Source organism: Rhodococcus sp. p52 (assembly GCF_000763325.2).
GTDB classification, from domain to species: domain Bacteria; phylum Actinomycetota; class Actinomycetes; order Mycobacteriales; family Mycobacteriaceae; genus Rhodococcus; species Rhodococcus pyridinivorans.
This window is the reverse complement of sequence record NZ_CP016819.1, coordinates 4,813,918-4,870,353: the sequence shown is the minus strand read 5'-3', so window position 1 is coordinate 4,870,353 and position 56,436 is coordinate 4,813,918. Positions and strand designations below refer to the sequence as shown.

Here is a 56,436-nt window from a genome sequence, read left to right as displayed (position 1 = left end):
CGGACGATTCCGGCGGCATCGGAAATCTCGACCAGCCCGGCACCGGCGGCGTCCCGTACCTCGAGGCACAGAACCCTCGGGGCCGTGTCTATTCCGAACCGAACGTGCTCACCGGCGCGTTCTCCTACGTAGTCGCCTGATGGAAGACACTCTCATGACGATCACAGACCCGCACAACGCGAACCCGATCTGGTCCCCGAACCGATACCCCGGCGCAGCAACGGACTGCCGTTACCTCGTCATCCACACCCAGCAGGGCAACGGCACCGCCCGCTCCCTCGCCGGATACTGCGCACAAGCATCCGCGCAGGTGTCCTACCACGACACTGCCGACGAGCGGGAACTGATTCAGATGGTGCCGTATATCGACGCCCCGTGGGCAGCGGCGAACGCCAACACCGTCGCCGAACATCTGTGCTTCGGCGGATCTTTCGCCGAGTGGACCCGCGCCCAGTGGCTCGATCCGGACAAGGACGCCGACGGCCGCAACCAGGACCTGATGCTCTGGCGGGGCGCCCTGTGGGTGGCATGGCGAGCCGAGATCAACGAGATGCCGATCCGTCACGTCACCGACGGAGTGCCACCGCGGTCGCGGGGCGTGTGCGGTCACGGCGACCTCGGGGCGTGGGGAGGGGGGCACACCGATCCGGGCCCGGAGTTTCCGTGGCCGATCTTCATCGATCGTGCGGTGCACCTGTCGAAGGGTGGCGCGGTCGATGCGGCGGCCACCGGCGAGGACTGGGACACCGTCCTTACCGAGTTCGTCGGAAGGGGACAGTGATGCCGGCCCGAGTGGTACATCCGATTCGGTCCGTGCGAGGAACAGGCTACGGGCAACGCACCAATCCGGTCACCGGACAACCGGAGTTCCACCGCGGCAACGACTACAGCGTGCCGCGCAAGACCCCGATCTACGCACCCACCGACGGCACCGTCGTCGAGGGCAAGGACCGGCGCCCCGACACCGTCGACGGATTCGGCAATTGGATCTGGATCGATGCCCAGCGCACCGTCGGTAAGGACTTCATCTTCGGGCACCTCGAGCACAGTGACATCCTCGTGCGGCGCGGTGACCAGGTGCGCGCCGGCGACCTGATCGGTTACGTGGGTTCCGCGGGACAGTCGACCGGACCTCACCTGCATTTCGAGGTGTGGGGCGCACCCGGCCGTGTCGGTGGCGACCACATCGACCCTGCGGCCTGGCTGAAACGAGCCGGCGCCGTCGACCCCGGGGCCATCTCGTCGCCGGACTCCGTCAAGACCACGACGGCAACCGTGCCGTCGTCAACGAAAGGAAAGACCGTGGCCACAGCAGCAGACGTGAAGAATCAGCTCACCGCAGACGGACAGGAGACACAACCGTTCTGGGAATCGGTGCGGTTGTTCGAAAATCGCAAGGACGCATCCGGGAACGACACCTCGTACTGGACCAAGTCCATGCGCCGCGCACTGTTTGCGGTGGCATTCGAAATGACCCTGCACCTGCGGAACCGGGGCCTGACAGCGTTGAAGGCGTCGTGGGGCAAGACCGACACCATGCTCGGACACGCGGTGAACGCGGCATCGTGGGGGCGGGTCAACTTCGAACTGCTGAAGTTGATCGCGACCAAGGTCGGAGCGACCGAGGCGGAAATCGACGCTGCGGTCGCAGCCTTCACCGTTGATCCGGCCTGAGCGGGGCCACGATGGCGAAAATCCGCGACCTGAACCCTCATCCGGATCTGCCGCGGCCGATCGGTGGCACCGACCTGGGCATCCCGTTCGTGATGCCCAACGGTCGGGTCGGCTACGTCTACGGCGACACCTTCGGCGGCACCACGCAGATCGCCGGCGGACCCGACTGGCGCTCACCGGTGATTGTCACCTCGCCGACGCGGGACATGACTCAGCCGATCGTGATCGACGGGGCGTGCCGCGGCGGGGACCAGTTGTGGCCCTACGTCCACAACAATCCCGAGTTCTCCACGGTGCTGCCGTGCGACGCGCTCGTCATCGGCGGCCGCATCTACCTGTGGGTGATGGTCACTCAGGGTCTCGGCAGCGAACGTTGGTGTGAGATCTGGTATTCGGACGACAACGGCGAGACCTGGCACAACGGCACCAGCTACGCCACCCCCGGGGTCGGGGCGTCCTCGCGCTGGTCGACCGCGGCGTTCCGCGGCCAGCGCGTGATGATGACCTGGGACCGCGGCCGCGACGGCTGGGTCTACGCGATCAGCACCGGTGGGCTCGCCCGCAACAAGAACGCGCTGCTGTGGCGGGTGCGCGAGGCCGACATCCTCGACCCCGCCAAGTGGGAGGGCTGGTGCTGGCTGAACAACCAGTGGCAGTGGAAGGCCAACCCGGCCGATCACGAACCCGGCGACATCCTGCCTGCCGGCACCCGGCTCGGGGAGATCGGACTGCGCTGGATCCAGGGCCACTGGGTGTTCTCCGGCTTCGACGCCGGCGCCTACGAGGCGTTCGTCCGCACCGGCTACGGACCCATCTCGGGCGTGAACTGGGGCACCGCCCCGAAGCTGCGGCCCGTCCGCGGCGGTGGTCTGTTCCCGGTCGGCTACGACGTGCAGGCGAACCTCTACGGCTGCTACGTCCACCCGGACAGCAAGTTCGAGAAGCCCGACGGCACCAAGGGCCAGTTCGTGATGATCGTGTCCCAGTGGAACGGGCAGAACGGCCAAGGTCCGTATCGGGCGATGCAATACCGGTTCACTGCCCCGAACAAGCTCGGAACCCTGCTCGCCGACCCAGCGCCCAACGATGCGGGCGGACAGCCGGTGTCCGAATGGGATCCCATCCTCGCCGAGATCCTCGGCACCAGCTGAGAGGGAAACGACCATGCCCGCAGACCATGCCAGCGACACCCCGGACACCGGCAGCCAGCCGCTGCCGTTCTGGGAGATCGTGCGCCGCGAAGCCGCCGACGCAGCCCGCGAAGAGTGGGACCGCAATCAGGAGGCATTCCGCCGCCAGCTCTCCGGATACGCACGCGAGGCCGGCACCGGGGCGCTGCTCGGACGCGGCGCCCCCGAGCTGCTGCCGAACCTGACCGCGGTCACCAGCCGGGGCGAGGAGTTGACCGTCGTCGACGCCCGCAACCGCTCGTGGCGCACCTTCGTCCAGGGCCTCGCGATCGACCTCGGGTTCGCGCTGCTGTCGGTGCTCGCGCTGACGATCAGCGATTTCGATTTCCTGTCCGGTGCCGCCTGGGCGACCCTCGGGGTGCTCGTGCTCAAGACGATCATCCAGACCGCGATCTCGTACATCGCGCGGCTCAAGATCACCCCGCGCTACGACGACCCAGGTTCCCGCGCGCTGGCGGATGACCGGTGGGGACAGCTGCCGACACCGCCGCCACCATCCCGTGGCGGCAGCGGCCAAGCCACCGCGCAGTCATGACCACACGGGCCTGCGGGCCGGGAGCGAAAGAAGGTGCCCCACGTGACACAGCCGAACGGACCGTCGCCGCGCACACGCACGCTCGTCGTCGGCATCGTAGTGGCCCTGTGGGGCACCTCCGTCGGAATCCAAATCGCATCGCAACTGCCGTTCATGCGCTTCGACTGGTCACCGCCGATCGGTCTCAACGAGATCATGACGGCCGTCGTGATGTGGATGCTCGCCCGCAATCACCAGGCCACCAAGGCCGAATCCGACAACCCGCCACCGTCGACAGATCCGCCGGCACCGCAGCCGCGAACCGACGAGGCGGGACAGGGAGGTAACTCGTGACCGAACTGTGGGAGACCCTCATCCGCTACGTGCTGGTCGGTGCAGCCGCATACGCCGCCGGCACGATCGTCCAGTACCGGCAGTTCCGGCTCCGGGGCGTGTCGTTACTGGTGCCGTTCGTCCCGAAGTCCTCACGCAACTTCACGATCGTCGTGCTCACCCTGTCGCTGCTGACCGCCTTCTCGGTCATCACCTCGCAGGTACAGCAACAGCACCAGTCGCAGTGCAACGCCGACTTCCAACAGGTCATCCGCGACAACGCCCGCATCAACGACGAGGACCGCGAACTCGAACGCGCCGACGACGATCTGCGCGGCCGCCGCGACGACGCGCTCGACTCGCTGGTCCTCGGGTTGATGAGTGCACCGGGAAACGGATCGGCGATACGGCTGCTCACCGAGTACGACAACAAGGTTCAGCAGCTCGAGACCGAACGCCGCGACCTCGACATCCGACGCGACGAACTGCGGCAGAAACGCCGCGACAACCCGTATCCCACCCCACGGTGCGACTGAGAACAGGAGAGCGCTCATGCCCTCGAAGGTCGCTGAACTCGAGATCGCGCGGCACCAGCGCGAACTGATCCTCAAACCGCAGGCCGCGCACATCTTCGGTGCCCCGGACACCACGCCGGTGATCCTCAACATCACCGAAGGCCCGGACGGGGAGCTCGCCGAACTGCCCGACGGCTACTTCGATTTCGGTCTGCTCGACAAAGAGGACGCCATCACGCTCTCGCGCGAAATGGAGAAGTCCGACATCAACGCGATCGGCTACTCGAACCCGGTCCGCTCCGACGTCACCAGCGACGTCTTCGGCATGGCGTTCAAGGGCCTCGAAACCAACCGGCACACCATCGAATCGAATCTCGGTGTCGACCTGTCCGTCGTCACCCCGGATCCGTACACCGGTGAGATCTCGTTCGATCAGCCGGCCGTTTCCGAGATCCGCCGGATGCGATATCTGCTGCTCTCGCAGGTCGGTTCCGGGGTCGACACGATCTACTTCGGCCGGCAGTTCCTCGCCGGGGAAGTAGTCGACGTCGGCGAGCAGACCGTCACCGACGGCGAGGGATATCTCGGGTGGCCGTTCACCGTCAACGCGATGGTCGACACCACCTACGGCGTGTCGGTCCGGCATCACTTCGGCGGCCCGGGGTGGATGCGGCTGCTCGAGGAAGCCGGATTCCCGCCCATCGACCCGGGCGGCCCCGGCTTCGAGCTGACCGAGTCTCCGCCGGGATCGGGCCTGTACACCTTCACCGGGCTGACCGAGGATCCGCCCGGATCCGGCCTGTATGCGATCCCGCCCGGCATGACCGAAAACCCGGCCGGTTCCGGCCTGTACACGATGGGAGCCTGACCGATGGTCAAGAAGCTTGTTTCCTACGACACCGACACCGGGAAGCTGTCCACCGACGTCGAGGCCGACCTCGCGCAGCGGTTCGGTGAGAAGCTCACCAAAGCGGACGCAGATGCCACTTATGCCCCGGTCTCCGTCGCCGACGACGTCGAGGCTCTGGGCGGCGAGATGGCAGGAAAGCTCGACCAGGCCGAGGCTGATGCGCGGTATGCGCCCACGGTTGATACTCGCGTCCCCGCGGAGAACCTGCCCGCACTCTTTCGCACAACCGACTCGCAGCCGTTCCGTGCCGATTCGATCTGGAACACCCCCATCGGCAACGACGCCGCGTTCGAGGCGAACACCGCACCCGCCACCGCAAGCTTCCTTGCCGCATCGCCAGCGATCAACGACACCACCAACACCTACGGCTTCTACACGAACATCGCCCGGCCGACCGATCCGCTATGCACCGGCACCTACATCGGCACCGACGGCAACCCAGTCACCTTCACTCACCGCATTCCGCATGACCCCGTGATCTCGGCGGGTTCGGATGGATCGATGGTCGTGGTGGATGGGCGGTTCGTCTACGACTATTGGAAAACGACCAAGGTGGACGATGTCACGTTCACCGCGCAGTTCATCACACGCACGGACTTGCTCGGCACCGGGCGCAACGCGGGCACTCGAGCGGCACGATTCCCCACGATGGGCGGATTGATCCGCTCGCACGAGCTGTCGAAGTGCTATATCCCGCACGCTCTCTGCATCTCGATTCCGCCGACGTCACTCAAGCGTGGGTTCGTGTGGCCTGCCGCCGCCGAGGACGCCCAGACGGTGACCTACTCGGGTGAGGTGCCGATGGGGTCGTTCTTCGCGATCCCGCCGAGTGTCGACATCAACACGCTCGGGCTCAGTCAGGAAGGCTATGCGCTTGCCGAGTGCCTGCAGAACTACGGGATGTATGTCGGCGATGCGTCCGGATCTGCCGCGATCTCAGTGGATGGTGAGGCGGCGGTCGTAATGCGTTCCGCACTGGAACGGATGCGCACTGACTGGTTGACCAAGATCTTCCCACAATTGCGGCGTGTCACGAACGTCGGCACCACCGCGGGCGGGCCCGGCGCTCGGAGAGTGCCGGCGTCAGGTCCGGTGGCTGTCCGGGCCGACTACCAGGAAACCGTGATCGACGTCCTGACTTCGCGGCTACGGGCGACGTCCGGTTCAGTCATTACCTCGGAGAACGGCGCCACGGACGCAGACCCGCTCGTCTCCACCAACGCGGGCAGCGGTGGACGCAGCTTGAATTGGACTGGCTGGGCACAGCAATACCGAGTCCACAACAAAGCGATCAAACGTATCGCGACACCGGACGGTCAGACCCGACTCCTGCTCATGGACCCAGGCGTCCGAAACGTGCGGATCGAGGTCACGATCGAGGCGCTTCACGCCTCCGGATGGGCGTATCTCGTGGCAGCTGCTGAGGGGTCGGCCAATCACTTCCGGCACGCCTTCGCCTCACAGGGAGCGTCCCAGCTCCAGAAGGTCGTCAGCGGCGGAGGCGGGATCATCCTTCCAGGCACGTCCCGCCCGAACGGCACTGTCGGTGCGTTCAAGCGGATCGGACTGATGATCTACGGAGCGAGCATCTACGGCCTCATCGACGGCGAGATCATCTCCGAAGCTGTCGATTCGTCGAATCAGGGGTTCCGGCAAGTCGGACTGTACTTCCCGTCGGACACCAATATCGCGGTGAGGGACCTCACCGTGCGGTCGGTTCCTCGTCTGTTCCGGAAGCCGCTTCCCGACGCGTAGTCCGAGGGATCGGCTTCTCGCCGAGAACAAAGGTGCGCACGATATTCCACCTGCCGAACAGCAGTTGGAAGACGATCGGCGCCCCCACTCCGACGGCGAGGCCCACTGCGAACACGGCCGGCAGCCATCCGATTCCCGCTTTCTCAAGCGCGATTCGGGTGGCTGCCGAGCCGAACACGTGCAGCAGGTAGATGCCGAATGCGAACGGACCGATCGCAGCAAGCCACTTCCAGGTGAATGCCCTTCGAGCGGCGAAGATCAGCACGATTCCGGACACGCCGACGGCGACGCTGACGATCCGACGAACCACCTCGTTCGGCTCCCAGTCGCCGATCAGGGAAGCGAGCTTGAGGGTATAGATACTCAAGAACAGCGCGGCGGCACCTATGAGGCCCCACCGGTTCAGCTGGAACAGCTCGAATCGGTACATCCCGTAGCCGAGCAGGAAGAACGGAAGTAGCCGAATCGCCCCGTTGATGCTGAACACGTTGGCAGCCTCGGGGACGCTGACGAGCGCGTACAGAACGAACGCGGCCCCCGTGGTCGCGCACCACTTCGACAATGTGCTCAGCGCGCCAGCGATTCCGAGCAGTGCCACGGCGAGGAACACGAGGAAGATCGCCTCGAGGAACCACAGATGTTCGTAGCCGTAGGCGTAGGTCTTCCAGAAGTCGCCCAGCTCAGGTCGGGTGTTCGCCGCGGGGATCAGCAGTTTCATCGCGAACAGCAACGCCCCGACAGTCAGCAGGGGAAGCAGGAGGCGTCGCGCCTTGCCTCGGACGAGCTGCGGGAAGTCGTCGCGTCGTTCTACGGGCCGCATGGCGTAGACGTAGCCGGAAATGACCGTGAAGAGTGGCATCCGGATGTCCTCGAGCCCGAGGTAGAACAGGCGCCAGACGGAGTCGTCGGCGACGCCCATGCCTCGGTCTGAGGTGTTGCCAATGACATGGCCGGCGACCATGAGGAGGGCAGCCAGGCCACGGACGGCTTCTACCGATAGATCCTTGGGGCGCTTTCGCTGCCGCGGAACGTAGGGGGTCCGGCTGCTAGTTGTGTCCACCCTTACAACATCGCAGAAACCGACCACTTGTTACGGGACTTTGGTCCGCATCCGCCAGCCGCCCGTAACGCATCCTTTCGGGCGGCCCGGATCGTCGTACTCGCTGAGTAGAAAGGCAGACATGGGTTACGCCTACTACGTCCTTCCCGACGGCCGTGAAGCCGGTTACGGCGTCGAAGCGGACTGCGATCATCCCGGCTGCACCGAGCGCATCGATCGTGGTCTCGGGTACCTGTGCGGGGAGGACCCGGACGGCCACCGCGATCCCGAGGAACCGGGCTGCGGGAAGTACTTCTGCGGTCAGCACCTGGCAGCTCACGAGTGCACGAACCCGGCGTGCGGGGTCTACTCCGACGACGAGCGACTGTGCTGCGGCCTCGCGAAGGGGCACGAGCTCCCGCACCGCGACCCGACCGAAGAGCAGGACTTCGGTCCCGACGCATAGCGCAACGAAAAGTCCCCCGCCTCGAAACCGAGGCGGGGGACTTTCGTCGCATCTTGGGGAAGGTGCGGAGTGCGGGGGGTGCTTCCCGGGGCCGTAGCCCCCACCGCCCGCATCTCGAACTGTAACTCGAGTCGAACGCATGTGCGAAACAGCCGGGGATCGTCACCCTGAGTCGCTAAGTTCTCGGTTATGGATGAGTCTGTAGTGCAGGCATTCTGGGAGCGCGTCGCACGTGGGGACGCCGACGAGTGCTGGATCTGGCGGGGTGGTACCAATGCGGGCTTCGGGCAGTTCACTGTGGCGACCCAGCCGAAGCGAGTGCGCCGGCCGGCCACGGCAGTCTCGTGGGAGCTTGCCGGCCGGACGATTCCTGCCGGGCACCGGATCGGCTCGAACTGTGGGGGAAAGCTCTGTGTGAACCCGGCGCATCTGGAAGCGCAGACGCAATCGGACTACGCGCGGTGGTCCGCTGATGCGCTGAAACAACGGTTCTGGCGTCGCGTGTCGAAGAACCCGGACGGATGCTGGGAATGGGATGGGCATCGATCTGCGCTGGGATACGGGATGACCACGTACAAGTCGCGAAGCATCGGTGCGCACCGACTGGCCTGGATCCTCACTCACGGCTCGATCCCCGAGGGGATGTTCATCTGCCACCATTGCGACAACCCGCCCTGCTGCAACCCGGCTCACCTGTTCATGGGCTCCCCGGCAGCGAATAGCTTCGATATGAAGAACAAGGGGAGGACGCGGGGGCGACGCGGCCCCGGAAGTGCCGGGGCACGGTTCACAGAGGACGAGGTGCGCAGCTTCCGCGCGAGGTACGCAGCCGGCGGGGTGTCCACCCACCAGCTCGCACGTGAAGCTGGGGTCGCGTCGATGACAATGTGGCGGATGCTGGTCGGGCGTTCGTACGCGGATGTGGCGTGAAATCCCGGCGGGTGGGCGCGGCAGATTCGTAACGGTTGGTTCGTGATGGTCGATCGCTGGGTAGGCACGGAGTTCACCTCAGCGATTGGAGACCGCTTCATGATCAAACGTGTGTTCGCAACTGCCGCGCTCGCCCTCGGCGCCGCGGTGGCGCTGGCGCCGGCCGCCTCGGCGCAGGAGGACTACATCGATCCGACCGGGCCGTACGACGCGACCGGCTACTTCGTGACCCCGTTCGACCCGGACGCCTTCGGAGCCAAGAGCGACAAGGGCCTGATTCTGAGTCCGTACGGCACGCAGGGCCTGCAGTGCCGCGGCTTCCACGGCAGGATCTGGGACTGCACCCAGACGCTCGACGACGGGTCGGTGAATCGGCTGATCCGGTTGTCGCCGGATGCGTACCCGTCGCGGATCATGCGGGAGGTGTGGGCGTACGACCCGTTCAACACCGGTAGCGCCGGATAGGGATAGACGAGAAGTGGCCCCGACCATCGCGGTCGGGGCCACTTTCTGCTGCGCGGGGTTACTTCGAGGCGAGTTCGGGGCAGCGGTATTCGACGGCGAGGTCGACGAGTTCGGACGCCTGGTCTTCGTCGAGCGCGAAGTCGCTCGCTGTGGTGCTCTTCACCGAGTCGACGGCGCCGGGTCCGGGCTCCACGTCGATGCTCAGGCAGGTCACGTTGGCGAACTGCTGGGCGAGCTCGGGCGTGAACTCGCTGCCGGCGAGGCTTCCGCCCACGACATCTTCCATGTTGCTGGCGAGCTGCGCGGCGTCGTCGGGTCGCTGCTGGACTTGGCTGCGGGCGCCTTCCTCCATCATCTCGCCGAAGTCGTCCTGAGCTTCCCCGGTGTCGGCCTCGGTCGTTGCTGCCGAGTCGGCCGGCGCGGCGGTCGTGGGTGTGGTGTCCTCGCTGCTGTCGGTGCCACAGGCGGCGAGCACCAGTAGGGCGGGGACGACGAGCAGGGTGCTGCGCATTCTCATGGGTGTCCTCTCGGTCATCGGGACTGCTGGGATCATCTACCCGGTTCGGGCCTGGGTAATCGTCCGAAGTGGCGGCTTCCCCTCCGCACTCGGACGAAGCGGAGTTGTTACCGGCTGGAGGGGATGACGTCGAGTTCCGCGGCGATGCGTGGCAGCTCCGTGTCGTCGATCAGCGGGATCAGGCGATATCGGTCCGCAGTCGTGCCGGCATCGATTGCCGCCTGCTCGAACTCCGTGATGTGTCGCCCGGATGCTTCGAGGACGTCGTTCGGGCGGGCGTCGAACATGACGGCGATCTGAATCAGTGTGTACATGCTGAGTCTCCAGTTCGTTGTACGAGATAGCGCCAGGGTCAGGACTCGGTCGGCGCGTGGGAGTGCTGCCGGCGGGTCATCATCTTCACGCCTTCGCCGAGGCGGTCGACGGATGCGGCGGCGTGCCGGGTGGCCTGGGAGAGGTAGATCGTGGTCGTCGCGAGGGAGGCGTGACCGAGTAGTGCCTGCACGTCTCGGACGTCCGCGCCGAGGTCGACGAGTCGCGCGGCGTAGCGATGCCGCAGGCAATGGAGCGTCCAGTCCATGCCGAGGGATGCGAAGTAGAGCGAGACGTGGCGGGAGAGCTGATCGGCTGGCCACGGCGTGCCGGACGGGCGCCGGAACAGCGGGCCGTTCGCGCGCATCAGCGGTCGCATTTCCTCGAGGACCATCGGTGGCACGCGCACGATGCGCTCGAATCCGCCCTTGCCGTGGACGAGTAGGAACGCCCCGCCGTCGTCGGCGAGCCGTACGTCGGCGCGGTTGACGGCGGCGACTTCGCCGGCGCGGAGTCCGCAGAACGCGGCGAGCAGTAGCCAGACGTAGAGCTGCCGGTCGTGCTGGGCGCAGAGCAGGGCGGTCTTGAGGTCGGCCTCGGTGATGGGCCGCGGCTGCCGGGTGCGGATGCGAGGATTGACCAATCCGCGTGATGGGTTGCTGTCGATCAGTTCGTGCTCGTAGGCCCAGTTGTAGAACGCCCGCGCGTGGTTGACGTAGGTGCTGATCGACGAGGGGGTCACGCGGAGGCTGGTTTGCCAGCGTTCGAGGTCTCGGTCGGTGGCCTCGAGGAGAGGCTTGCCGAGGTGCTCGTGGAGTCGCAACAGCAATCGCTCCCGGCTGCGGAGGGTGACCGGCCGCAGGTTACGGAGACGAAGGTGGGCGAGGTGCTGGCGAATGATCGGATCGGCTGTCATGGAGTGATCTTGACCAGAGCGTGACGGGGACACTAGAGGTCTCAATCGAGCGTTCCCGCAACGTTGCGACACCGTGGTGAAAACTTGACCGAAACAGGGTTTGACCTGCTCTTTCCCTGTCCAAGGCCGGTGTATTTCGGGCGAGAATTTTCAACCGTAACATGACGTCGGGTTCCACGCAGGTCGGCGTGTTTGCACCCGTTGCCCTTGAGCGCTGGCACTCTCGTGTATAGAGTGCTAGTGACACCGAGCGCCGGCCCGGCACCCGCGACGACGGGACGCGTGCGGAGTCACCGTGATGACTGAACACACCCGTGTCCGAGAACACCGGTTCTCGGACCCCATTACCCCTGAAAGTGGAGGGCTCATCGTGGCGAGCGTGAACATCAAGCCGCTCGAGGACAAGATCCTCGTCCAGGCCAACGAGGCCGAGACGACGACTGCCTCCGGCCTGGTCATCCCGGACACGGCGAAGGAGAAGCCCCAGGAGGGCACCGTCGTCGCCGTCGGACCCGGCCGCTGGGACGAAGATGGCGACAAGCGCATCCCGCTGGACGTCAAGGAAGGCGACGTCGTCATCTACAGCAAGTACGGCGGAACCGAGATCAAGTACGCCGGCGAGGAGTACCTGATCCTGTCTGCGCGCGACGTCCTGGCTGTCGTCGCCAAGTAGGCCGCTTGCATTCCGCCCCGGTGTCCCGTTTCGGACCCGGGGCGGAATACGTTGGGGAACATCCGAGTCCAGGAGTAGTCGCAGAACATGTCCAAGCAAATCGAGTTCAACGAGACCGCGCGGCGGGCTCTCGAGCGCGGTGTCGACCAGCTGGCCGACGCCGTCAAGGTGACGCTCGGCCCGCGTGGCCGGCACGTCGTGCTCGCCAAGGCCTTCGGTGGTCCCACCGTCACGAACGACGGTGTGAGCATCGCCCGTGAGATCGAGCTGGAGGATCCGTTCGAGAACCTCGGCGCCCAGCTCGTCAAGAGTGTCGCGACCAAGACCAACGATGTCGCGGGTGACGGCACCACCACCGCGACCGTTCTCGCCCAGGCGCTCGTCAAGGCCGGCCTGAAGAACGTTGCCGCAGGCGCCAATCCGATCGCGCTCGGTGCCGGTATCGCCCAGGGTGCGGACAAGGTGAGCGAGGCTCTGCTCGCTGCCGCCACTCCCGTCGAGGGCAAGACCGCCATCGCGCAGGTCGCCACCGTGTCCTCGCGCGACGAGGAGATCGGTGAGATGGTCGGCGAGGCGCTGACCCGCGTCGGGAAGAACGGTGTCGTCACCGTCGAGGAATCCTCCACCCTGAGCACCGAACTGGTCGTCACCGAGGGCGTGCAGTTCGACAAGGGCTTCCTGTCGCCCTACTTCATCACGGACATCGACGCGCAGGAAGCCGTCCTCGAGGACGCGCTCGTCCTGCTGTACCGCGAGAAGATCAGCTCGCTTCCCGACTTCCTCCCGCTCCTCGAGAAGATCGCAGAGTCCGGCAAGCCGGTCCTGATCATCGCCGAGGACATCGAGGGCGAGCCGCTGTCGACCCTGGTGGTCAACGCGATCCGCAAGACCCTCAAGGCCGTTGCCGTCAAGGCTCCGTACTTCGGTGATCGCCGGAAGGCCTTCCTCGAAGACCTCGCCGTTGTCACCGCGGGTACGGTCATCAACTCCGATCTGGGTCTGTCCCTCAAGGAGGCCGGACTCGACCTGCTCGGCTCGGCCCGCCGCGTCGTCGTCACGAAGGACAGCACCACGATCGTCGACGGTGCCGGTACCGCCGAGGACATCGAGGCGCGCGCCGCTCAGCTGCGTCGTGAGATCGAGGCCACCGAGTCCGACTGGGACCGCGAAAAGCTCGAAGAGCGCCTCGCGAAGCTCGCCGGTGGCGTCGCCGTCATCCGTGTGGGTGCGGCGACCGAAACGGACCTCAAGGAGCGCAAGTTCCGCGTCGAGGACGCAGTCAACGCCGCGAAGGCGGCCATCGAGGAGGGCATCGTCCCCGGTGGCGGGTCGGCTCTCGTACAGGCCGCACGCTCGCTCGAAGAGCTCCAGGCGTCCCTCTCCGGCGACGCCGCCACGGGCGTCGCCGCGCTGCGCACCGCGCTCACCGCGCCGCTGTACTGGATCGCCACGAACGCCGGCATCGACGGTGCGGTGGTCGTGAGCAAGGTCGAGGAGACGGGTAAGGGCTTCAACGCCGCGACCCTCTCCTACGGCGACCTCGTCGCCGAGGGCGTCGTCGACCCGGTGAAGGTGACGCGTTCCGCCGTCGTCAACGCCGCCTCGGTCGCACGCATGGTGCTCACCACCGAGAGCGCCGTCGTCGACAAGCCGGAGGAAGAGGCCGAGGCCGGGCACGGCCACGGTCACGCGCACTGAGCGACCGGTCAGGGCCGCGGACCCGCCGCCCGGCGGGTCCGTAGGTCGAGCCGGACGTGAAAGTCGTTCCGGACGGCACGAATACAGCGAGGCCCCGCAAGGAATGTTCGCATTCCCTGCGGGGCCTTCGTCGTATCGACGCAACTCCTCCAACCGGCCTCCCGGTCGTACCGTCACGGTCGTGTTGACATGATCACGACCGTGACGGTGTTGACATGGTCACGACCGTGACGGTGTCGTCACGGGGCGGGTGACCGCCTCACACAGCGACCTTCCGCCGTCGTTGCCTCGTGTACATCTCCCGCTCGGTCTCCGACATGCCGCCCCAGATGCCGTACGGCTCGGCGACGGCGAGGGCGTGGTCGCGGCAACGGGCCAGCACGGGGCAGGTGCGGCACAACTCCTTCGCGCGGTTCTCCCGCTGGGCGCGGGCACGACCGCGCTCTCCGTCGGGGTGGAAGAACACCGAGGAGTCCACACCACGACACTTACCGTGCATCTGCCAATCCCAGAGGTCCGCGTTGGGGCCGGGCAGTGTGTGTGGTGCGGGCATGTGGCACTCCTTTGCAGCAAGCTCGCGTGAATGGTGCGAGCGGACCGTGGACACATCGGGATTCCCGCTGTGATCCGAATCAAACAAACTCACCGTAGGATCTGTATCGATTCGTCGTCAATGTTTTCGATGAGTGGGATAGTCCATAACCGAACAGCCAAGATTTAACCGCGGAAATATTTACTTTCGTGAGGAGTCGTGCCTGTGCGCTGCGGGCGGGGGTGATCCGGGGTATCTTATGCTCCCGACGTGGGCAAAAGGTCCCTTACTCGCTGGTAACCCGGCCTTTCGGCGGCCGGATGCGGGCTCCGACGCGGCCTCGGAGGTCCGGGGCGGCACCATACATGCACCACGCATGTTTTAACTCGATGTTTAACAAAATGTTCGGAAATGTCTTCTGTGCGTCCCTGCGTTCCAATCATCGAGACTATTTGCGCTCACGGTGATAATTTCTCTCCGACAAATGCCCGGCGTCGGCCCGGAGCCCCGCGTATCGTCGGTATCCGCTGGTGCGATGATTCCGCGATGGCACATTCCGCCGCCCGCCGGCACACGGCACCGACACCGTCCGACCGCCACGCGATCCTGGTCGCCGCGGCCTTCGGCTCGTCCCGGGGGGCACATCCGCTCCCTGCCGCGCACGGACCCGAACAGAACTGGTTGCGGGCCGTCGCGCTCGGTGGGCAGGGACGTTACGCCGCCGCGCGGGCCGAGCTGGCCCGAGTGCGTGGAACCGGAGGAGTGTGGTCGTCGTTCGGAGCGAGCACCGAGGCCTCCCTTCTCCGTCAGTTGGGCGGACATCGCGCGGCCGCCGTCCTGGACGGACGTGCTCTCGCGGAGGCGGGGGCGCTGCGAACCAGCTCCGGGAACACTGTCGCTGCATGGCGCGACGTCGGCACTGTCGCCGCACGGCGCGACGTCGATGTTGTCGCTGCATGGTGTGACGCCGCCACGGGGTTGGCGGCCGATGCGCTCGGGCGGGGCCGTCTCGCGGTGTGCGGGTCGCTGCTCGACCGATGCGCAGCCGCTCTCGACGCTGCCGAATCGGAAGCGGGGGAGAAGGCCTTCGTGCGACAGCGGATCCGTCTCGCATGGGTCGGGGCCGAATCCGCTCTCGCGGCAGGCGACTTCACCCGTGCGCGCAGCCGGGCGGACCGCGCGGTGGAACTTGCGGACGGATTCGGATCGATCCGGCACTCCGTGAAGTCGGACCTCGTTCGGTCGGCCTCTTTGACCGGACTGCCCGACCATGGTCCGGCTATGGATCTGGCCGCCGACGTCCTCGCGCGCGCGGAGGAACACGAACTCATTCCGTTGCAATGGGCCGCGGCGATGCTCCTCGACGGGCTGGAGGCAGGGAGAGACGCGGGTCGCGTCCGTGATCTCGATGCGGGTCGCGTCCGTGATCTCGATGCGGGTCGCGTCCGTGACTTCTGCGCGACCGTGATCAGGGGGCGTGGGGGTCGCTTCGTGACCTTGTCTGCCTGCTGAGTTCCAGTCGCGCGCGGGGGGTGACCGGACCGGTCGGTCGTTGTAGTTACTCTGGGGGTGTTCCACGGTCAGGTGGAAGCCCGCCCGGGGGGTGGTGCCGTCTGTAACGCCAGGACTTGCGCAATCGATGACTGTTATGGGTGAGGAGTTGGACTCCGCGGTTGCTGCGGCTGCGCAAGGCGACCGGGCGGCTCTCGCTCAGGTTCTTGCAAGTGTCCGGCCCCTCGTCGTGCGGTACTGCCGCGCACGGGTCGGATCTGCAGAGCGCGGCCAGCTCTCTGCAGACGACGTTGCACAGGAGGTGTGCCTGGCCGTGATGACCGCTTTGCCGAGATATCAGGACCAAGGCCGCCCCTTCATGGCGTTCGTGTACGGGATCGCTGCTCACAAGGTCGCCGACGCGCACCGCAGTGCGGCGCGCAACCGCGCGGAACCCGTGGCGGATGTGCCGGAGGTGATGTCGCTCGACGACAGCCCCGAGGAATACGCGATCAACTCCGAGGCGGGCCGGCAGATGAAGCAGCTGCTGGGCATCCTCCCGGAGAAGCAGCGCGAGATCCTCATCCTCCGTCTCGTCATGGGATTGTCGGCCGAGGAGACGGCCGCAGCAGTGGGTAGTACTGCAGGAGCGATCAGGGTGGCCCAGCACCGGGCCATCGCGAGACTCAAGAAGGAAGTCACGAGAGCAGGTGAGCGGAATGGGTAGGGGGCGTTTCTCGGGCGACGGCTTCGACGACGAGTTTCCCGACGACGAAACCTCCGTGGACCTCGCCGCCGTGCGTCGTGACGACGCGCTGATCGATGCGATCTCCGGTAACGGGCTCGTCGAGACGAAGGACAACGAGGAGTACGAACTCGCCACTCTGCTCGCCGACTGGCGTGCAGAGATCCTCGCCGAACCGATGCCCGCCGGCCCCGACCTCGACGAAGTGGTCGCCGCCGTCCACCGGGAACTGGGAACACGGGAAACGCTCGCTCGGGCCCCGGAGGTCACCCCTCTGCGCCCGCGATCGAAGGGGCAACTCCGGTTGCTCCGTCCGCTCGCAGGTGCAGCAGCGCTCGTCGCTATCGCCGTCGGCAGCGCGACCGCCGTGTCCTACGGCGCCGAGCCCGGCGACCCGTTGTGGGGCGTCAAGCAGGTCGTGTTCAGTGAGCAGGCGCAATCCACCGAGGCCCGGATCGACACCACATCGACCCTGGAGCGTGCCGAACAACTCATCGCCGAGGGCAACACGGAGGAAGCACGCGAGTTGCTGACGTCCGCGGAGTCCCGTTCGGGCGACGTCCGGGACGCGGAGGAGCGCGATGCGCTCGGCGACTGGGTGCAACGCCTCGCCGAGGAACTCGGCCGGTTGGTGCCGCAGGTGCCTCCGCCGCCGGCAGCGCCGGTGGCACCCGAGGTGCCGGTGGTTCCCGGTGCCGTCGTGCCCCCGCCGGTCACGACGCCCGGCACGGATGGGCAGCAGCCTGCCCCGACGACCGGTGCGGAAACCGGCACGACCGTGCCGCCCACTTCCACGACGGTGGATCCGACCATCCTGCAAGCGCCGCCTCCGGTTTCGAACACCACGACGCCGTCGCAGACCGCGCCACCGCCCCCGTCGAGCACGCCGGGTCCGTCGGTGCCCAGCGAGGCTCCTCCGTCGACCTCGGCTTCTTCCCCGACTCCCGCTCCGACGACGACGGCATCGTCGCCGCGGTCGACGCAGGACGGACCGGGAGCAGATTTCGCTCCGGGGTCCGTGACCACTTCGGAAGGCGGCTAGAAGTACAGAACGACCCGGGCCCGGCAGCATGTGCTGCCGGGCCCGGGTCGTTCGTGGAAGTGACGTGATGCGTGGTCCGCGTGGGGAACAGTCGGTCAGGAATCCAGACCGTAGGGGTCGACGGGAAGAGCCTCGTTCATGGACGCGTCCGCGTAGCCGCGGCAGTAGTCCCAGGTGACGTAGGCGTCGGGGGACGGATCGAAGGCCGGCTCGTGCGGTCTGACGGTGCCGTCGACGAGCAGCTGCAGCAGGTTCGCCCGCAGCATGTCCCAGTCGTGGTAGTGGTCCTGGTGGCAATCCTCGCAGCACACCACGAGTCCGCGGACGCCGCGGGGAGCCAACAGCGCCTCGTAGACGGCCAGGTCTGCGAGGTCCTCTTCCACCGCGAGCCGCTCCGCAGGATCCAGGGGCTGGCCCGGCTCGATCGCGTCCAGTGCTGCGGACGGATCGTCGGGGTCTCCTGCGAACGGGTCCGGTGGGAGTCCGGGAGGCAACTGATCACGCACGACTCCACGGTACGCAGACCGAGGGGGTCTGCGCCAGCGGTCGCCAGGGGACACGCCGTGAAATCACACGGGGTGATGTGACGAACATCGGGGAACAGGGTGGGAGCCGAGCTTGTTCCCCGAACAGATAACATGAAGGGGTGCGTGCCGCTCTCCAACCGCCCGTCGGTGCGACGAGCGCGCACAGCCTTCATTCATTCCTGCTGTCGGACGGTTCTGCCGTCCGCTCCCATCGACTGTCACGGAGGGTCCGAACCGCATGAGTAGTACCGGAGGGCGCGTGCACACCGGCGGTGACGACCCGAACAAGGTCGCAATGCTGGGTCTGACCTTCGACGACGTGCTGCTGCTTCCCGCGGCTTCCGACGTCGTCCCGAGTCAGGTCGACACGTCGAGTCAGCTCACCCGCGAGATCCGCCTGCGGATCCCGCTGGTCAGCTCCGCGATGGACACCGTCACCGAGTCCCGCATGGCCATCGCGATGGCCCGGGCCGGTGGTATGGGCGTGCTGCACCGCAACATGCCCACCGAGGTGCAGGCCGCGCAGGTCGAGACCGTCAAGCGGTCGGAGGCCGGCATGGTCACCGATCCCGTCACCTGCAAGCCGACCGACACGCTGGCCGAGGTCGACGCGAAGTGCGCGCGATTCCGCATCTCGGGTCTGCCGGTCACCGACGACGAGGGTCAGCTCGTCGGCATCATCACCAACCGCGACATGCGCTTCGAGGTCGACCAGAACCGCCCGGTCGCCGAGGTCATGACAAAGGCTCCGCTGGTCACGGCCCGCGAAGGCGTCACCGCTGAGGCCGCGCTCGGTCTCCTGCGTCGCCACAAGATCGAGAAGCTGCCGATCGTCGACGGTCAGGGCAAGCTCACCGGCCTGATCACCGTCAAGGACTTCGTCAAGACCGAGCAGCACCCCAACGCCACGAAGGACCGCGACGGCCGTCTGCTCGTCGGTGCCGCCGTGGGCGTCGGCGACGACTCCTGGACCCGCGCCATGACGCTGGTCGATGCCGGAGCCGACGTTCTCGTCGTCGACAGCGCCCACGGCCACTCGGCCAACGTGCTGTCGATGATCTCGAAGCTCAAGAGCGAGGTCGGCGACCGCGTGCAGATCATCGGCGGCAACGTCGCGACCCGCGAGGGCACCGAGGCGCTCATCAACGCCGGCGTCGACGCGGTCAAGGTCGGTATCGGCCCCGGCTCGATCTGCACCACGCGTGTCGTCGCGGGTGTCGGCGCGCCGCAGATCACGGCGATCCTCGAGGCGTCCACGGTGGCGCGCGCCCACGGCGTGCCGGTCATCGCCGACGGCGGTATGCAGTTCTCCGGCGACGTCGCCAAGGCTCTGGCAGCCGGTGCGTCCACCGCGATGCTCGGTTCGCTGCTCGCCGGCACCACGGAGTCCCCGGGTGAGCTGATCCTGGTGAACGGCAAGCAGTTCAAGAGCTACCGCGGCATGGGCTCGCTGGGCGCGATGCAGAGCCGCGGCGAGGCCAAGTCGTACTCGAAGGACCGCTACTTCCAGGACGACGTGCTCTCCGAGGACAAGCTCGTGCCCGAGGGCATCGAGGGACGCGTGCCGTTCCGCGGCCCGCTGCAGCAGGTCACGCACCAGCTCATCGGTGGCCTGCGCGCAGCGATGGGTTACGCCGGCGCGACGACGATCGAGCAACTGCAGGAGGCGCAGTTCGTGCAGATCACCGCCGCCGGCCTCAAGGAGAGCCACCCGCACGACATCACGATCACTGCCGAGGCGCCGAACTACGTGGTCCGGTAGTTTTCGCGTTCGCAGCAGGGTCCCGTTCCGATTAGGACGGGAGCATCGTCCAAGAGGAGAAAGGGGCGCGCGTGCGCGACCTCGTTGAAATCGGCATGGGTCGCACGGCCCGACGTACGTACGAGCTGGGCGACGTCGACATCGTCCCGTCGCGCCGGACGCGGTCGTCGAAGGAGGTGTCGACGGCCTGGCAGATCGACGCCTACCGTTTCGACATCCCGGTGCTGGCGCACCCCACCGACGCGCTGGTGTCGCCCGCCTTCGCGATCGAGCTGGGCAAGGCCGGCGGTCTCGGTGTCATCAACGGCGAGGGCCTGTGGGGTCGTCATGCCGATGTCGACGCCGTCGTCACCCGTCTCGCGGAGATCGCGAGCACGGATCCGCGCGCAGCCGTCCGTTACCTGCAGGAACTGCACACGGCTCCGCTGCAGGGCGATCTGCTGGCCGCGGCCGTCGCACAGGTGCGGGATGCCGGGGTGACCACCGCGGTCCGCGTCAGCCCGCAGAATGCGCGCGCTCTCACGCCCGAGCTCGTGAAGGCGGGCATCGATCTCCTCGTCGTCCAGGGCACCATCATCTCGGCCGAGCATGTGGCCCACGGTGAGGACGAGCCGCTGAACCTCAAGACGTTCATCTCGGAGCTCGACGTGCCGGTCATCGCCGGCGGTGTCAGCGACCACCGCACCGCGCTGCATCTGATGCGCACGGGTGCGGCCGGTGTCATCGTCGGCTTCGGCTCCACGAAGCAGGCGACCACCACGTCCTCCTCGCTCGGTATCGGCATCCCGATGGCCACGGCCATCGCCGACGCCGCTGCGGCCCGGCGCGACTACCTCGACGAGACCGGGGGCCGTTATGTCCACGTGCTCGCCGACGGCGACATCGAGAACGCCGGCGACCTCGCGAAGGCGATCGCGTGCGGCGCCGACGCGGTGGTGCTCGGCGCGCCCCTGGCTCTCGCCGAGGAGGCCGCGGGTAAGGGCTGGTACTGGCCGTCCGTGGCCGGGCATCCGTCGATGCCGCGCGGCGCTGCGGTCCGGGTCGCCGAGGACGGGCGACCGGGCCTCGGTCGGGTGCTGTTCGGCCCGTCCGATGACCCCTCCGGTTCGCTCAATCTTGTGGGCGGCCTGCGTCGATCGATGGCGAAGGCCGGATACTCCGATCTGAAGGAATTCCAGAAGGTCGGTCTGTCGGTCCGCGGATAAGGATCTTCCCGGTACATCCCGATGGCCGGTCACAGCGTCGCAGGACGCGGTGACCGGCCATCGATTTTTCTCGCACTTCGTTTTCGTGCAACTTCACGTAACGGGTAGAGTCGGGGCTGTGCCTGTAGTCACACCGCCGAAGTGCATACTTGCCGGTAACAACTCTCGCCGCTGGAGGTTCCATGGGTAAGCAACGGGTCACGGACTACGACGTCCTGATCGTCGGATCGGGTTTCGGTGGGAGCGTCACGGCGTTGCGCCTCGTGGAGAAGGGCTACAAGGTCGGCGTTCTCGAGGCCGGTCGCCGCTACGCCGACGCCGACTTCGCGAAGACCAGCTGGGACCTGCGCCGCTTCCTCTGGGCGCCCAAGCTCGGCTGCTTCGGCATTCAGCGCGTGCACCTGCTGCGCGACTGCCTGATCCTCGCCGGTGCCGGCGTGGGCGGCGGGTCGCTGAACTACGCGAACACCCTGTACAAGCCTCCGGCGCCGTTCTTCGAGGACCGCCAGTGGGCGCACATCACCGACTGGCAGGACGAACTGAGCCCGTACTACGACCAGGCGAAGCGGATGCTCGGCGTGGTGCAGTACGGCCGGATGACCGACGCCGACAAGGTGATCAAGTCGGTGGCCGACGACATGGGCGTCGGCGAGACCTTCATCCAGACGCCCGTGGGCGTGTTCTTCGGCGAACCCGGCCGCACGGTCGCCGATCCCTACTTCGGTGGCGTGGGTCCCGACCGCACCGGCTGCATCGAGTGCGGTGAGTGCATGACGGGATGCCGCCACGGTGCCAAGAACACCCTCGTGAAGAACTATCTGGGTCTCGCCGAGCGGGCGGGAGCCGAGATCGTCCCGCTGACCACCGTCACCGATCTCCGTCAGGCCGCCGACGGCACCTGGGACGTGATCACCGAACGCACCGGCGCGTGGGTCCGCAAGCGGCGGCGCACCTACTCGGCCGCGCACGTCGTCCTTGCCGCCGGAACGTGGGGCACGCAGCACCTGCTGCACCACCTCAAGGACACCGGTGCGCTGCCCGAACTGTCCGACAAGGTCGGCGAACTGACCCGCACCAACTCCGAATCGATCGTCGGCGCCGGGAAGATGCGGATCGATCCCGGTCTGAAGCTCACCGAGGGCGTCGCGATCACGTCGTCGTTCCACCCCACCCCCGACACGCACATCGAACCCGTGCGGTACGGCAAGGGATCGAACGCGATGGGCTTGCTGCAGACCCTCATGACCGACGGCGACGGACGCACCCCGCGCTGGGTGAAGTTCCTCGGGCAGGTCGTGCGGAACCCCGTGAAGATGCTGCGGATGCTCTCGGTGCACCGGTGGAGCGAGCGCACCATCATCGCGCTGGTGATGCAGAACCTCGACAACTCCATCACCACCTACACGACCAAGGGTGTGTTGGGCCGCCGCAAGGTCACGAGCAAACAGGGCCACGGGCAGCCGAATCCCACCTGGATCCCGGCCGGCAACGAGGCCACGCGCCGCATCGCCGAGAAGATCGACGGTGTCGCGGGCGGCACGTGGGGTGAGATCTTCAACATTCCGCTCACCGCACACTTCCTCGGTGGCGCCGTGATCGGATCCGATCGCGACCACGGGGTCATCGATCCGTACCACCGCGTCCACGGCTACCCGACGCTGAGCGTCGTCGACGGCGCCGCGGTCTCCGCGAACCTCGGTGTGAACCCCTCGCTCACCATCGCGGCGCAGGCTGAACGCGCTGCGTCGTTGTGGCCCAACAAGGGTGAGGACGACCAGCGTCCCGAGCAGGGACAGCCCTACCGTCGTATCGCGCCGATCGAACCGAAGAACCCCGTGGTGCCCGTCGACGCACCTGGTGCGTTGCGACTGCCGGTCGTCGAGGTCAAGCACAGCGGCGTCGCGTAGCGACCCGGAAGTGATCGGATGAGCGGCCGCGTCGGGAACACCCGGCGCGGCCGCTTAGACTGTTCGGGTGTCGTCGCAAAGCCAGCAGTCCAGACCGGTCGTCGTCGTCGATTTCGGAGCTCAGTACGCGCAGCTGATCGCTCGGCGCGTTCGTGAGGCCAACGTCTACTCGGAGGTCGTGCCCCACACGGCCGGTGTCGAGGAGATCGCGGCGAAGAACCCGCGCGCGGTGGTGCTGTCCGGTGGCCCCGCCAGCGTGTACGAGGAGGGCGCACCGCGTCTCGATCCCACGCTGTTCGATCTCGACGTCCCCGTCTTCGGCATCTGCTACGGCTTCCAGGCGATGGCGCAGGCGCTCGGCGGCACGGTCGCGCACACCGGCTCGCGCGAGGACGGCCGCACCGAGCTGTCGGTCTCCGGAGGTGTGCTGCACGACGGTCTGCCCGAGACGCAGCCCGTCTGGATGAGCCACGGCGACGGCGTCACCGAGGCCCCCGAGGGCTTCGAGGTCACGGCGACCAGCGCCGGTGCCCCGGTCGCGGCGTTCGAGGACCGCGCCCGTCGCCTCGCCGGTGTCCAGTACCACCCCGAGGTGCTGCACTCGCCCCACGGCCAGCAGGTGCTGAGCCGGTTCCTGCACGACATCGCCGGAATTCCGGGCGACTGGACTGCAGCGAACATCGCCGACGCGCTCGTCGAGCAGGTCCGCGAGCAGATCGGCGACGGTCGTGCCATCTGCGGCCTGTCCGGCGGCGTCGACTCCGCCGTGGCGGCCGCGCTGGTGCAGCGCGCCATCGGCGACCGCCTGACCTGTGTGTTCGTCGACCACGGCCTCATGCGCGAGGGTGAACGGCAGCAGGTCGAGAAGGACTTCGTCGCCGCGACGGGTGCCCGTCTGGTCACCGTCGACGCGTCCGAGACCTTCCTGCGCGAGCTCGCCGGCGTCACCGACCCCGAGACCAAGCGCAAGATCATCGGCCGCGAGTTCATCCGTTCCTTCGAGGGCGCGGTCTCCGAGGTGCTCGGCGAGGGTGCCGACAAGGGCGAGACCGTGAAGTTCCTCGTGCAGGGCACCCTGTACCCGGACGTCGTGGAGTCCGGCGGCGGTTCCGGCACCGCGAACATCAAGAGCCACCACAACGTCGGTGGACTTCCCGAGGACCTCGAGTTCGAGCTCGTCGAGCCGCTGCGCCTGCTGTTCAAGGACGAGGTGCGCGCGGTCGGACGTCAGCTCGGTCTGCCCGAGGAGATCGTCGGCCCCCAGCCGTTCCCCGGCCCCGGCCTCGGCATCCGCATCATCGGTGAGGTCACCCGCGAACGCCTCGAGATCCTGCGCCGCGCCGACTCGATCGCCCGCGAGGAACTCACCTCCGCCGGCCTCGACGGACAGATCTGGCAGTGCCCGGTCGTGCTGCTCGCCGACGTCCGCAGCGTGGGCGTGCAGGGCGACGGCCGCACCTACGGACACCCGATCGTGCTGCGTCCGGTCTCCAGCGAGGACGCGATGACCGCCGACTGGACGCGCCTGCCCTACGAGACCCTCGAGCGGATCTCCACTCGTATCACCAACGAGGTGGCGGAGGTCAACCGAGTGGTGCTCGACGTGACGAGCAAGCCCCCGGGAACGATCGAGTGGGAGTGATTTCCGCTCGCCGTAAGCGGTGAGACGACGTCCCCCGGACCGATCAGATCCGGGGGACGTCGCGTAGGTGGGGGTGGTTATCTCCGGCGGTTGGGGAGGAAGACCAGCACCGCTCCGATCAGCAGGGCCGCGCCTACCAGGACCCATCCGAGGTCGACGGCGGCGAGGAACTCGACGGAGAACGGCCCGATCATGGCCCATCCGCTCACGACCAGCGCTGCCAGTGCGGCGAGCAGGAGCAGGAGCGACGGTCCCTTGCGGGTGCGCTCGGTCCGATCCTCGGTGTGTGTTCCGGTTTCGTGATCAGCCACGACGCACCTCCAGAGATCCGAATTCCATGTTCGCGTTCAGGTCCAGGACCGGCCCGTCGTCGACTCCGTCGGCACCACCGTCGATGCCGGGGGCGGGGCATCCCCTGATCTCACCGGGACCGACCGTGCAGTCGGCGCGGACGTCCAGGTTCTCCGGCAACAGCACCTCGACGCTGCCGAACCGGCCGTCGACCTGCACCGTGCGGTCCTCGGTGAGTTCGAGTCCCCGCAGATCGAGGGTCATCGCCCCGAACTGGAAGCTGTATTCGGACTCGAGCTGATCGGTACTGGTCGGAGCCCAGGTCCGGTCGCCCCAGTTGGAGGTGTCGACCGGGCCGGCGATCGAGGCGAGGACGACGAATCCGAGGAGGGGGCCGGTGACGACGAGCAGTCCGTGCCCGCGGTGCAGGAACGCGCCGATCAGCAGGCCCAGACCGACGACCGCGAGGGCCGCGGCACCCACCCGGGCGGGGGTCACCCAGGCCAGGTCGGCGGCGGCACCGAGCGCGCCGGTCACCGCAGCGGCGATCACGGCCAGTCCGAGAACCGTCGTGGTCAGGCGCGAGCGTCGATTCGTGACGATCGCAGGTTCGTGCTTCGGTGCCGGTTCGGGCAGATCCCATGCGAACGGGGCGACCCCGAGGGGATCCCATGCCGGCGGTGCCGAACGGTGGGGGGAGAGCGCGTCGACATCCGGGAGCGGAAGGTCGGTGTCCTTGCGGTCGGTGTCCTTGCGTAGGTCGGGCATCGGGGACGTCTTCCTCTCAGTCGTCTCGGTGGGCGCTGTGGAATCGGTGCCCGAAGCAGGGGTGTCCGAGGCGTCGGTGGTGCTCAGGACCTCCGTCGCGTCGGTGGTCTGCGCAGGCGGGGGTGCCGCTGTGCTGGTTGTTTTTGTGCCGGCTGCCTCTCCGCCCGGTGTCGTCGTGGCCGCCGGACCCGCCTGCATGTGCCATGCACCGGTGTGTGCGCCCCACGGGGAGCAGTACGCGTTCGTCACCGGAGGCTGAGGAAAGGCCGCCTGGGTGGGGAAGGAGGTTCCCTCGGGCGCCGGCAGCACCGGCGGTTCGGGACGCCGCTGATAGAGCAGCCACCAACCGCCGAGCAGCAGGAGCGTTCCGATGAATCCGGAACCGCCCGAACCCGCACCCACCGGACCGATGGCACCCGCCGCGATCGCCAGGGCCACGAGGAGTACGACGACCTTGGTGGTCGAGTCCGAGCTCGCACCCCGCCCGACGAGCGATTCGAGCGAGGATACCTGGTCGCCGTGACGGGGGAACATCAGCCAGGCGGCCAGATAGAGGACGAGACCGCCACCGCCGAACAGCGCCGACGCGACGAAGACGACACGGATCAGCACGGGATCGACGCCGTAGCGCACTCCGATACCCGAGCACACACCCGCGATGTGCCCCTCCTTCGGCAGACGCACGGGGCGGGTCCGCCACATGTCCGCCACCTGGTCCTGAAAGCTCCTCGTGTCCATGGCACCCATCCTGCTGGGCTTCCGCGCGCGGCACATCAGGGACCAACCCTGATTTCCGAGGGCCCGATCGGAACCCGGACATCAGGGTTCGTCCCCGATGCCGGGCCGGCGATCTCCGTGCCAGTATCGAGGTGTGCAACCGGTACCTGGATTCCCCGTGACCGTTCCCCGCCTCGAACGACGGGTGGGCGGTCGCATCGTGGGCGGTGTGGCCGGCGGTATCGCCGACCATCTCGGCATCGACGCCACCAAGGTGCGGGTCGCGTTCACAGTGCTCGCCGCCCTCGGCGGGTTCGGGATCGCGGCCTACGGCTTGCTGTGGATGTTCGTGCCCCCGGGCTCCGACACCGATCGCCCCACCGGCCCCGAACGGCGCCGAGCCATCGGCCTCGCCTTCATGGGTATCGGCCTGGCGGTGGGTCTTTCGTGGCTGTTCAGTGGTGGTGCCGCCGGGGTGGTGCTGCCGATCGTCGTGGTGGTCGTCGGTGCGGCGCTCGTATGGCGTGAATTCGACGTCGAAGGCCCCCGATCGGTACTCGGTCTGCCCGCACATCCGACGGTCCTCACATGGGCCCGCGTACTCGGCGGCCTGACCCTCGTCGTCACCGGACTCGGAGTGATGGTCATCGCGCAGGTCGACGTCGCGGCGCTGCGCTCGTCGCTGGTCGCCGTGGTGGTCACGCTGGTTGGTGCCGCCCTGCTGTCGGTGCCGCTGTGGATCCGGATGTGGCGTGCCCTCGAGACCGAGCGTGCCGCCCGGGTGCGCAACGAGGAGCGCGAGGAGATCGCGTCGCACCTGCACGACTCGGTACTCCAGACCCTCGCGCTCATCCAGAAGCAGGCCGGCGACCAGCAAGAGGTCGTGCGACTGGCGCGCAGCCAGGAACGCGAACTGCGCCGCTGGCTGTTCGGTGGGGACGAGACGCCGAGCACCTCGCTCGCCGAGACGCTGCGCACCATCGCCGGTGAGGTGGAGGACCAGTACGGTCTGTCCGTTCAACCCGTCATCGTCGGTGACGTCGCGCCGGATGACAGCGATCTGACCCCCGAGGCCGCGACCGCCGTGCTCGGCGCGACCCGCGAGGCTCTCGTCAACGCCGCCAAGCACGCCGGGGTGGACAGCGTCGACCTCTTCGCGGAGGTGGAACCGCATCAGGTGAGCGTGTTCGTGCGCGATCGCGGCGTCGGATTCGATCCCGACGAGGTGCCGGCCGATCGGCAGGGTCTGGCCAAGTCGATCCGGGCGCGCATCGAACGTCGCGGCGGCCGGACGGTCGTGAAGTCGAGTCCCGGAAAGGGAACCGAGGTGCGCATCCATGCACCGCGCGCCGGCCGGACGGAGACCGAACGCGAACAGGACACCGAGTCGACCTTAGAGTGGGGGGTGAACGACCCCCACCCCGAGGAGCAGACACAGTGACTTCGATTCCGGCGACATCGTCCGATGCCACCGAGAACAACCGTCCCTATCGTGTCTTCCTGGTGGACGACCATGCGGTCTTCCGCTCCGGAGTGCGCGCCGAACTGGGGCGCGAGGCCGACATGGAGATCGTCGGCGAGGCCGGGGGAGTCGCCGAGGCCGTCGCCGGGATCGAGGCGACCAAGCCGGATGTCGTGCTCCTCGACGTCCACATGCCCGACGGCGGCGGCGTCGCCGTCCTCCAGCGGATCCCGGACGGGCCGGTCTGCCTGGCGCTCAGCGTGTCCGACGCAGCCGAGGACGTCATTGCCGTCATCCGCGCCGGCGCCCGCGGGTACGTGACGAAGACGATTTCCGGTCCGGATCTGGCCGACGCCGTCCGGCGGGTCGCAGGGGGAGACGCCGTGTTCAGTCCGCGTCTGGCCGGTTTCGTGCTCGACTCGTTCACCGGCCGGTCGGCCGCGCCGGAACCGCCCCTCGATCCCGAGCTCGACTCGCTGACGCCGCGGGAACTCGAGGTGCTGCGCCTGCTCGCTCGCGGCTACACCTACCGTGAGATCGCCGAGGAACTCGTGATCTCGGTGAAGACCGTCGAGACGCACGCGTCGAACGTGTTGCGCAAGACGCAGCAGTCGAACCGCAACGCGCTGACCCGTTGGGCACACCGCCGCCGCATCGACTGAGCGTGACCGGTGCTCGTCGTGCCGATGCCGGCGGCGTGCAGTTCTCGTCGCTCGCGAGCGAAATCATCGACGAGGACTGCGCAGCCGGCGCAGATCAGACGACCAGCGCGATGATGACGGCGACGAGCAACGCCACCAGGATCACCGCGATCATCGCCGCCATCGCCAGGGGTGCATAGGCGACGATGCGGTCCTGCGGATTGTCGGGCACGGGGCCCTTCGGGAGCAGGCGGTCGAGCAGATCCGCCGGGGCGAAACCCTTCGCCGACTTCTTCGGACCACCGGTGGCCTGCGTCGCGGCACCGAGGGGGCGGTCGACGAAGGAACCACGGGGGCGTGCGGGTTCGGCGAAGTGCGCGGAACGCTGTGCCCACGACGGGATCGTGCCGTCCTCGTTCTGGATGGGACGGCCGCGCAGGGCCGCCGCCGATCCGCTCGGTCCGAGGACCACGCGGGCGAGGAGATCGCGCGCCTGCGCCATCGTCGGGCGTCGCGCCGGATCGGGCTGGAGCATCTCGAGCAGGGGCTCGGTGAGCGGACCGGTGTGCGTGGGCATGATGATCTCCGCCCGCGCGACCCGGTGCAGCAACGCGATCGAGTCGGTCTCGAAGCCGAAGGGCGGTTGCCCCTCCACCGCGGTGTAGAGGGTGGCGCCGAGCGAGAAGACGTCGCTGGCCTCGGTGGGATCGTTGCCGCGCGCGACCTCGGGTGCGAAATAGGCGGGGGTGCCGATGATCACGCCGTCGGGGTCGTTGTCGCCCTTCGCGCGAGCGATGCCGAAGTCGCTGATCTTCACGATGCCGGCGTCGCGGCCGCGTTCAGCGATGAGGATGTTGCCGGGCTTGACGTCGCGGTGGACGATCCCGGCGGCGTGCGCGGCGGTGAGGGCGTCGGCGACGTTCGCGCCGATCTGCGCCACCACGTACGGCGGGAGAGTGTCGACGACGTTCATCACCTGCGCCAGGCTGCGGGACGGCAAGTGCTCCATGACGAGCCACGGTTCGCCGTAGTGCAGAGCCATGTCGTACATCGAGATGGCGTGCTCGTGGGCGAGTTGGGCGGCGGCCCGGCCCTCTCGGAGCGCGCGGCGGCGAAGATCCTCGGCCTCGTCGGGATCGAGGTCTGCGGTGGAGATCACCTGCTTGACGGCGACGTCGCGGCCCAGACGGTTGTCGCGGGCGAGCCAGACGGCACCCATGCCGCCACCGCCGAGCTTGGAGTCGAGCCGATATCGACCGGCCACCAAGTGATCCGGTCCTACGGCCCGTCCTGCCCATGCCTGCTCCGCCACTCGATCGAGAGTAGTCGATCGGAGGTGTTCGCCCCGGCCGAAAAACGTGTGAGCTGCACGGTAGTCACCGTCGGGGGCGGTGCTCCCGGCTTGACGGGAAGGATTCGGGTCGGTTCTACTTGATGGGGATCGAAAGTATGTTCGAATAGAGTGCGAGCCGGGCCACGACTTCCCCGTGGTCGGCCGGTCGTGTGTGTCAGGCGGCAGGCGGATGACAGGGGTGACAGTGGGCGAGGTGGCCGAATTTCCGGTGGACGACGAGGAAGCGGGTCGCGCGGAGCGGATCGAAGCGTTGCGACGTCGGATCGCGGCAGTGCCGGCGCGGGGCGAGGTCCAGTCCGTCGCGCGAGGCCGGGTCGAGGCCCCCTCCGACCGCATCCTGCCCGTCCCGGCTCCGCTCGCGGAACTGTTGCCCCAGGGCGGATTGGTGCGTGGCAGCGTCGTCTCGGTCTCGGGGGCCACCTCCCTTCTCCTCGGGATGCTCGCGTCCGTGACTGCCTCGGGCGGATACGCCGCCGTGATCGGTCAGCGCCGGCTGGGTCTGCTCGCCGCCGCGGAGATGGGAGCCCGTCTGCACCGGTTGGCTGTGATCCCCGATCCCGGACCGGATCCCGTGGAGATCGCCGCGGTGCTGCTCGACGGGATCGACCTGGTGGTGTTGGGGCTCGGTGGGGCATCGGTGCCGCCGTCCCGCGCTCGTGCGGTCGCCGCCCGGGCGCGGAGCAAGCAGTCCGTCCTCGTGGTCACGGACGGTCGCTGGGAGGGTGCACACGTGCGACTGGAGGCGCGGGTCGACGGTTATCGGGGTGTGGACGGTCCCGGCCGGGACCGGCTGTGCGCGACCCGCTTGTCGGTCCGGGCGCACGGGCGTGCGTTTCCTCCGCGCGCCACCCGCGTGGAGGTGTGCGCCGGCCGCAGTGCCGTCGAATGGGTGAGTGAGGAGCGAAATCGGCTGGAGGACGGGCATTTCCGTAAAGCGGTCCGGTGAACGACTCGTCCTCTCGACGGGCGCCCGCGCGGGTCGTGGCCCTCTGGTGCCCCGACTGGCCCGCCGTCGCCGCCGCCACCGCCGCGGAGTTGCCCGCGACCGTCCCGGTGGCGGTGGTCTCGGCGAATCGTGTCGTCGCCTGCTCGGCCTCGGCGCGGGCCGCGGGTGTCCGGCGCGGCCTGAGACGACGTGAGGCGCAGGCACGCTGCCCGGAACTGCATGTGGCCCGCTCGGATCCCGACCTGGAAGCGCGGACGTTCGAGGCGGTGGTGGCCGCAATCGATGCGGTGGCCCCGGGCGTGGAGGTGCTGCGCCCGGGGCTGGTGGTCCTCGCCGCGCGCGGTGCAGTCCGGTGGTTCGGTTCGGAGGAGGCCGCCGCGGAGGCCCTGATCGACGCGGTCGCGGCGACCGGCGTGGAATGCCAGGTCGGTGTCGCCGACGAGTTGTCCACAGCGGTCCTCGCCGCGCGCCGGAACGCGCTGGTCCCGACGGGGAGGGGCGCCGAGTTCCTGGCGCCGCTGCCGGTCTCGTATCTCGCGGTGGAACCGGCGCTGGCGGCTCCTCGGCGGGCCGACACGGTGGATCTGTTGCGCCGTCTCGGTATCCGCACCATCGGAGCGTTCGCCGCGTTGTCCCCGATCGATGTTGCGTCACGCTTCGACGCGGACGTCGTCGCTGCGCACCGGAGCGCACGGGGCCTGCCGGAACGTCCCCCGTCGGGGCGGCCGATCCCTCCGGACCTGACGGTCGAGCAGCCCTGCGACCCGCCGGTGGAGCGGGTCGACGCCGCGGCCTTCGCCGGTCGCGCACTGGCCGAACTGCTCCACACCAGGCTCGCGGCAGCAGGAGTCGCATGCACGCGACTGCTCGTGACGGCACGCACCGGGGCCGGGGAGGAACTCGCGCGCACCTGGCGCTGCGCCGAGCCGCTCACCCCCGAGGGTACGGCCGATCGTGTGCGATGGCAGCTCGACGGATGGCTCACCGGCCGCAACACGAACCGGCCCACGGCGGGAATCGTGCTGCTACGTCTCGAACCGGTCGAGGTCGTGGCCGCCGGCGCGCTGCAGCTCGGGCTCTGGGGCGGTGTCGGCGACGAGGACGAACGCGCACGTCGGGCGCTCGTCCGAGTGCAGGGCCTGCTCGGTGGGGACGCCGTCCGGATCGGAGTGCTCGGCGGCGGCCGGGGACCCACCGAACGGATCGTCCTCGTGCCCGTCGGCGACGAGGCGATACCGCACTCCGACCCGGACGCACCGTGGCCGGGCCGGCTCCCGCCCCCGGCTCCCGCGCTGGTGTTGCACACACCTCCCGCGATCCGGCTGGACGACGACGTGGGGAATCCGGTCTCGGTGACCGAGCGCGGACTGCTCAGCGGGTCACCTGCTCGGCTGCGATGGGGAAGTCGCAGCTGGACGGTGATCGGATGGGCCGGTCCGTGGCCGGTGGACGAGTACTGGTGGGATCCGGCCGCCGCCCGGTGCGCCGCCCGTCTGCAGGTGCTGCTCGAGGAATCACGGGCCCTGCTGGTGTTCTTCGGCGCCGACGGCTGGCGGGTGGAGGGCGTCTACGACTGAGTAGGCTCGAGCATCATGAGATCTCCGGTCCTCACCGTCGCGCCGAACGGGGTCGCCCTGGCGTATCGCGAATACGCTGCGTCCCGCGAATCCGCGGGGTCCGCCGCCCGTTCCGTGCCCGTACTGCTGGTGCACGGGATGGGGGGTGACGGGCGCACATGGACCCGGTTCGCCGGAAACCTGGTGAAGGCGGGCCGACGGGTGATCACCGTCGACCTGCGCGGGCACGGACGCAGCGGCCGGGCCCCCTCGTACCGTTTCGACGAGTTCGCCGCCGACGTCGCCGGCCTGTGCGCCCACCTCGGTGTCGAGGCCGTCGATCTCGTCGGGCACTCGCTCGGCGGTCATGTGGGATCGCTGGTCGCGCAACAGAATCCCGGCCTCGTCCGGCGACTTGTCCTCGAGGAGACACCTCTGCCGTTGCGGGAGGGGGATCCGGTTCCGGAGGTGCCGGCCCACCGCCCGACTCCCGCGGAGTTATGGCACGCCGCGACCAGCATGGCGCTCAACCCGCGCGCGGTCACCGCCTTCGACCGCTCGATGACGCCGTCGGTCGTCGCCCAGTTCCACACGCCGAATCCGGTGTGGTGGAAGCATCTTCCGTCCCTCGACGCTCCGACCCTGCTGTTGCGCGGAGCGCGCCGCGGCAGCATGGTCGACCCGCGCCTGTTGACGGCGGCAGTCGACGCGCTGCCTTCGGCCTCAGTGCGGGAGATCGGCTGCGGGCACAGCATCCACCGCGACCGTGCCCGCGATTTCGCAGCGGCCGTCGTCCCGTTCCTCACGGATCGAACGGTTGCCTAGACTGGACGATCGTGCGCATCGCGACCTTCAACATCAACGGAATCCGCGCCGCACAGCGCCGCGGATTCGAGGACTGGTTGCGTGAGCGCAACCCCGACGTGGTGGCCCTGCAGGAGGTACGCGCCCCGGCGGCTGCGATCCCGCAGGGAGTCTTCGGCAAGTACCACCTCGCCTACGACGAGGGCACCCTTCCCGGCCGCAACGGCGTCGGAATCCTGACCCTGCACGAACCTGCCGCCGTGCGCACCTGGAGCGGCACCGCACTGCTGCGACTTCCCGGTGAGGAACACGTCGACCGGATCGAGTTCGATCGGGGAGCGCTGGCACGCGGACTGTCCGAATTCGCCCACGAGGGGCGGTACGTCGAGGTGGATCTCGCCGACGCACCGATCACCGTGGCGTCGCTGTACCTGCCGAAGGGCGGGCTCCCGGCGCACCTCCAGAAGCCCGGGCGCATGCGCGACGAACCGGACGGTGGGATGCGCTACCAACGCAAGATGCGGTTCCTGTCGGCCTTCGCCCGGCAGCTGACCCGTAGCCGACTCGCGGCGCGCGCCCAGGGGCGGGAGTTCCTGATCATGGGTGATTTCAACGTCGCCCACACGCGCTACGACGTGCGCAACTGGCGGCGTCGCGGGCAGGCCGAGGGCTTCCTGCCCGAGGAACGCGCCTGGTTCGATTCACTGTTGTCGCCGCGCACGCTCGTCGACGTCGTCCGCCGGCATCATCCCGAGGTCGACGGTCCCTACTCGTGGTGGTCGTGGCTGGGGGAGTCGTTCGCCTCCGATTCCGGGTGGCGGATCGACTACCACCTCGCCACGCCGCGACTGGCCCGGACCGCGATCTCCGCAGGGACCGACCGCGATCCGGCGCCGGACCGGAGGATCAGCGATCACGCGCCGGTCGTCGTGGACTACGACATCTGAGTGACTGTCGTGGACTACGACGTCTGAGCTTGATATGTAGGGCTCGTGGTCAGTCCATGGTGAGGATCTGACGGAGGGCGGTTCCGTCGGCCAGGGCGTCCATCGCCTCGTTGATCCGACCCAGCGGCAGACGGTCGGTGACGAGTCGCTCGACCGGCAGTCGCCCCTCGCGCCACATGTCCACGAAGCGGGGGATGTCGCGGGCCGGGACGGCGGATCCGAGGTAGCTGCCCACCAGTGAGCGGCCCTCGCCGACGAGAGCGGTGGGCGAGATCTCGAGCCGGGCGTCGGGGGCGGGCAGGCCGACAGTGATCGTAGTGCCTCCCGGTCCGGTGAGCGCGACCGCCGTGGCGAGCGCGGGCACGCTCCCCGCGGCCTCGATGACCAGCCGCGCCTTCACGCCCTGTTCGACGGCCTCGTCCGGTGAGAGGACGCGTTCGGCTCCCAGCGACCGGGCCGTATCGCGCTTGTCCGGGGAGGTGTCGACGGCGATCACGGTGACGTCGTCGTGGGCCAGCGCCACGAGCAGCGCGGCCATCCCCACTCCGCCGAGACCGATGACGACCAGCGTGTCCCCGGCCTGAGGACGAGCAGTATTGACGACCGCACCGCCACCGGTCAGCACGGCGCAACCCATCAGCGCGGCGACCTCGGCGGGGACGTCGTCGCCGACACCGACGAGCGACCGCGTGTCGACGACGGCGTGGGTCGCGAAGGCCGATGCTCCCAGATGGTGGTGGACGTCGTTCCCGTCGCGGTGCAGCCGCCGGGCGCCCGACAGCAGGGTTCCCGCCGCGTTCGCGGCCGATCCCGGGATGCAGGGACGGATGCCGTTGCTCGCGCAGCCCTCGCACTCACCGCAGCGGGGCATGAAGGTCATGACGACCCGCTCGCCGACGGAGAATCCGGTGGTGTCGTCGCCGAGTTCGACGATGCGTCCGGCCGCTTCGTGCCCGAGCAGCATGGGAACCGGACGAGGCCGGTTGCCGTCGACCACGGACAGATCGGAGTGGCACACACCGGCGCATTCGATCTCGACCAGCGCCTCACCCGGGCCCGGTGGGTCGAGTTCGAGAAGGTCCACGCTGAGCGGGGTGGACTTTTCGTACCGCCGTCGACGTCCGATCTCCTCCAGGACTGCTCCGGTGATCTGCACGAGTCTCCCTTCCGTAGAGTCGCGGATTCTCCGCCTCTAGCATCACGAGCATGACACTCACCCGGGCCGACCGCTTCCTCATCGGTGCTACCGCAGTCTTCCTCGTGTCCCAGGCGAACATCGGTCGGGTTCTCGGCTCCACGGCCCCGACGGTGGGCACCCTCCAGACCACCTTCTCGGCCGCGAAGTACCGAAAGATCCTCGACAATCTCGGTCCTGAGGAGATCGAGCGCTACCGGCAGCACTACTACTGGGACATGGTCCATCCGGCGACCTTCGCGATCGCATTGCGGGCCGGTGCACGATCGCTCGACGAACACCGCCCGCTGTTGCCGAGCACGCGTCGGATCCTGATGGCGGCGCCCGTCGTCGCCGCGGCGGGGGACTACGTCGAGAACGCCGTCGGCCTGTACCTGCTGGATCACCGCACCCGGATCGACGATCGGACGGTCCGGGCTGCCTCGACCGTCAGCGTCACCAAGTGGGTGCTGGCGCTGGGCAGTTTCGCGTACCTGTCGCAGGGATTCCTGCGGATGTGGGGCGGTGCGGCACAGCGGGTTCTTCGCCGCGGCTGACCGGTCACTGCGGGGTGCTGGGCCGTCACGAGGGTGTCCGGGCCACAATGTCCGCGTGACCACCATCTCCGCCCCCACCTGTTCCGCACTGTCCGCACTCGACGAGCCGCTGCCCGGTACGGCGGCCACCGCGCCCGGCTACGTGTGCCTCGAGGTGCCGACGGGCTGGGGCCGCGACGTGCTCGACGGCACCGCCCTCGGCGCCGAGTTGTCGGACGAATTGTCCGCCCGGGCGAAGGTCGCGGACGTGCGGATCCTGTTCATCCGGAGACCCGGCCGCGACGTGGTGCGGGAGACCCGGACCGTCCTGCTGGCCCGCACCGAACCGGAGAACACCTGGTGCGAGCGGCTCGAGATCACCGAGCCGGCGGAGCTGCTCGACATCGTCCCCCGTGTGGTCGCAGGTCCGGCCCCCGGTTTCGGCACGGCCGTGCAGGACCCGATCGCCCTGGTGTGCGCTCACGGAAAGCGGGACCGGTGCTGCGCTGTGCTGGGGCGCCCGATCGCGGCCGCTCTGACCGCCGAGTTCGGGCAGGACGTGTGGGAGTGCTCGCACACCGGCGGACACCGTTTCGCGCCGTCGATGATCATGCTGCCCACCGGTTACACCTACGGGCGGCTCGACGAGGACGACAGTCTCGCCGCCGTCCGCGACGCCGGGAAGGGCAAGGTCCACGCGGCCGGTCTGCGGGGTCGCAGCACCTGGGGTGCGGCCGGGCAGGCCGCCGAGATCGCGGTGCGCGAGGCGATCGACGAGTTCGCGATCGACGCCGTGACGGTCGAGGACGGGGACGAGCCGATCGTGCGTCATCGCGACGGCCGGGCATGGCAGGTCGGGGTGGAGACCTCGGAACTACCGGCCCGGCCGGCGAGCTGCGGTGCCGCGGCCAAGCCGGCGCGTCCCGTCGTCGCGACGACGATCACGCCGCTGTAGCGACCCCCCGACCACCCGGCCGCTCTGCGGTTCAGTGATCCCGCCGCTCTGCGGTCTAGTGACCCAGTCCGACCTTCGCGTGCACGCGCTTCATCCACGCCGGTGCCCACCAGTTGGCCTCGCCCATGAGCTTGACCAGTGACGGCACGAGCAGCATGCGCACGATCGTTGCGTCGATGATCAGCGCGACGATCATGCCGACGCCGAGGAACCGCATGATCGACAGGCCGGAGATGGTGAAGGCCCCGGTGACCACGATCAGCAGCAGTGCAGCGGCGGTGACGACACGTCCGGTGCGGGCAATGCCGTACTCGACGGCTTCTACCGTCGTCGCTCCGGCCGCGCGGGCCTCCATCATGCGCGACATGAGGAACACCTCGTAGTCGGTCGACAGGCCGAACACCACGGCGAGGATGAGGACGACGAAGGTCGGCTCCATCGCCGCGGGAACGACGTGCAGCCACGAAGCACCGTGGCCCAGCTGGAACACCCAGGTCAGCACGCCGAAGGTCGCGGCGAGACTCAGTGCCGCCATGAGCACCGCCTTGATCGGCAGTGCCACCGACCCGAATGCCAGGAACAGCAGCACCAGGGTCGAGAGCACCATGATCGTGATCATCCAGGGGAGCGAATCCGAGACGGCCTGGTTGGCGTCGTCGACGAGAGCCCGGCCGCCGCCGACGAGCAGGTCGGTGCCGTCCGGCACGTCCAGGGCGCGCAGTTCGCCGGTGATCTCGCTCGCCCGTGCGGTGCCGTCCACGCCCTGAGCGTAGAGGCCTTGCAGGACCACCACGTCGGACTCCTGCCCGACGATGACGGTCTGCGAGATGCCGTCGACCTTGGCGACCTCGGTGGACACCGTGCGCACGGCAGTGCTGTCCGGGGCCTGTCCGTTCTCACCACGCAGGACGAGCGTGGCGCCGTTGCCGGTGCTCGGGAACTCGTCGAGCAAGGTCTGGGTGGCTGCGCGGGCCTGGCTGTCCTCGGGCAGGGCGGTGTATTCGATCTCCCCGAACCGTGCTTCGAACAGGGGCGACGCGAGTACGAGGAGACCGCCGGTGATCACCACCGCGATCAGGGCGGGACGGCGCACGACCTTGCGGACGACCCCACCCCAGAAACGACGTGCCCGCGCTTCGGCGCGGGTGGAGGTCTCACGGTCCCAGGTCCACGCGTTGATGCGGTGGCCGAGCATCGTCAGCAGGGCGGGAACCGCGGTCAGCGACAGGACGGCGGCACCGAGGACGGCGGCCATGGCACCGAGGCCGAGCGACCGCAGCACCGTCTGCGGGAAGACGAGCATGCCCGCGAACGCGCAGATCAGCAGGGCAGCGGAGAACATCACGGTGTGACCGGCGGTGGACATCGTCCGCTTGACCGCCGAGGTGACGTCCGAACCGGCCGCGAGTTCCTCGCGGTAGCGGCTGACGATGAACAGGCCGTAGTCGATCGCCAGGCCCAGACCGATCAGCGACGTGATGTTCAGCGCGTACGACGACACCTCGGTGAAATTCGACAGCAGGCGCAGGGTGGCGAGGGACGAGAAGATCGCGAGCACACCCACGAAGACCGGGACCGCGGCGGCGATCACCCCGCCGAAGATGAACACCAGCAGCACCAGCGTGATGGGCACCGCGATGAGCTCGGACCGGACGAGATCGCTCTCCAGGGTGTCGGTGAACTCGATCGCGACCACGGTGTTGCCGGCGAACTGCGATTCCACGCCGGGCACCTCGAGCAGGTCGAGGGCTTCGGGGAAGCTCGCGGCCGTGAGCCCGGAGTTCGCGCCGAGCGTGATCGAGGCAGCCACGCTGCGTTGGTCGGTCGACAGCAGCAGTTGGTTCATCGGCGGCGGAGCGGTCCAGTAGGTCTGGATCGACTCGGCGGGGACGGCGTCCTGGAACTCGGCGAGGGTTCTTTCGATGTCGGGACGGATGTCGTCGACCGTGCGTCCCTCGGGTGCGGTGTAGAGCGCGATGATGTCCGCGGCCTGCGACCCGAAGTTCTCGTAGATGATCTGCTCGACCTCGACGGCCTCGCTGTTCGGGTCGTAGTAGCCCGTGCCGGTCAGCTTGCCGAAGATCCCGACGCCCCAGGCGCCGGCGAAGAGCACGACGAGCAGCACGATCGCCAGTACCCATCGGCTCCTGGTGACGACGATCTCGGCCCAGCGACTCATGCCCACTCCCGGTTCCGCTGACGATTGTGACGATCGGCAACTGTACTGGCGTGGAGTGGGAGGGCTTTACCCTGCTCGGCCGGAACGGGCACGAGATCAGGGGAGGAAGAAGGTGGACCGACGCGCCGGATGCCTCACGGCACGGTGCGCAACGTGGCTCCAGCCGGACGGTATTCCACGAAGGCGGTTTCTCATTGGCTCCGGGGCGTACGCGACGCGCCGATCCACACTCCTCAACAGGGGTGGGCGGGGATCCATTCCCCGCCCTGCCGGACGTGACCGGGTTCACCCGCCGTCGTGGGCATGGTGGGCCGTGCCGGCCACCTGCGTCACCTCGTGCACCTCGTCGGCGCCGACCACCACGAACTGCCCCATCATCCCGGCGTCCTCGTGTTTGAGCAGGTGACAGTGGTACATGTACGGCATCGCCGGATCGGTGTGGCTACCGAACGGAACGAGCAGCCGCACCGTCGCCGCCGGCGGGATGAAGACGGTGTCCTTGCGCCCCGCCAGGGACGGATGGTCGGGACTCATCCCGGTCATGCCGAGGATCTCGAACTGCACGTCGTGGATGTGGAAGTTGTGGATCGTGCCGCTGGCGTTGGTCACCTCCCACAGTTCCGTGGTGCCGGCGACGATCACCTCGTCGATCCGGCTCATGTCCATCTCGCGATCGTTGATGGTCGTCGACGACGTCAGGTCGATGCGGCGGGTGTTGCTCGGCTCCCCGAGCTCCGGGAGGGTCGTCAGCTTCTCCGGGATCGCGGCCGACGACCCGAGCACGGGTGCCGTCCGCAGTTCGAGGACGTCCAGGCGATCGTCACCACCGGAGAAGCGGTCCTGGAAGAAGCCGGCCTTCAGCTCGGGTGGGGTGCTGCGCAGCACGTGGCTCGAACCTGCTTCCGGCCGGACGACGATCTCGGCGCGCTCACCCGGCGACAGCTGGAGGCTGCGGACGGCCTGCGGTTCCTCGAGCAGACCGCCGTCGCTGCCGACGACGAGGAACGGCATCCCGGTGTCGAACGAGAAGTTGTAGACGCGCGCGTTCGACGCGTTGAGCACCCGGAGCCGGACCGTCTCGGTGCCGACGTCCAGGAACGGTCGCGGTGTGCCGTTGACGAGGATCTCGTCGCCGAGCGTCCCGACGTCGGCGAAGATCGCGTTGCTGTCGTCGAGCTGATCGCCCTCGAACTTCCGGTCCTGGACGATGAGGGGGATGTCGTCGACCCCGTAGTCGTGGGGGAGCGGCGACGTGCCGGGTTCGTCGATCAGGAACATGCCCGCGACACCCCGGTACACGTGCGCGGCGGTGGAACCGTGCAGGTGCGGGTGGTACCAGAGGGTCGCGGCCGGCTGATCGACGGTCCAGTACGGCGACCATGTCGTTCCCGGCTCGATCGGCTGGTGCGGTCCGCCGTCCATCGCCGCGGGCAGGTGCATGCCGTGCCAGTGCATCGTGCTCGTCTCGTCGAGTTCGTTCGTGACGTTCACGCGCACGTTCTCACCCCGCACGGCGCGGAGGGTGGGCCCGAGATAGCTGCCGTTCACTCCCCACGTCCGGGTGTCGGGGCCGTGCCCGAGGTCGGTCGTGCCGCGCTGCATGGTCAGGTCGAACACGCGTGTGCCGTCGGCGTCGACGGTGCCCGACTCGACGGGAGGGATGCGCAGGGCGGTGTCGAAGTCGACGCGTCCGGTGGTGTCGATCGCGCGCGTGGTCCACGCGTGGACGGCCAGGCCACCGATGACCGCCACGAACGCGAGGAAGAGCACGAAGGGTATGGCGAGCAGACGCACCAGGAGTTTCACGACATCCATGCTCGTTCTCCCGCACTCTCGGCACATCCGGCGTGGCACCGGATTTCATGGTGGGGGAGAACCCTGAGCGACCCTCAGGAAACGCTGTGCAGGCGCGCCGCCTGCCGCACGAGATGGTCCCGCTCGGGGACGCTGGTCGCCAGGTGTGCGGCCTCCGTGTAGAGCCGGGCCGCCGTGGCCGTGTCGCCGGCGCGTTCGTGGAGATATGCCGCGGCCGCCGTGTACCGAGGCAAGCCGGGGTCGAGTTCGGCCAGCGCCGCGAGACCGGCCTGCGGTCCGTCCGCCTCACCGACCGCGACGGCGCGGTTGAGGCGGGCCACCGGGTTGTCGGTGAACCGCAGGAGCTCGTCGTACCACTCGACGATCTGCACCCAGTCGGTCTCCTCCGCAGTGCGTGCGTCGGCGTGAAGGGCGGCGACGGCGGCCTGTGCCTGGAACTCGCCGAGCCTGTCGCGGGCGAGTGCGGCCTGCAGGATCTCCACGCCCTCCGCGATCATGCGCGTGTCCCACAGGCTGCGGTCCTGTTCGGCGAGGGGGACGAGACTGCCGTCCGGCCGGATGCGCGCCGCTCGCCGGGCGTGGTGGAGCAGCATCAACGCGAGCAGACCCGACACCTCGGGGTGGTCGATCACCGCTGCCAGCCGGCGCGTGAGCCGGATGGCCTCGGTGGCCAGGTCGACGTCACCCGAATAACCCTCGTTGAACACGAGATAGAGCACCCGCAGCACCGTCGCGACATCGCCCGGCCGATCCAGCCGGACGTCCGCGATCGTGCGCTTGGCCCGGCTGATGCGTTGGGCCATCGTCGCTTCCGGGACGAGATAGGCCTGCGCGATCTGCCGGGTGGTCAACCCACCGACGGCCCGCAGGGTCAGCGCGACCGCCGACCCGGGCGTGAGCGACGGGTGGGCACACAGGAAGTACAACGCGAGGGTGTCGTCCACCGGTGTGCCCGGACCGGGCCGGGGCTCGGCGTCGACGAGGATCTCGCGGCGCCGGCGGGATGCGTCGGCGCGTACGGTGTCGAGGAATCTGCGCCACGCCACCGCGACCAGCCAGCCCTTCGGGTCGCGTGGCGGATCCTCCGGCCACACCCGCAGGGCTTCGACGAGCGCGTCCTGCACGGCATCCTCGGCCGCTGCGAAATCCGCTCCGCGGCGGACGAGGATGCCGATCACGGTGGGGACGAGCGTGCGCAGCAGAGCCTCGTCCACGTCTACTCCGTGACGGTCGGCGGCTCGGACATGAACGGGCGCACCTCGAGCCATTCGTGGATCGGCTTCCCGCCGGCTCCCGGCGCGGCCGACAGTTCGGCGGCCAACTCCAGTGCCCGGTCGTAGCTGTCGACGTCGATCACCATCCACCCGGCGATGAGATCCTTCGTCTCCGGGAACGGCCCGTCGGTGACCGGGGGACGTCCCTCACCGTCGTAACGGACGAAGGTGCCCTCCGGGGAGAGCGCCTGCGCGTCGACGAACTCGCCGGTGCTCTCGAGACGGGCGGCGAAATCCTGCATGTACCGGATGTGGGCCGACACCTCGTCCGGCTCCCACTGATCCATGGGTACGTCGTTCACCGCTGCCGGGGCGCCGCGGTAATGCTTGAGCAGCAGGTACTTGGCCATGATGTTCTCCTCCGTGCGGTACGGTCCATTGTGGCCGCGTTCGTGGAGGAGACGGAGCCGCTTCCGGATTCTCGACATCCCTCCGCGAGGGATTCGAGGTTAGGGTCGCGGCATGCGTATTCATCTCGGACCGGGCCACGACGAACACCTCGCCACCGCGATCGTCTCCGGCGGTGGAACCCTCTCCGAACTGGACGAGGCCGATGCCCTGGTGTGGGACGGCAGCGCCGAGGAGTTCCCGGATCTGCCCGACCGAGTCCGCTGGGTGCAGCTCACCTACGCGGGTATCGAACCGTTCTTCCGGGCGGGCGTGATCGACGACCGGCGGCTGTGGGCGAATGCGTCCGGTGTGTACGCCGACAACGTGGCCGAGTACGCGGTGGGAGCGCTGCTCGTGGGGTTGCGGCAGTTCCACGCCTCGGTTGCCGCGAAGCGGTGGACCAAGGACGTTCTCGACCCGCGGGTGCGGACCCTCCACGGCTCGACCGTGGCCATCGTCGGATGCGGCGGTATCGGCCGGGCGATGATCCCGCGCCTGCACGCCCTCGGCGCGTCCGTCGTCGCGGTCAATCGTTCGGGCCGTCCCGTCGACGGCGCGAAGGTCACGCTGCCGGCCGACCGCACGTCGGAGGTGTGGTCGATGGCCGATCACTTCGTCGTCGCCGCCCCCGCGACCGCCGAGACCGATCATCTCGTCGACGCCGCCGCGCTCGCGGCGATGCCCGGGTCGGCGTGGCTTGTGAACGTCGCGCGGGGCAACCTCGTCGACACCGACGCGCTGGTGAAGGCGCTCGGGGACGGTGCGATCGCCGGGGCGGTCCTCGACGTGACCGATCCCGAACCGTTGCCCGACGGTCATCCGCTGTGGGATCTCGACAACGCCGTGATCACACCGCACATCGCCAATACGCGCAGCCGGCTGACGCAGACGTTCGCGCCGACCCTCGAGGAGAACGTGCGCCGGTTCGCCGCGGGTGAGGAGTTGATCGCCCGGGTCGATCCGAACGCGGGTTACTGAGGCCGTTCGGCCGCCTTCTTGATCGCGGACAGGCGGCGGTCCCAGCCTGCCCCCACGGCGTCGATCGCACGCCCGACCGCGCTCAGCCGCGATCCGACGGCGGAGAAGCGGATCTCCCGTCCGGCGCGCTCGGAGGTCACGAGACCGCACCGTTCGAGCACCGCCAGATGCTTGGCGATGGCCTGACGGGAGACCGTGAACTCGGCCGCGAGCCCGGACGCCGACGCCGGGGATCGGCCCAGTCGCTGCAGGATGCGCCATCGGGTGTCGTCGGCCAGGGCCGCGAAAACGGGATGCAGGTCGGCGGAGAACTCAGCGTCGGGCAACGCTTCCGTCCTTCTCGAGATGGTGCTTGGCGATTTCCAGTTCGGCCGTCCAGCCGCGGGAGTTCTCCTCGAAGCGGGTGCGGCGTTCGCTCGCGTCGCCGGGCAGGGAGTCGAATCCGCTTTCCGTGACTCGTAATTCGGTCGTGCCGGTGTCGAGGGCGGTGAGCCGGAACTCGACGAGGGTGGACGGGCTGTCGGGATCGGTGTGGTCGGCGAGCCAGCGGAAGGCGGCGTAGTGCGGTTCGTCGAGGGTCACGGTGCGGAAGACGAAGGCGCCGTGGACCGGATCTTGCACGGTGGTGAGATCTCCGTCGTGTTCGATGCGGTGCTCGGTCCACTCGTTGTCGTTGATGTACCAGCCGGGTTCGGCCACGAGTGTCCATACCCGGTCCACAGGGGCGTCGATGGTGATGTCGCGTTCGATGCGGTCGAGTTCGTCGGTCATGACTGTCTCCTCCGATGGGAATGCAACTCCAGGGTTGCACCCCTATCGCCCATGGTGCAACCCCCTGGTTGCAGTCGATTGTGCAGTTCTCGTCGACATGCCTGGATGCATCGACGAGATCTGCACGCGTTCGAGCATTGAACTCGAACACATGTGCGATACTGAACCGGTCGAGGAGGTGCCGGAGTGGGATGGGGAAACGGTCCGCCGACCTGGTCGGAGATGGAGCGCGTGCTCTCGGGACGACCCGGCACTTCCCGTCGCGATACCGAACATCCCGGCGACGGGAGCGACAGCCCGGCGTGGTCGCGCACCCGCGCCGAGTACGAGGCGCGGGTCCGACGTCCCGAGGGGCCGGTCGTGCCCTACGCCGAACTGCACACCCACTCCGCGTTCAGCTTCCTCGACGGTGCCTCCACGCCGGAGGAACTCGCCGAGGAGGCGGCACGACTCGGACTCGAGGCCCTCGCGGTGACCGACCACGACGGACTGTACGGAGCGGTGCGATTCGCCGAAGCCGCACGCGAACTCGACATCCGCACCGTCTTCGGAGCCGAGCTGGGCCTCGACGATGCGCACCTGCTCGTCCTCGCCCGCGGTCAGGAGGGTTATCGACGCCTGTCGCGGCAGATCGCCGACGCCCACCTCGCAGGAGGGGAGAAGAACAACCCGAGGTACGACTACGACGCGCTCACCGACGCCGCCGGTGGGCACTGGCAGATCCTCACCGGTTGTCGCCGGGGGCACCTGCGACAGGCGCTCACCACGGGCGGGATCCCCGCCGCCGAAGCGGCATTGCTCGATCTCGTCGACCGGTTCGGTGCCGACCGCGTGACCGTCGAACTCACCCGTCACGGATATCCCGACGACCACGAACGCAACGCAGCCCTCTTCGAACTTGCCGGGCGACACGGAATTCCGTGCATCGCGAGCACGGCAGCGCACTTCGCGCACCCCCGTCGGCGACGCCTGGCAATGGCCGTGGCGGCGATCTCCGACCGGCAGAGCCTCGACGACGCCGTCGGCCGGATCCCGCCGACCGGAGGCGGACACCTGCGGTCGGGGGAGGAGATGGCGTGGCTGTTCGAGGCCTTTCCGGGTGTCGTGCACCGTGCCGCCGAACTCGGCCGTGAATGCGCCTTCGACCTGCGTCTCGTCGCCCCGAAACTGCCGCCCTTCGATGTTCCCGACGGGCACACCGAGTTCACCTGGCTGCGCGAACTCACCTACGACGGGGCGCATCGCCGCTACGGTCCGGTCGAGCGCCGCCCCGACGCCTATCGGCAGATCGAACACGAACTCGATGTCGTCGGCCGGCTGGGATTTCCGGGATACTTCCTCGTCGTCCACGACATCGTCGACTTCTGCAAGCGAAACGACATCCTGTGCCAGGGAAGAGGATCAGCCGCCAACTCGGCGGTCTGCTACGCGATCGGCATCACCAACGTCGATCCCGTCGGCAACAAGCTGCTGTTCGAACGCTTCCTGTCGCCCGAACGCGACGGCCCACCCGACATCGACCTCGACATCGAATCCGACCGGCGCGAGGAGGCGATCCAGTACGTCTACCGCAAGTACGGGCGGATCAATGCCGCGCAGGTCGCGAACGTCATCACCTACCGCGGTCGCTCCGCTGTCCGCGACATGGCCCGTGCCCTCGGATACTCGCAGGGACAGCAGGACGCGTGGAGCAAGCTCATCGGCCGGTGGGGTGGGGTGCGGGTCGAGACCGACGAACGGATCCCGGAGACGGTTCTCGATCTCGCCGAACAGATCGAAGGTCTCCCACGGCATCTCGGCATCCACTCGGGCGGAATGGTGATCTGCGACCGGGCCGTCGCCGACGTGTGCCCCGTCGAATGGGCGCGGATGGAAGGGCGCACCGTCCTGCAGTGGGACAAGGACGACTGTGCTGCAGCGGGTCTCGTGAAGTTCGATCTGCTCGGCCTCGGCATGCTCTCCGCGTTGCATTACATGATCGACCTCGTCGACGAACACGAAGGCGTCCGAGTCGACCTCGCACACCTCGATCTCTCCGAGCCGGGGGTCTACGAGATGTTGTGCCGCGCCGACTCGGTGGGGGTCTTCCAGGTGGAGTCGCGGGCGCAGATGGCCACTCTGCCGCGGTTGAAGCCGCGATGCTTCTACGATCTGGTCATCGAGGTGGCCATCATCCGGCCCGGCCCCATCCAGGGCGGTTCGGTGCACCCCTACATCCGGCGGCGCAACGGTCTCGAACCCGTCACCTACGACCATCCCTGCCTCGAGAAGGCCCTCGAACGCACCCTCGGCGTTCCGCTCTTCCAGGAGCAACTCATGCAGATGGCCGTCGACGCCGCGGGATTCACCGCGGCGGAGGCCGATCGATTACGTCGCGCCATGGGATCGAAACGCTCGACGGAGAAGATGGAACGTCTGCGCGGACGCCTCTATCAGGGCATGCGGGACCTGCACGGCATCACGGGGGACGTCGCCGACCGCATCTACGAGAAGCTCTACGCCTTCGCGAATTTCGGTTTTCCCGAAAGTCATTCGCAGAGCTTCGCCTCGCTGGTGTTCTATTCGGCATGGTTCAAACTGCACCATCCCGCAGCGTTCTGTGCGGGCCTGCTGCGTGCTCAGCCGATGGGTTTCTACTCGCCGCAATCGCTGGTCGCCGATGCCCGCCGTCATGGTGTGGTCGTCCACGGCCCCGACATCGCGGCGAGTCTCGCGCACGCCACCCTCGAGAACGAAGGGAAGGAGGTCCGGCTCGGCCTGGCCACGGTGCGGCACATCGGCGACGACCTCGCCGAACGCATCGTGACCGAACGCAGTGCCCACGGCCCGTACACCTCGCCCGCCGACCTCGCCGCCCGCGTCGGTCTCACCACCACGCAGGTCGAGGCGCTGGCCACCGCAGGAGCTTTCTCCTCGTTCGGCGTCACCCGCCGCGAAGCCCTCTGGGGTGCGGCCCCGGCCGCGGCACAACGCCCCGGGCGGCTCCCCGGGATCGGGACGGTGCCGACTCCGGCCCTGCCGGGGATGAGCGCTCTCGAACTCGCCGCCGCCGACGTCTGGGCCACGGGAATCTCGCCCGACAGCTATCCGACGCAGTTTCTGCGCGAGCGGCTCGACGAACTCGGGGTGATCCCGGCCGCGGAGTTGTGGCAGGTCCCCGACGGGACGCGCATCCTCGTCGGCGGGGCCGTGACACACCGGCAGCGACCTGCAACAGCCGCCGGTGTCACCTTCCTCAACCTCGAGGACGAGACCGGAATGGTGAACGTGGTGTGCTCGGTCGGTCTGTGGGCGCGCTACCGGACCGTGGCCCACACGGCTCCCGCCCTGCTCGTCCGCGGCCGGCTCCAGAACGCCGAGGGCGTGGTCACGCTCCTCGCCGACCATCTCGAAGCCATGGATCTGCGAATGCCGAGCAGATCACGCGACTTTCGCTAACATCGCCGAGTGTGAAACGCCTGTGGCCGGTCTCGTTGGCTCTGTTCGCTCTGGTCGTCACCGGCTGCGACGAGGGTGGTGGAGGCGAGGGCTCCTCGGCGTCCGCGCCTGCGATCTCGGCACCGGCGATCGTCGACGGCGGTCTCCGCGAGTCGCAACCCGAAGAGGCCGACCGCAAGGAGGTCGTCACCGGCTACCTCGAGATGGATGCCGGCGATCCCGTGGCGACGGGCCGCCGGGTCATGACGGTCGTCGAGGAAGCCGGTGGACGCGTCGACTCGCTCACCGAACAACCCGAGGCGAGCAGCGTGCTCACGGTGCGGGTGCCCGCCGACCGGCTCGACGAGGGCGTCGACGAGATCCGCACACTCGGCCGTGTCACCAGCCTGAGCACCACCCGCGACGACGTGACGATGCAGTACACCGACCTCGAAGCCCGGGTGGGTGCGTTGCGGGCCTCGGTGGACCGCCTGCGGGCACTGCTCGAGTCGTCGGCCGACGTCGAGGCGCTGATCGCTGCAGAGACCGCGCTGGCCGAACGACAGGCCGAACTCGACAGCCTCGAGGCGCAGCGACGGCAGCTGGGCGACCGGATCGAACTGTCCACGCTCACCGTCGACATCACCACCGACCGCCTTCCCTCCGAACAGGACAGTTTCTGGGACGGGCTGGTCGCAGGATGGAACAGCCTGTGGGCCGCGCTGGGGGCAGCGGTGGTCGGTATCGGCGCCGCGCTACCGTGGGTGGCGTTCCTGTTCGTGTGTGCAGGTGTCCTCTACCTGGTCATCCGGCTCATCACCCGACGGGGACGTTCGTCCGGAACCACCGGGACGCCCGACACCGAGAGGACCGACAGCGATGCGTGAGGTCGACCTGGCCGCACTCGAATCCGCGCTCACCGACGGGGCGACCGTCATCGACGTGCGTGAACGCGACGAATACGCCCAGGTGCGCGTACCCGGCGTCACGAACATCCCGCTCAGCGAGTTCGTCGCGCGGATCGACGAGACCCCCACCGAGGGCACCGTCTACGTCGTCTGCGCCGTGGGTGGCCGCAGCCTGCAGGCCGCGCAGTATCTCGCCGGTCGCGGTGTCGACGCCGTGTCCGTCGCGGGTGGCACCGACGGATGGGCCCGCTCGGGTCGTCCGGTGGAGAGCGACGCCTGACTGCTCTCGTCGTCGAACGCGCGCCGTGGCACCGGGCCGCTCACCTTCGGCCTGCCGAAGGCTCATGTCGACACGGATCCGGGTGCCGGGTCCGTCTCGGGCACCGGCGGATCGTCCGGTGGGTGTGTCGGGAGGCGTGTCTCGGCGGCGATGCGGCGGGGATCGTCGTGGGGGAGCGAATCGATGAGGATCCGCCGGGGGTGTGCCGCGGTTCCGGTGACCAGATACTTCCGGCCGGGACGCACGTGCCGGGCCTGATCGATCATCTCGTCGGTGCCGGCCGGTGTTGCCGGCGGGTGCGCGGCAGGTTCGAGCAGTACGTCGTTCACGATCGTACGAGGATCGTACCGACGCAGGTCGAGTGATTGCCATTCGTTGCGGCGCAACGAGATTCCCATGTCGCGTTCGGCGTCGCTGCGGGTCTTGTCGATGAGATGCCGTAGGGCCCGGACTGTCCCGGCGAAGTGCTGGGCGTAGACGGGCAGGCGTTGTGGGCCGATCACGATTCCTGCCAGAAGAACCACGAGGAACAGTTTTTCGAGGGTCAGGCCGAACATGGTGTGGATTCCTCCCTGACGAGATCGGGATCGTGCGATGTGAGAGCGCGACGTGCCGCCCTCCGGTCGTGCAGACGGGTGATCACGAGAGCGGCGCCGAACAGAGCCGACATCGGTAACGCGACCAGGAACATCGACAACACGTCCGCGGACGGCGTGACCAGAGCACTGAACAGGGTGATGACCACGACGATGAGGCGCCAGCTGCGGCGCAGGGTGTGCGCGGAGACGACCCCGAGACAGTTCAGCATCACCAGCACCACCGGCAGGACGAATGCGATCCCGGTCGCCAGCACGATCTTCATCACGAAGTCCACGTAGTAGGAAGCATTGAGAAGGGTGCTGTCCCGGTCGGAGGAGAAGCCGGTGAGCACGCTCACCATGCGGGGGAAGAGCAGGAAACCGAAGGCGCACCCCCCAGCGAACAGTGGAGCGGCTGCCGCGGAGAACCCGATCACGTACTTCTTCTCGCGACGGGTCAGTCCGGGGGTGACGAAGGCGAACAGTTCGCACAACCAGACGGGACCGGAGACGATGACCCCGGAGAACAGCGCGATCTTCAGTTCGACGTCGAACGCTCCGGTGATCGTGTCGTAGTTGAGGCTCGCCTGGCGGGATCGGGCCAACTCCTCGATGGGTGCGCGCAGAAGGTCGAGGACCTGATCGGCGAAGACGAACCCGCCGATCACGCCGACCAGCAGCGCCACCGCCGCGCGAAGTCCGCGCCGTCGTGCCTCACGCAGGTGATCGGTGAGCGGCATCGTGCCGCGCGTGGCGGTGCGGGCCGTCATGACGCGGGTCGGTAGGGAACCGGGGTGCTCGTGACGGTGGTCGTCGAGTGCTCGCCGAGGGCGGTGGGGGCGTTGTCCTGCGGGGACGGAGTGGATTCCTCACGGATTTCGTCCTTGAGGATGCGCAGAGATTGTCCGACACCCTTGGCGAGGGCGGGAAGTTTGGCAGCTCCGAAGACGAGCAGGAGGATCGCCAGGACGATGAGGGCGTGCCAGCCCGTGAGATTGTGCAACATGGTGGAGTCCTTCGATGGTGGTGGGTCGATGTATGCGGACGGAGCGCGCTCAGTTCGAGGCTTCGGAGCCGGTTTGCGTCGGTGCGCCGCCGGGACCTCCGCCGCCGGGACCTCCGCCGGCGGGCGGCCGACCCGCGGATGGAACACTGTTGTTCCCGGGTCCGTCCGGACCTCCCGGTGCACCCCCGCCTGCACCGAGCGCGGGCTCGGTTGTCGTGTCGACTGCGACGGCCAGAGTCCCGACGTAACCCGCTTCGGTGTCGCCGGTGAACGTCCCCATCTGCAGGTCGTAACCGTCCCCGAAGACGTTGTCGTTGTCGGGGTTTCCGATCCGGGCCAGATTGCCGGCCGAACCCGGATAGGTAGCGAGCCGGTACACCGCGTCGAGCATGTCCTGTGGGAAGGCGACCTGTGAGGTCGCGATCGCGTTGTTCGCATCGGTCGCAGAGGCGGCATCGGGGTAGATCTCGAAATGGAGGTGGGTCCAGCGGCCGGAATAACAGCCCGGAACGATCGTCTCGAATGTCGCCTTGCCGTTGGTATCGGCGATCTGGATCCCTCGGAGATAGGTCTGGTCCTCGACGCCTTCGGAGTACATCGAGTACCGGCCCTGCGCGTCGCACTGCCAGGCGTACACGGCCACCCCGTCGAACGGGACGCCACCGTTCGCCGTGTCGGTGACGGTGAAGGTGAGCGAGAGCGGGACACCGTCGACGGTGGTCCCGCCGTCGAGGCTCGAGGTGATGTCCCTGCGGACGATCCCCGATTCCTCGAGCACGTTGATTCCGTTCGTGCCGTCGGCCGGGTAAGGCCCGTTGGTTTCTTCGGGTATCTCGTCTGCAGGGGTCACCGGCGCGGTCGTTCCGGCAGTGGTGATCGTGTTCGCGGTGCCGGTGGAGCAGGCGGCCAGTGCCAGGGCGCCCGCTCCGGCGCCGACGAGGCCGAGCACCCGGCGCCGGGTGACGAGGGTCGTGATGTCGAAACCGGCACCCTGGTCGACGACGTCCTCGGCGGGGCGATCGAGCAGGCGTCCTTCGTAGATGGGTCCGGCCGGTGTGGAAACGGGTTCGGGGATACGGGGCATGTCGACGTCTCCTTCGACGATTCGCTCGGTGGTTCGGTACCGAGTGTTGCCGTCGATCCGGTGGGGACGCTGTGTCTTACCTGTCGGTTTCCTGTCAGCCGGTCGGTGGAAGGGATACGGGCGGTATGTCGCCGGTGACTAGACCGCGCCGGGGAAACCCTGCTGCCGCCACGCCTCGTAGCAGGCGACCGCCGCGGCATTCGACAGATTCAACGAGCGTCGGCCGGGCAGCATGGGGATGCGGACCTGCTCGGTGATGTGCGGATCGGCGAGTACCTCGGGCGACAAGCCCGTCGGTTCGGGCCCGAACAGCAGCACGTCGCCGGACCGGTACTCGATCTCCGCGTAGCTCGACGTGCCGTGAGCGGTGAACGCGAACACCCGCTCGGGGGCCAACGCCTCCCATGCGGCCCCCAGATCGCTGTGCACGGTGACCGACGCGAGGTCGTGGTAGTCCAGTCCCGCCCGACGCAGCTTCGGTTCGGAGAGGTCGAAGCCGAGGGGTTCCACCAGGTGCAGCTCCGCGCCGGTCGCGGCGACCATGCGTATGGCATTGCCGGTGTTGGGGGGAATGCGCGGCTCGTGGAACATCACTCTGAACACTCGATCCAGCTTGCCAGAGGCGCGCCGGCGTCCCGCACGCGCGTAGCGCCGATCTCGGCGTAGCGAGGGCACGCGTGTTTTCATTCTCGTGTCGTGGTTCGACGTATCGACCGCTGGGGGATGCATGGAGTCACCGGTAGCGACGTACGTCTCGGCGGTGCGCAGCTTCTCGGAACTGGTCCGTGCCGTGCCGGAGGGCCGCTGGGACGGTCCGGGCCTGGGTGAGTGGGACCTCCGAGCACTGATCGGACACGCCTCACGCTCGTTGACGACCGTCATGACCTATCTCGACAGTCCTGCCGACACCGAGGACCTCGCGAGCGCGGAGCAGTACTACGTCCACGTCGAGGAACTGACCTCGGTCCTCGGCGCGGAGGACATCGTCGAACGTGGACGGCGTGCCGGTGCCGGCCTCGGTGACGACCCGGTGGCGACGATCGGTGCCCTGTCGGCTGCGGTGATCGAGCGGCTCGGTACCGGGGAGGATCGTCTGATCCGGGTGATCGGAGGATCGGGGATCCGGCTGCATTCCTACCTCCCGACACGCACCTTCGAACTCGCCGTCCACGGTCTCGACATCGCCGCCGCCGCGGATGTTCCCTACGAACCTCCCGCCGAGGTTCTCGAGCAGTCCACCCTGTTGGCGGCGAGAATCGCTCTGGCACTCGGCGACGGCACGACCGTGCTGCGGGCATTGACCGGTCGGATGGCGTTGCCGAACGGCTATTCCGTCGTGTGAGCGGAGAGGTTCAGCGCGACCGGGACCGGAACATCGAATCCTCCAGCAGCGCGAGCACGGATTCCGGTAGCGGCAATCGTGCGATCTCGTCGCGCAACCGTTCGGCGCCGGGGCGGAGAGAGCCCGAGGACAACGCATCGAGGGTGATCCTTCCGATCTCCGCCGAGGTTGCGGTGACGGGATCGACCCTGGTCCCTGCACGCAGCGCGACCAGCCGTCGGGCGTTGAGTTCCTGGTCCGCACCCATCGGAAGCGCGACGACCGGAACGCCGTGGGCGAGCGCACCGATGACGCTGCCCGATCCGCCGTGGTTGACGACGACATCGACGTGCGGGAGCGCGGCCGACTGGGGCACGAACCGCTCGATGCGGACGTTGCCGCCCGGTGACGGCAGGGTGGCCGGGTCGATGTCCCGGCCGACGGTGACGAGCACGCGCGCAGGTAGTCGGTGCAGCCCCCGGAGGAGACGGACGATGAGATCACCGGACTCGGTGTTGAAGACGGTACCCAGCGTGACGTACACGCGGTGGGGCTTCTCGCCGCTTCGAAGCCAGTCGATCGCAGGGTGTTCGCGGGATGCGAGCGACGGGCCCGGCCCTGTCGAGACGGCTGTGGGAGGCAACGGGACATCAGGATCACGGAACGACGGTGGGAACGGTGAGATGACCAAATCCTGTGTCAGGAAAGAGCACTCGTGATCGGAAGGGAGGTCGTGGGCGGCCCGTAGTCGTCCCAGTGGCTCACGGATGCGGTCGATCCGGGTGAGTGCTCCGGACGCGATGACGGCGACCACCACGCGGGGAACGGCGGCGTGCTCGGCCGCCGTCATCGCACCGAAGTCCATCTCGTCGCAGATCACCAGATCCGGATGCCAGCGGTCGATCACATCGCGGACCAGGTCGAATCGTCGCGCCGCGAGCACACCGGCGAAGTGGGTGCCGATCACCGAGTACTCGTGGTCGAGGTCGGGAGGAGCGAGCGTGCCCGTGGACCGACCGGAAGGAGATGTCGTCTCCCCCTCGGGGAAGTGTGCGTCGAAGCCTTCGGTGCCTGCGAGGGCGTCCGCCTCCCCGCACACGCCGAGACGGTGGCCGGCCCCGCGCAGGACGTCGGCGATCGGGAGCATCGGTGCGAGATGGCCGAGGCCGCCTGCGAACGAGAACAGGACGCGACGCACGGCCCGGCCTCGTGTACTGCCGGTCGTCGATCCGACTCGGTGCGCCATGGCCGAATTACACCGCTCCGCGCTCGTGTACGCGAATCGTCGACCGGGTGTGGCCCCGAGCGGTAACTGGTTCAATCGAGAGGCACGAGCAGCGGGCGACCCGGGAGAGAACCATCACGATGACACGCCGACGCGGAATCCGACTGGCCGCGCGGGACGCGCTCCACGTCTTCGTGGGGGACACCGACCCCGAAGCTCCGCCGTCGACCATGGTGAGCTTCTACGTGTTCGACGCCCGGGGAGGCGAGGACCCCATCCGCACACGTGGGGACGCCGTCACCTGGATCGGGGAGCGCCTGCATCGCACACCGGCGCTCACCCGACGCCTGCACCGCGTGCCGGCGAACCTCGACTTCCCGTACTGGGTCGAGACCGGCGTCGATCCGGACGATCACGTCCGGTACGAGACGATCGGACCGACCTCGCGCAGCGGGTTGCATCGGCTGCTCGCGTCGATGAAGGAACGCTGCCTCGATCTGTCCGCACCGCCGTGGGAAGTGCACGTCCTGACCGACATCCGCGGTGTCGAGGACCTTCCCGAGGGCGCCACCATCGTCGCGTTGCTCCTGCACCACTCGGTGACCGACGGGCTCGGAGCCGTCGAGATCGCTCGTGCACTGCTCGACGATCCGGCTGCCGCCCCTTCGGCGGGAGGACGCATCGTCGCCGTGCCGGGACCGGTCCGCGCGGCGGTCTCGCTGCCCTTCCGGTACGCGAGGATGCTCCCGGCTCTGGTCGCAGCACGTCGCGCTCGACGAGCACTGGGTGGTCTCACCGCATCGGGGGAGAACACCGCCCCCCGGCCGCAGCGTCCCCGCACCCGCTTCGACACCGACGCCGGCAGCGCCTGGCAGCTCGGCGTCGTCCGTATGCCGTTGCCGGAGGTGCGTGCCGTCGCGCGCGCCACGGATACCTCGGTGAACGACGTGATCCTGACGGTCGTCTCGGGCGGACTACGCGCCTACCTCGCGTCCTACGAGGAAATTCCCACCGATTCACCGGCGGCGATCGTTCCGGGATCCCTCCGGGACGGAGCGGGAGCGGAGTCGGAGAACAAGGTCACGCTCATGTATGTCGACCTGCACCTCGATCGGGCTGATCCGCGCGAGCGACTCCGCCGAGTCCACGAGTCGGCTGCTCTCGAGAAACAGCGCATCCGGCGTCCGGAGTCGGCTGCCTCCGTTGCGGCGGTGGATGCATCGCCCGCGTTCGACCTGGCGATGACGATCCGGAGAGCGCACCGCGGGCGGGTGGGGCCCACGGGAGACGTGGTGCCGCTGGCCAACACCACCGTGACGAATGTGCCGCGCGGGCCGGTCGAGGGCCTCCGATTCGGTGGCAGTCCCGCCGTCGAGGCGATCGGTACTCCGATGCTCAACCGGAACTACGGTCTCGTCCACTCCGTGACCTCGCTCGGCGAGGTTCTCACCTTGTCCTTTCTGGCCTCGGACTCTTGCATGCCCGACCCCGAGCAGTACGAGCGGCACCTCGCCGAAGCCTTCGCGGAACTATCCCGGGACTGCCTGCCTCCCGGCGCGCGCACGGTTTCCGGTACCGGCCGCGATTCGACGCCGGACGGGCGCCTGGAAGAATGAACGACGTGACTGCGACGATCCTGGACGGCAAAGCAACCCGCGACGAAATCTTCGAGGACCTGAAGGTCCGCGTGGATGCGCTGAAGGCCAAGGGCGTCACGCCCGGTCTCGGCACGATCCTCGTCGGCGACGATCCGGGATCCGCGGCCTATGTGCGCGGTAAGCACAACGACTGCGCGAAGGTCGGCATCACGTCGATCCGCAAGGATCTGCCCGCCGACATCACCCAGGAACAGCTGTTCGAGGCGATCGACGAGCTCAACGCCGACCCTGCCTGCACCGGCTACATAGTCCAGCTCCCGCTGCCGAAGCATCTCGACGAGAACGCGGCGCTCGAGCGCATGGATCCGGGCAAGGACGCCGACGGATTGCACCCGGTCAACCTCGGCCGGCTCGTGCTCGGCAAGGAGGCTCCGCTGCCCTGCACGCCGCGCGGCATCATCCACCTGCTGCGCCGCTACGACGTGGAGATCGCCGGCGCGCACGTGGTGGTGGTCGGTCGTGGCGTCACCGTCGGCCGCCCGATCGGTCTGCTGCTGACCCGTCGTTCGGAGAACGCGACGGTCACCCTCTGCCACACCGGCACTCGTGATCTCGCTGCAGAGGTGCGTCGCGCCGACATCATCGTCGCCGCCGCAGGTGTTCCCGGGCTGGTGACGGCGGACATGGTCAAGCCCGGCGCC

Annotated in this window: 58 protein-coding genes (2 of these 58 cut by a window edge); 36 read left to right on the top strand and 22 right to left on the bottom strand. The window is 68.2% G+C overall.

The window, feature by feature from the left end:
* The 9 genes in view from IM25_RS22665 to IM25_RS22625 are tightly spaced (at most 42 nt apart) and all read left to right on the top strand, a layout consistent with a single transcriptional unit that may run on beyond the window.
* Positions 1-140 carry the final stretch of a hypothetical protein gene (locus tag IM25_RS22665; protein ID WP_033097042.1) on the top strand. Its footprint begins 976 nt before the window's first position, so only the last 140 of its 1,116 coding nucleotides appear in the window; its start codon lies beyond the left edge, outside the window; the stop codon is at positions 138-140.
* 14 nt (positions 141-154) lie between these two features.
* On the top strand, positions 155-781 hold the full coding sequence (locus tag IM25_RS22660; RefSeq protein WP_198162519.1) for an N-acetylmuramoyl-L-alanine amidase: 627 nt from the start codon (positions 155-157) through the stop codon (positions 779-781).
* A gap of 32 nt (positions 782-813) precedes the next feature.
* Positions 814-1,674: a M23 family metallopeptidase gene (locus IM25_RS22655; protein WP_065996442.1), complete on the top strand. Its 861-nt coding sequence runs from the start codon at positions 814-816 to the stop codon at positions 1,672-1,674.
* Positions 1,675-1,685: 11 nt separating this feature from the next.
* On the top strand, positions 1,686-2,825 hold the full coding sequence (locus tag IM25_RS22650) for a DUF4185 domain-containing protein (protein ID WP_052040017.1): 1,140 nt from the start codon (positions 1,686-1,688) through the stop codon (positions 2,823-2,825).
* Between the two features lie 13 nt (positions 2,826-2,838).
* Positions 2,839-3,399 carry a hypothetical protein gene (locus IM25_RS22645; RefSeq protein ID WP_065996441.1) on the top strand — a complete coding sequence of 187 codons (561 nt, stop codon included), beginning with the start codon at positions 2,839-2,841 and terminating at the stop codon, positions 3,397-3,399.
* A gap of 42 nt (positions 3,400-3,441) precedes the next feature.
* Positions 3,442-3,732, top strand: a complete 291-nt coding sequence (locus IM25_RS22640) for a hypothetical protein (protein WP_033097043.1) — start codon at positions 3,442-3,444, stop codon at positions 3,730-3,732.
* On the top strand, positions 3,729-4,247 hold the full coding sequence (locus IM25_RS22635; protein WP_033097044.1) for a hypothetical protein: 519 nt from the start codon (positions 3,729-3,731) through the stop codon (positions 4,245-4,247). Before IM25_RS22640 ends, IM25_RS22635 begins: the two co-directional genes overlap by 4 nt.
* A 16-nt stretch (positions 4,248-4,263) precedes the next feature.
* Positions 4,264-5,094, top strand: coding sequence for a hypothetical protein (locus tag IM25_RS22630; protein WP_065996440.1), 831 nt, complete (start codon positions 4,264-4,266; stop codon positions 5,092-5,094).
* A gap of 3 nt (positions 5,095-5,097) precedes the next feature.
* On the top strand, positions 5,098-6,891 hold the full coding sequence (locus IM25_RS22625; protein WP_033097045.1) for a hypothetical protein: 1,794 nt from the start codon (positions 5,098-5,100) through the stop codon (positions 6,889-6,891).
* Here the strand turns inward: IM25_RS22625 and IM25_RS22620 are convergent.
* Positions 6,839-7,978 carry an acyltransferase family protein gene (locus tag IM25_RS22620; protein ID WP_157126980.1) on the bottom strand — a complete coding sequence of 380 codons (1,140 nt, stop codon included), beginning with the start codon at positions 7,976-7,978 and terminating at the stop codon, positions 6,839-6,841. The genes IM25_RS22625 and IM25_RS22620 overlap by 53 nt on opposite strands.
* A 94-nt stretch (positions 7,979-8,072) precedes the next feature.
* Between IM25_RS22620 and IM25_RS22615 the strand changes: the two genes are divergently transcribed.
* The 3 genes from IM25_RS22615 (at position 8,073) to IM25_RS22605 (ending at position 9,791) form a co-directional block, all read left to right on the top strand.
* Positions 8,073-8,396: a hypothetical protein gene (locus IM25_RS22615; protein ID WP_052040020.1), complete on the top strand. Its 324-nt coding sequence runs from the start codon at positions 8,073-8,075 to the stop codon at positions 8,394-8,396.
* A gap of 189 nt (positions 8,397-8,585) precedes the next feature.
* Positions 8,586-9,326, top strand: a complete 741-nt coding sequence (locus IM25_RS22610; RefSeq protein WP_084295054.1) for an HNH endonuclease signature motif containing protein — start codon at positions 8,586-8,588, stop codon at positions 9,324-9,326.
* A gap of 99 nt (positions 9,327-9,425) precedes the next feature.
* Positions 9,426-9,791, top strand: coding sequence for a hypothetical protein (locus IM25_RS22605; RefSeq protein ID WP_033097187.1), 366 nt, complete (start codon positions 9,426-9,428; stop codon positions 9,789-9,791).
* Positions 9,792-9,849: 58 nt separating this feature from the next.
* Here IM25_RS22605 and IM25_RS22600 read toward each other — a convergent pair whose 3' ends face one another.
* The 3 genes from IM25_RS22600 to IM25_RS22590 form a co-directional block, all read right to left on the bottom strand.
* On the bottom strand, positions 9,850-10,308 hold the full coding sequence (locus tag IM25_RS22600) for a hypothetical protein (RefSeq protein WP_157126979.1): 459 nt from the start codon (positions 10,306-10,308) through the stop codon (positions 9,850-9,852).
* A 107-nt stretch (positions 10,309-10,415) separates the two neighbouring features.
* A complete protein-coding gene (locus IM25_RS22595) occupies positions 10,416-10,622 on the bottom strand; it encodes a hypothetical protein (RefSeq protein WP_065996439.1) in 207 nt (68 codons plus the stop codon).
* Positions 10,623-10,660: 38 nt separating this feature from the next.
* Positions 10,661-11,536, bottom strand: coding sequence for a tyrosine-type recombinase/integrase (locus IM25_RS22590; protein ID WP_052040023.1), 876 nt, complete (start codon positions 11,534-11,536; stop codon positions 10,661-10,663).
* Between the two features lie 370 nt (positions 11,537-11,906).
* Between IM25_RS22590 and groES the strand changes: the two genes are divergently transcribed.
* Positions 11,907-12,209: a co-chaperone GroES gene (gene groES / locus IM25_RS22585; protein ID WP_006550071.1), complete on the top strand. Its 303-nt coding sequence runs from the start codon at positions 11,907-11,909 to the stop codon at positions 12,207-12,209.
* Between the two features lie 87 nt (positions 12,210-12,296).
* Positions 12,297-13,907 (top strand): chaperonin GroEL, encoded by a 1,611-nt coding sequence (groL, locus tag IM25_RS22580; RefSeq protein ID WP_006550072.1) that lies wholly within the window; start codon positions 12,297-12,299, stop codon positions 13,905-13,907.
* 259 nt (positions 13,908-14,166) lie between these two features.
* Here the strand turns inward: groL and IM25_RS22575 are convergent, their stop codons facing one another.
* Positions 14,167-14,460, bottom strand: a complete 294-nt coding sequence (locus tag IM25_RS22575; RefSeq protein WP_006550073.1) for a WhiB family transcriptional regulator — start codon at positions 14,458-14,460, stop codon at positions 14,167-14,169.
* Between the two features lie 525 nt (positions 14,461-14,985).
* Between IM25_RS22575 and IM25_RS22570 the strand changes: the two genes are divergently transcribed.
* From IM25_RS22570 to IM25_RS22560, 3 genes are all read left to right on the top strand, one after another.
* Positions 14,986-15,951: a hypothetical protein gene (locus IM25_RS22570; protein ID WP_065996438.1), complete on the top strand. Its 966-nt coding sequence runs from the start codon at positions 14,986-14,988 to the stop codon at positions 15,949-15,951.
* A gap of 127 nt (positions 15,952-16,078) precedes the next feature.
* The gene (locus IM25_RS22565; protein ID WP_019288580.1) at positions 16,079-16,657 is read left to right on the top strand and encodes a sigma-70 family RNA polymerase sigma factor; all 579 of its coding nucleotides are present in this window, start codon (positions 16,079-16,081) and stop codon (positions 16,655-16,657) included.
* The gene (locus IM25_RS22560) at positions 16,650-17,717 is read left to right on the top strand and encodes an anti-sigma-D factor RsdA (RefSeq protein ID WP_033097049.1); all 1,068 of its coding nucleotides are present in this window, start codon (positions 16,650-16,652) and stop codon (positions 17,715-17,717) included. Before IM25_RS22565 ends, IM25_RS22560 begins: the two co-directional genes overlap by 8 nt.
* Positions 17,718-17,812: 95 nt before the next feature.
* On the opposite strand, the gene IM25_RS22555 is transcribed toward IM25_RS22560, so the two are convergent.
* A complete protein-coding gene (locus IM25_RS22555) occupies positions 17,813-18,223 on the bottom strand; it encodes a DUF5319 domain-containing protein (RefSeq protein ID WP_006550077.1) in 411 nt (136 codons plus the stop codon).
* A 259-nt stretch (positions 18,224-18,482) separates the two neighbouring features.
* On the opposite strand from IM25_RS22555, the gene guaB reads away from it, so the two are divergent.
* From guaB to guaA, 4 genes are all read left to right on the top strand, one after another.
* Positions 18,483-20,006 carry an IMP dehydrogenase gene (gene guaB, locus IM25_RS22550; RefSeq protein WP_033097050.1) on the top strand — a complete coding sequence of 508 codons (1,524 nt, stop codon included), beginning with the start codon at positions 18,483-18,485 and terminating at the stop codon, positions 20,004-20,006.
* A 71-nt stretch (positions 20,007-20,077) separates the two neighbouring features.
* Complete coding sequence (locus IM25_RS22545) at positions 20,078-21,211, top strand: GuaB3 family IMP dehydrogenase-related protein (protein WP_033097051.1); 1,134 nt, start codon at positions 20,078-20,080, stop codon at positions 21,209-21,211.
* 182 nt (positions 21,212-21,393) lie between these two features.
* Positions 21,394-23,118: a GMC oxidoreductase gene (locus tag IM25_RS22540; protein ID WP_033097052.1), complete on the top strand. Its 1,725-nt coding sequence runs from the start codon at positions 21,394-21,396 to the stop codon at positions 23,116-23,118.
* Positions 23,119-23,185: 67 nt separating this feature from the next.
* Complete coding sequence (guaA, locus tag IM25_RS22535; protein WP_065996437.1) at positions 23,186-24,760, top strand: glutamine-hydrolyzing GMP synthase; 1,575 nt, start codon at positions 23,186-23,188, stop codon at positions 24,758-24,760.
* Between the two features lie 77 nt (positions 24,761-24,837).
* On the opposite strand, the gene IM25_RS22530 is transcribed toward guaA, so the two are convergent.
* Positions 24,838-25,071: a hypothetical protein gene (locus IM25_RS22530; RefSeq protein ID WP_006550082.1), complete on the bottom strand. Its 234-nt coding sequence runs from the start codon at positions 25,069-25,071 to the stop codon at positions 24,838-24,840.
* A complete protein-coding gene (locus tag IM25_RS22525; protein ID WP_065996436.1) occupies positions 25,064-26,557 on the bottom strand; it encodes a PspC domain-containing protein in 1,494 nt (497 codons plus the stop codon). The genes IM25_RS22530 and IM25_RS22525 overlap by 8 nt, the downstream gene beginning before the upstream one ends.
* Positions 26,558-26,654: 97 nt before the next feature.
* Here IM25_RS22525 and IM25_RS22520 point away from each other — a divergent pair, with 97 nt between their 5' ends.
* Together IM25_RS22520 and IM25_RS22515 are read left to right on the top strand one after the other, a co-directional pair.
* On the top strand, positions 26,655-27,977 hold the full coding sequence (locus IM25_RS22520) for an ATP-binding protein (protein ID WP_065996435.1): 1,323 nt from the start codon (positions 26,655-26,657) through the stop codon (positions 27,975-27,977).
* Positions 27,974-28,660 (top strand): response regulator, encoded by a 687-nt coding sequence (locus tag IM25_RS22515; protein WP_006550085.1) that lies wholly within the window; start codon positions 27,974-27,976, stop codon positions 28,658-28,660. Before IM25_RS22520 ends, IM25_RS22515 begins: the two co-directional genes overlap by 4 nt.
* A gap of 94 nt (positions 28,661-28,754) precedes the next feature.
* On the opposite strand, the gene IM25_RS22510 is transcribed toward IM25_RS22515, so the two are convergent.
* On the bottom strand, positions 28,755-29,903 hold the full coding sequence (locus tag IM25_RS22510) for a serine/threonine-protein kinase (protein ID WP_019288573.1): 1,149 nt from the start codon (positions 29,901-29,903) through the stop codon (positions 28,755-28,757).
* A 274-nt stretch (positions 29,904-30,177) separates the two neighbouring features.
* Between IM25_RS22510 and IM25_RS22505 the strand changes: the two genes are divergently transcribed.
* The 4 genes from IM25_RS22505 to IM25_RS22490 are packed head-to-tail and all read left to right on the top strand — an operon-like array spanning position 30,178 to position 34,246.
* Positions 30,178-30,939, top strand: a complete 762-nt coding sequence (locus tag IM25_RS22505) for a hypothetical protein (RefSeq protein ID WP_033097055.1) — start codon at positions 30,178-30,180, stop codon at positions 30,937-30,939.
* Positions 30,936-32,516: a DNA polymerase Y family protein gene (locus tag IM25_RS22500; protein WP_033097056.1), complete on the top strand. Its 1,581-nt coding sequence runs from the start codon at positions 30,936-30,938 to the stop codon at positions 32,514-32,516. Before IM25_RS22505 ends, IM25_RS22500 begins: the two co-directional genes overlap by 4 nt.
* A 15-nt stretch (positions 32,517-32,531) precedes the next feature.
* On the top strand, positions 32,532-33,320 hold the full coding sequence (locus IM25_RS22495; protein WP_006550089.1) for an alpha/beta fold hydrolase: 789 nt from the start codon (positions 32,532-32,534) through the stop codon (positions 33,318-33,320).
* An 11-nt stretch (positions 33,321-33,331) separates the two neighbouring features.
* The gene (locus tag IM25_RS22490) at positions 33,332-34,246 is read left to right on the top strand and encodes an exodeoxyribonuclease III (RefSeq protein WP_006550090.1); all 915 of its coding nucleotides are present in this window, start codon (positions 33,332-33,334) and stop codon (positions 34,244-34,246) included.
* Positions 34,247-34,295: 49 nt separating this feature from the next.
* Here the strand turns inward: IM25_RS22490 and IM25_RS22485 are convergent, their stop codons facing one another.
* The gene (locus IM25_RS22485) at positions 34,296-35,402 is read right to left on the bottom strand and encodes an alcohol dehydrogenase catalytic domain-containing protein (RefSeq protein WP_033097057.1); all 1,107 of its coding nucleotides are present in this window, start codon (positions 35,400-35,402) and stop codon (positions 34,296-34,298) included.
* A gap of 50 nt (positions 35,403-35,452) precedes the next feature.
* Between IM25_RS22485 and IM25_RS22480 the strand changes: the two genes are divergently transcribed.
* Both IM25_RS22480 and IM25_RS22475 read left to right on the top strand, forming a co-directional pair.
* On the top strand, positions 35,453-35,977 hold the full coding sequence (locus IM25_RS22480; RefSeq protein ID WP_019288568.1) for a hypothetical protein: 525 nt from the start codon (positions 35,453-35,455) through the stop codon (positions 35,975-35,977).
* 55 nt (positions 35,978-36,032) lie between these two features.
* A complete protein-coding gene (locus IM25_RS22475) occupies positions 36,033-36,911 on the top strand; it encodes a sucrase ferredoxin (protein ID WP_019288567.1) in 879 nt (292 codons plus the stop codon).
* 55 nt (positions 36,912-36,966) lie between these two features.
* On the opposite strand, the gene IM25_RS22470 is transcribed toward IM25_RS22475, so the two are convergent.
* The 4 genes from IM25_RS22470 to IM25_RS22455 form a co-directional block, all read right to left on the bottom strand.
* The gene (locus tag IM25_RS22470) at positions 36,967-39,090 is read right to left on the bottom strand and encodes an MMPL family transporter (protein ID WP_006550094.1); all 2,124 of its coding nucleotides are present in this window, start codon (positions 39,088-39,090) and stop codon (positions 36,967-36,969) included.
* 285 nt (positions 39,091-39,375) lie between these two features.
* Positions 39,376-40,905: a multicopper oxidase family protein gene (locus IM25_RS22465; RefSeq protein ID WP_006550095.1), complete on the bottom strand. Its 1,530-nt coding sequence runs from the start codon at positions 40,903-40,905 to the stop codon at positions 39,376-39,378.
* 74 nt (positions 40,906-40,979) lie between these two features.
* Positions 40,980-42,119 (bottom strand): RNA polymerase sigma factor, encoded by a 1,140-nt coding sequence (locus IM25_RS22460; protein WP_006550096.1) that lies wholly within the window; start codon positions 42,117-42,119, stop codon positions 40,980-40,982.
* Positions 42,120-42,121: 2 nt separating this feature from the next.
* A complete protein-coding gene (locus IM25_RS22455) occupies positions 42,122-42,529 on the bottom strand; it encodes a YciI family protein (RefSeq protein ID WP_006550097.1) in 408 nt (135 codons plus the stop codon).
* A 112-nt stretch (positions 42,530-42,641) separates the two neighbouring features.
* Between IM25_RS22455 and IM25_RS22450 the strand changes: the two genes are divergently transcribed.
* Complete coding sequence (locus tag IM25_RS22450; protein ID WP_006550098.1) at positions 42,642-43,547, top strand: D-isomer specific 2-hydroxyacid dehydrogenase family protein; 906 nt, start codon at positions 42,642-42,644, stop codon at positions 43,545-43,547.
* Here IM25_RS22450 and IM25_RS22445 read toward each other — a convergent pair.
* Together IM25_RS22445 and IM25_RS22440 are read right to left on the bottom strand one after the other, a co-directional pair.
* On the bottom strand, positions 43,541-43,873 hold the full coding sequence (locus IM25_RS22445) for an ArsR/SmtB family transcription factor (RefSeq protein WP_006550100.1): 333 nt from the start codon (positions 43,871-43,873) through the stop codon (positions 43,541-43,543). The genes IM25_RS22450 and IM25_RS22445 overlap by 7 nt on opposite strands.
* The gene (locus tag IM25_RS22440) at positions 43,860-44,318 is read right to left on the bottom strand and encodes an SRPBCC domain-containing protein (RefSeq protein ID WP_033097058.1); all 459 of its coding nucleotides are present in this window, start codon (positions 44,316-44,318) and stop codon (positions 43,860-43,862) included. Before IM25_RS22440 ends, IM25_RS22445 begins: the two co-directional genes overlap by 14 nt.
* 186 nt (positions 44,319-44,504) lie before the next feature.
* Here IM25_RS22440 and IM25_RS22435 point away from each other — a divergent pair, with 186 nt between their 5' ends.
* Genes IM25_RS22435 through IM25_RS22425 form a run of 3 tightly spaced genes read left to right on the top strand, consistent with a single transcriptional unit; the run spans position 44,505 to position 48,923 of the window.
* A complete protein-coding gene (locus tag IM25_RS22435) occupies positions 44,505-47,756 on the top strand; it encodes an error-prone DNA polymerase (protein WP_033097059.1) in 3,252 nt (1,083 codons plus the stop codon).
* A gap of 11 nt (positions 47,757-47,767) precedes the next feature.
* The gene (locus IM25_RS22430) at positions 47,768-48,622 is read left to right on the top strand and encodes a DUF4349 domain-containing protein (protein ID WP_065996434.1); all 855 of its coding nucleotides are present in this window, start codon (positions 47,768-47,770) and stop codon (positions 48,620-48,622) included.
* Positions 48,615-48,923: a rhodanese-like domain-containing protein gene (locus IM25_RS22425; RefSeq protein ID WP_065996433.1), complete on the top strand. Its 309-nt coding sequence runs from the start codon at positions 48,615-48,617 to the stop codon at positions 48,921-48,923. The genes IM25_RS22430 and IM25_RS22425 overlap by 8 nt, the downstream gene beginning before the upstream one ends.
* A gap of 62 nt (positions 48,924-48,985) precedes the next feature.
* Here IM25_RS22425 and IM25_RS22420 read toward each other — a convergent pair whose 3' ends face one another.
* The 5 genes from IM25_RS22420 to IM25_RS22400 all read right to left on the bottom strand — a co-directional run bounded on the left by IM25_RS22420 (position 48,986) and on the right by IM25_RS22400 (position 52,194).
* The gene (locus IM25_RS22420; RefSeq protein WP_006550106.1) at positions 48,986-49,480 is read right to left on the bottom strand and encodes a hypothetical protein; all 495 of its coding nucleotides are present in this window, start codon (positions 49,478-49,480) and stop codon (positions 48,986-48,988) included.
* Entirely contained in the window at positions 49,468-50,271 is an 804-nt protein-coding gene (gene tatC / locus IM25_RS22415) for a twin-arginine translocase subunit TatC (RefSeq protein ID WP_006550107.1), read from the bottom strand. Before tatC ends, IM25_RS22420 begins: the two co-directional genes overlap by 13 nt.
* Positions 50,268-50,507, bottom strand: coding sequence for a twin-arginine translocase TatA/TatE family subunit (locus IM25_RS22410; RefSeq protein WP_006550108.1), 240 nt, complete (start codon positions 50,505-50,507; stop codon positions 50,268-50,270). Before IM25_RS22410 ends, tatC begins: the two co-directional genes overlap by 4 nt.
* A gap of 49 nt (positions 50,508-50,556) precedes the next feature.
* On the bottom strand, positions 50,557-51,591 hold the full coding sequence (locus tag IM25_RS22405) for an intradiol ring-cleavage dioxygenase (protein WP_033097061.1): 1,035 nt from the start codon (positions 51,589-51,591) through the stop codon (positions 50,557-50,559).
* Positions 51,592-51,729: 138 nt separating this feature from the next.
* A complete protein-coding gene (locus IM25_RS22400) occupies positions 51,730-52,194 on the bottom strand; it encodes a tRNA (cytidine(34)-2'-O)-methyltransferase (RefSeq protein WP_006550110.1) in 465 nt (154 codons plus the stop codon).
* 124 nt (positions 52,195-52,318) lie between these two features.
* On the opposite strand from IM25_RS22400, the gene IM25_RS22395 reads away from it, so the two are divergent.
* Positions 52,319-52,933, top strand: a complete 615-nt coding sequence (locus IM25_RS22395) for a maleylpyruvate isomerase N-terminal domain-containing protein (RefSeq protein ID WP_033097062.1) — start codon at positions 52,319-52,321, stop codon at positions 52,931-52,933.
* A gap of 10 nt (positions 52,934-52,943) precedes the next feature.
* Here the strand turns inward: IM25_RS22395 and IM25_RS22390 are convergent, their stop codons facing one another.
* The gene (locus IM25_RS22390; protein WP_052040024.1) at positions 52,944-54,158 is read right to left on the bottom strand and encodes a glycosyltransferase; all 1,215 of its coding nucleotides are present in this window, start codon (positions 54,156-54,158) and stop codon (positions 52,944-52,946) included.
* Positions 54,159-54,277: 119 nt separating this feature from the next.
* On the opposite strand from IM25_RS22390, the gene IM25_RS22385 reads away from it, so the two are divergent.
* Together IM25_RS22385 and IM25_RS22380 are read left to right on the top strand one after the other, a co-directional pair.
* The gene (locus IM25_RS22385) at positions 54,278-55,753 is read left to right on the top strand and encodes a wax ester/triacylglycerol synthase domain-containing protein (RefSeq protein ID WP_033097064.1); all 1,476 of its coding nucleotides are present in this window, start codon (positions 54,278-54,280) and stop codon (positions 55,751-55,753) included.
* 5 nt (positions 55,754-55,758) lie between these two features.
* Positions 55,759-56,436, top strand: partial view of a bifunctional methylenetetrahydrofolate dehydrogenase/methenyltetrahydrofolate cyclohydrolase gene (locus IM25_RS22380; protein ID WP_006550113.1) — the 5' portion only. Its footprint extends 177 nt past the window's final position; 678 of the gene's 855 nt are visible here — the first part of the coding sequence; the start codon lies at positions 55,759-55,761; its stop codon lies beyond the right edge, outside the window.

Coding starts and splice junctions, on each gene's coding strand:
- IM25_RS22660 (WP_198162519.1), top strand. CDS start 155: ATGACGATCACAGACCCGCACAACGCGAACCCGATCTGGTCCCCGAAC.
- IM25_RS22650 (WP_052040017.1), top strand. CDS start 1,686: ATGGCGAAAATCCGCGACCTGAACCCTCATCCGGATCTGCCGCGGCCG.
- IM25_RS22645 (WP_065996441.1), top strand. CDS start 2,839: ATGCCCGCAGACCATGCCAGCGACACCCCGGACACCGGCAGCCAGCCG.
- IM25_RS22630 (WP_065996440.1), top strand. CDS start 4,264: ATGCCCTCGAAGGTCGCTGAACTCGAGATCGCGCGGCACCAGCGCGAA.
- IM25_RS22625 (WP_033097045.1), top strand. CDS start 5,098: ATGGTCAAGAAGCTTGTTTCCTACGACACCGACACCGGGAAGCTGTCC.
- IM25_RS22615 (WP_052040020.1), top strand. CDS start 8,073: ATGGGTTACGCCTACTACGTCCTTCCCGACGGCCGTGAAGCCGGTTAC.
- IM25_RS22610 (WP_084295054.1), top strand. CDS start 8,586: ATGGATGAGTCTGTAGTGCAGGCATTCTGGGAGCGCGTCGCACGTGGG.
- IM25_RS22605 (WP_033097187.1), top strand. CDS start 9,426: ATGATCAAACGTGTGTTCGCAACTGCCGCGCTCGCCCTCGGCGCCGCG.
- IM25_RS22600 (WP_157126979.1), bottom strand. CDS start 10,308: ATGAGAATGCGCAGCACCCTGCTCGTCGTCCCCGCCCTACTGGTGCTC.
- IM25_RS22595 (WP_065996439.1), bottom strand. CDS start 10,622: ATGTACACACTGATTCAGATCGCCGTCATGTTCGACGCCCGCCCGAAC.
- IM25_RS22590 (WP_052040023.1), bottom strand. CDS start 11,536: ATGACAGCCGATCCGATCATTCGCCAGCACCTCGCCCACCTTCGTCTC.
- groL (WP_006550072.1), top strand. CDS start 12,297: ATGTCCAAGCAAATCGAGTTCAACGAGACCGCGCGGCGGGCTCTCGAG.
- IM25_RS22575 (WP_006550073.1), bottom strand. CDS start 14,460: ATGCCCGCACCACACACACTGCCCGGCCCCAACGCGGACCTCTGGGAT.
- IM25_RS22570 (WP_065996438.1), top strand. CDS start 14,986: ATGGCACATTCCGCCGCCCGCCGGCACACGGCACCGACACCGTCCGAC.
- IM25_RS22565 (WP_019288580.1), top strand. CDS start 16,079: ATGACTGTTATGGGTGAGGAGTTGGACTCCGCGGTTGCTGCGGCTGCG.
- IM25_RS22560 (WP_033097049.1), top strand. CDS start 16,650: ATGGGTAGGGGGCGTTTCTCGGGCGACGGCTTCGACGACGAGTTTCCC.
- guaB (WP_033097050.1), top strand. CDS start 18,483: ATGAGTAGTACCGGAGGGCGCGTGCACACCGGCGGTGACGACCCGAAC.
- IM25_RS22540 (WP_033097052.1), top strand. CDS start 21,394: ATGGGTAAGCAACGGGTCACGGACTACGACGTCCTGATCGTCGGATCG.
- IM25_RS22525 (WP_065996436.1), bottom strand. CDS start 26,557: ATGGACACGAGGAGCTTTCAGGACCAGGTGGCGGACATGTGGCGGACC.
- IM25_RS22520 (WP_065996435.1), top strand. CDS start 26,655: ATGCCGGGCCGGCGATCTCCGTGCCAGTATCGAGGTGTGCAACCGGTA.
- IM25_RS22495 (WP_006550089.1), top strand. CDS start 32,532: ATGAGATCTCCGGTCCTCACCGTCGCGCCGAACGGGGTCGCCCTGGCG.
- IM25_RS22480 (WP_019288568.1), top strand. CDS start 35,453: ATGACACTCACCCGGGCCGACCGCTTCCTCATCGGTGCTACCGCAGTC.
- IM25_RS22470 (WP_006550094.1), bottom strand. CDS start 39,090: ATGAGTCGCTGGGCCGAGATCGTCGTCACCAGGAGCCGATGGGTACTG.
- IM25_RS22465 (WP_006550095.1), bottom strand. CDS start 40,905: ATGGATGTCGTGAAACTCCTGGTGCGTCTGCTCGCCATACCCTTCGTG.
- IM25_RS22455 (WP_006550097.1), bottom strand. CDS start 42,529: ATGGCCAAGTACCTGCTGCTCAAGCATTACCGCGGCGCCCCGGCAGCG.
- IM25_RS22450 (WP_006550098.1), top strand. CDS start 42,642: ATGCGTATTCATCTCGGACCGGGCCACGACGAACACCTCGCCACCGCG.
- IM25_RS22440 (WP_033097058.1), bottom strand. CDS start 44,318: ATGACCGACGAACTCGACCGCATCGAACGCGACATCACCATCGACGCC.
- IM25_RS22425 (WP_065996433.1), top strand. CDS start 48,615: ATGCGTGAGGTCGACCTGGCCGCACTCGAATCCGCGCTCACCGACGGG.
- IM25_RS22420 (WP_006550106.1), bottom strand. CDS start 49,480: ATGTTCGGCCTGACCCTCGAAAAACTGTTCCTCGTGGTTCTTCTGGCA.
- tatC (WP_006550107.1), bottom strand. CDS start 50,271: ATGACGGCCCGCACCGCCACGCGCGGCACGATGCCGCTCACCGATCAC.
- IM25_RS22410 (WP_006550108.1), bottom strand. CDS start 50,507: ATGTTGCACAATCTCACGGGCTGGCACGCCCTCATCGTCCTGGCGATC.
- IM25_RS22405 (WP_033097061.1), bottom strand. CDS start 51,591: ATGCCCCGTATCCCCGAACCCGTTTCCACACCGGCCGGACCCATCTAC.
- IM25_RS22395 (WP_033097062.1), top strand. CDS start 52,319: ATGGAGTCACCGGTAGCGACGTACGTCTCGGCGGTGCGCAGCTTCTCG.
- IM25_RS22390 (WP_052040024.1), bottom strand. CDS start 54,158: ATGGCGCACCGAGTCGGATCGACGACCGGCAGTACACGAGGCCGGGCC.
- IM25_RS22385 (WP_033097064.1), top strand. CDS start 54,278: ATGACACGCCGACGCGGAATCCGACTGGCCGCGCGGGACGCGCTCCAC.